The following is a 56,605-nucleotide window of genomic DNA, read 5'->3' on the forward strand; positions in this document are numbered from 1 at the left end:
TGACCGACGAGTCCTTGATGGTGTAGAGCGCCAGCGGCATCCACGCGAGCGGCGAGATCGGCTTGAGCACCTGAATGAATGGATCGAAGGCCTTGTGCAGCAGCGGCGACATGCCGATGACGAAACCCAGCGGCACCGCCACCACGCAGGCCAGCAGAAAGCCCAGCCCCACGCGGGCCAGCGAATAGGCCAGCTGGATCGCAATGCCCTTGTCGTTCGGTCCGTTGTCGTAGAAGGGGTTCGACAGGTGCTTCCACGCGGTGGCGCCCATCTCGGCTGGCGTGGGAAAGCCCGAGCTCTTGACCTGGCCCTGCGTCGGATCCTTGCCGAGCATCTTCTGGTACTCGATCTGCTCGGCGGTCATGCCCGCCGTGGCATCGACACCGGCCGCCGGCAGCGTGGCGAGCTGCCACGCACCCACGATCAGCAGGAACATCAAGAGCGACACCAGCGCGGCCTTGAACGAAAGCGTTTTCCTGTTGCGCATGGCTCAGGCCATCTTGCTGATCGCGAAGCTCTTGACGTAGTCGTCGGGCTTCGCGGGGTCGAACACCTTGCCCATGATGGTGAACTTGGGGTACGCGCCATCGGGCGCGCCCTGGCCGAGTTCCTTCATGCGCTTCTTCGCGTCGGTCAGCAGGAACACCTTCTCGGCGATCTGCTTGTAGTTGACGTCGCCCTTCACGTAGCCCCAGCGCTTCATCTGCGTGAGCATCCACACCGCCATCGACTGCCAGGGAATCGGATCGAAGTCGGCGCGGTCGGGCACGGTGCGGATGTTGCCCAGGCCGTCGGCGAACTTGCCGGTGAGCACCTGGGTGAGCACGGTCTCGGGCTGGTTCAGGTACTGCGCGGGCGCGATCACCTTGGCGATGAGCTCGCGGTTCTTCGGCTCGCGCGCCATGGCCGATGCGGTGAGCACCGCGCGCACCAGCGCGGCGAAGGTGTTGGGGTTCTTCTCGATGAACTCGGTCGAGGTGCCGAAGGCGCAGCAGGGGTGGCCGTTCCAGAGGTCGCGCGTCAGCAGGTGCAGGAAGCCGATTTCCTCGAACACCGCGCGCTGGTTGAAGGGGTCGGGGCCGAGGTAGCCATCGATGTTGCCGGCGCGCAGGTTGGCCACCATCTCGGGCGGCGGCACCACGCGGATCTGGATGTCGGTGTCGGGGTTCAGGCCCGCCTCCGCCACGTAGTAGCGCAGCAGGAAGTTGTGCATGCTGTATTCGAAGGGCACGGCGAACTTCAGGCCCTTCCACGTCTTCGGGTCGCGCTTGTCCTTGTGCTTGTTGGCCAGCGTGATGGCCTGGCCGTTGGTGTTCTGGATGGTCGCGACATTCATCGCCACCTGGTTGGAGCCCGCGCCCATCGAAATGGCCAGCGGCATCGGCGACAGGAAATGCGTGGCGTCGTATTCCTTGTTGAGCATCTTGTCGCGGATGAGCGCCCAGCCCGCGGTCTTGACCACATCGACGTTGAGCCCCTGCTTTTGATAGAAGCCCAACGGGTGCGCCATGATCAGCGGCGTGGCGCAGGTGATGGGAATGAAGCCGATCTTGAGATTGGTCTTCTCCAGCGGCGCCTTGTCCTGCGCCATGGCCTGCAGCGCGCCGAGCGGCAGCACCGAGGCGATGGCGGCGCGCGCGGTGTTCGCGCCCACGGCGCGCAGGAAGTTGCGGCGCACGCTGTCCACCGGGAACAGCGCCTTCATCAGGCTGGCTTCGAGCTTGTCGTCGGGGCTGACGTCGATCTCGGCACCGCGGCCGTGGTTGCGGCCGCAGACGCAGCGCATGTTCAGTGGACGGTCGGCGTCGTAGAGATCGCAGGCGGTCGAGTCGGATGGGCTGGGCATGGCGGTGCACCTCGGTGAAAAGATGCTTGCCACGATGCAAGCCCCGGGCCGGATGCGAGGCCAAAAGGCCTCCAGCGCTCAGATCGTGCCGCGCTTGTCGAGGGCTTGTAGGGCTGGCACTACAAGACGGCCGCCGCTGGCTCCCATTTCAGGCCGCAGGGGCCGCCTTGCCGTGGCGTTCGGCATACAGCGCGAGCTCGACGTCGTTCTTGGTGCCGGTCTTCTCCAGGATGCGCGCGCGGTACGTGCTGACGGTGTTGGGCGCCAGGCCCAGCTGTGCACCGATTTCGCTCACGCTGTGCCCCGCACTGAGCAGGCGATAGACCTGGTGCTCGCGGTGCGACAGCTGCTCGGCGCCCTGCCCCGCGCTGCGGCCCACCACGGCGGCCAGCGCTTCGGCCGTGGCCGCCGAGACGTACAGCCCGCCGGCCGCCACCTTGCGCACCGCGCTCACCATGTCGTCGGCATCGGCACTCTTGTTCAGGTAGCCGGAGGCGCCGAGCTTGATGCAGCGCACCGCGTACTGCTTCTCGGGGTAGGTGCTGAGCATCAGCACCGGGAGCGTGGGCCAATCCTTGCGCAACGCCTGCAGCACGTCGAGGCCGTCGCGGCCGGGCAGGGCAATGTCGAGCAGCACCACGTCCAGGCCCTCGGGGCCGCCCAGTTCCTGCACGGCGGCGATCACCTCGGGGCCGGTCTGCGCCTCGGCACGCACAGTCATCGAGGGCAGGCCGTTGGAGAGGTCGCCCAGCATCTGCTTGAGGCCTTCGCGCACGATGCGGTGGTCGTCGCCGATGAGCACGCGGATGTCGTTCATCTCAGGCATCCTCCGCCGGCGGCAGCATGGGCAGGTGCAGGCGGAAGGTGCTGCCCTCCCCCACCCTGCTTTCGATGTCGATGCGCCCGCCGAAATGGCGCGCCCGCTCGCGCATGCCGAGCACGCCATAGGAGGTGGCGGCCTCGAAGGCCTGCGCCGGGGCACCGACGCCGTCGTCGCGCACGCTGATGATCAGTTGCCGCTGTTCGACGCCGATGCGGATATCCAGGCTGTGCGCCTTCGCATGGCGGCCGACGTTGCTCAGCATCTCCTGGAAGATGCGGAACACCGCAATGGCCGCAGGCTCGGGCAGCTCCACGCCCGCGGGCACATCGAAGTGCCAGTCGAGCACCAACTCGGCCGACTGCACGAACTCGTGCGCCTGCCATTCGAGCGCGGCCCACAGGCCCTGGTGGTCGAGGATGCTGGGGCGCAGGTCGGTGATGATGCGGCCCACGTTGTCGACCGCGCGCTCGATCAGCTGGCTCATGTTGCCGCACTTGCAGCGCATCTGGTCGCGCATGGATTGCGCCGCATCGGGCGTGCGCTCCTGTTGCTCGCCCAAGCGCTTGCCGATCCAGTTGACGTCCATCTTGAGCGCGACGAGCAGGCTGCCGAGCTCGTCGTGCACCTCGCGCGCGATGCGGGTGCGCTCGTCTTCGCGCACCTTGTCGAGCCAGGCGGAGAGTTCGCGCAGTTGCACGAGCGCGTCGCTGAGTTCGCGCGTGCGCTCCTGCACGCGCAGGCCCAGTTCGTCCTTGGCCTGTTGCAGCGCCTCGGCGTGGCGGCGGCGCTCGGTGATGTCGACGAAGGTGATGACGGCGCCGCGCACCTGTGTGCCGTCCATGATCGGGTGGCTCGAATACTCCACCGCGAAGGCGCTGCCGTCGCGGCGCCAGAACACCTCGGTGTCGATGCGGCACGGCAGGCCGCGGCGGAAGGCGTTGAAGATCGGGCAGTCGGTGTCGGCGTAGTGCGAACCGTCGGGGTGCGAGTGGTGGGTGAGCTCATGCATGTTCGAGCCGATCACGTCGCGGGCCTCGTGGCCCAGCATCTGTGCGCCGGCCCGGTTGATGAACATGCAGTGGCCGTCCAGGTCGATGCCGAAGATGCCCTCGCCGGTCGACTCCAGCAGCAGCCCCAATTGGTGCTGCCAGAGCGGATGGCTGGCGGTCGGGTTCAGTACGGGCGTCTCCATGCACCAAAAGCAAGCAACAGCCGTGCCCGATGTTTTGCTCCCTCCCCCTCTGGGGGAGGGCTGGGGTGGGGGCCAGCGGCGCATCGAGCACAGCCGCTTTGCAAAAAGGCCGCGTGCCCCCATCCCCGCCTTCCCCCAGAGGGGGAAGGAGCAAGACCGGTCAGCGGTCCCAACGGAACTTGCGCTCCGACTCCGCGATGGGCTGGTCGTTGATGCTCGCGTAGCGCTTCTGCATCAGGCCGTTCTCGGCGAACTCCCAGTTCTCGTTGCCATGGCTGCGGAACCATTGGCCCGCGGCGTCGTGCCATTCGTACTCGAAGCGCACCGCGATGCGGTTGTCCATGAAGGCCCAGAGCGTCTTCTTCAGGCGGTACTCAGTCTCACGCTCCCACTTGCGGGTGAGGAACTCCACCACCTGCTCGCGGCCGTTGACGAAGTCGGCACGGTTGCGCCACTCGGTGTCGGGCGTGTAGGCCAGGCTCACGCGAACGGGGTCGCGCGTGTTCCAGGCGTCTTCGGCGGCCTGGACCTTCTTGGTCGCGGTCTCGAGGGTGAAGGGCGGCAGCAGCGGGCGGGATTCCATGAGGGGGCTTTCGATGGCTGAGGGGTTGTCGAGGGCCGCAATGTGCCACGAGTAGACAGGTCTGTCTACATGCCTACAATCGCCGCATGGACATCTCCGCATTGCCCGCGCGCGAGCGCATCCTCGTCACCTCGCACGACCTCTTCTATCGCGACGGCATCCGCGCCACCGGCATCGACCGCGTGATCGCCGCCTCGGGCGTCACCAAGGTCACCTTCTACCGGCACTTCCCGTCGAAGGACGACCTGGTGCGCGAGTTCCTCGACTACCGGCACACGCGGTGGATGGCATGGTTTGTCGATGCGCTGGGCCGGCGCGGCGCGCACGAGCGCGCGGGCGATGCCAACGGCCTGCTGCTGCTGGCCGACGTGATGGCCGAGTGGTTCGCCGACCCGGTGTTCCGCGGCTGCGCGTTCATCAACGCGACGGCCGAAGTGGGCGGCAGCGTCGAAGGCGCGCTGGAGCGCTCGCGCGAGCACAAGCGCGAGATGGTCGAGGTCATCGCGGGCCTGCTGCCCGCGCAAACGCCCGCACGCATGGCGCTTGCGCAGGCCGCGGGCATCGGCATCGACGGCGCGATCATCAAGGCCCAGATGGGCGATGCCGCCGTGGCGCGCGAAGCCGTCGACGATCTGCGGCGGCTGCTGGAGGCGCTTGTGGCCTCCACCGGAGAAGTTACTTCACGACCATCAGCGTGAACGGCCACACGTAGGCCTGCAGCGTCACGTAGAAGCCGACCAGGCACGCCAGCGCGATGGAGTGGAAGAACACGTAGCGCAGGATCTCGCCTTCGTGGTTGAACCAGCGCGTGGCGGTGGAGGCGACCACGATCGACTGCGCATCGATCATCTTGCCCATCACGCCGCCCGAGCTGTTGGCCGCGCCCATGAGGTTGGGGCTCAGGCCCAGCTGGTCGGCGGCCACCTTCTGCATGCCGCCGAAGAGCACGTTCGATGCGGTGTCGGACCCCGTGAGCGCCACGCCCAGCCAGCCCATCAGCGTGCCGAAGAAGGGATAGAACATGCCGGTGTTCGCGAAGGCCAGGCCCAGCGTGGTGTCCAGCCCCGAGTAGCGCGTGAGCGTGCCGAGCGCGAGCATCAGCATGATGGTGAGCAGCGAGAACTTCACCAGCCACAGCGTGCGGCCGTAGGCGGCGATGAGCTGGATCGGGTTGTACTTCATCACCAGCCCGCCCACGATGGCCGACACCAGGATGCCGGTGCCCGTGGCCGAGAGCAGCAGCAGCTGATACACCGCGCCCTCCTTCGTCGGCTTGGGCACCACCGGCGCCACCTTCTCGATCATGTTGTTGAGCCCCTCGATCGGAAAGTTGGGCGCGAAGATGCCGTTGAGCCAGGTCTTGAAGGTCGGCAAGCCCCAGATGAACACGAACACGGTGAGGATGATCCACGGCGTCCACGCGCGGATCACGTCGGCGCGCGAATGCTTCGTCGGCAAGACCACAGGCCCGGCCTCGCCGCCGTCGTTCTCGTGGCCCTTGAGCGACACGGAGGTCCAGATGGTCCGGGGCCGCCACACGCGCAGGAACAGCACCAGCGAGGTCATCGACACCAGCGCCGCGATGATGTCCACCAGCTCGGGGCCGATGTAGTTGGAAACCAGGAACTGCGGGATCGCGAAGGACAGGCCCGTCACCAGGATGGCGGGCCACACTTCCATCATGCCCTTGCGTCCCGAGAAGGCCCAGATGAGCCAGAACGGCACCAGCAGCGAGAAGAAGGGCAACTGCCGCCCGATCATCGCGGTGACCGCCATCAGGTCATAGCCATGCACCTTGGCCAGCGTGATGACCGGCGTGCCGAGCGCACCGAAGGCCACCGGTGCCGTGTTGGCGATCAGCGAGAGGCCCGAAGCGGCCAGCGGCGAGAAGCCCAGGCCGATGAGGATCGCGGCCGTGACCGCCACCGGCGTGCCGAAGCCCGCCGCGCCCTCGAAGAAGGCACCGAATGCGAACGCGATCAGCAGCAGCTGCAGACGCCGGTCTTCGGTGATGCCGGCAATGGAGTCCTGCAGGATCTTGAAACTGCCGTTCTGCTCGGTGAGCTGCTGCAGGAAGATGATGTTCAGCACGATCCAGCCGATGGGCAGGAGGCCGGTGATGCCGCCCAGAAAGGCGGCCTTGCCCGCCATCTCGGCCGGCATGCCGAAGGCGAAGATCGCGATGACCACGGCGCTCAGCAGGCCGAGCCCCGCCGCGTAATGCGCCTTCACATGAAAGAGCCCGAGGCACATGAGCATGACCACCACAGGTATCGCGGCCAACGCCGTCGATAGCACCATGTTGCCGAATGGGTTGTAAACCTGCTGCCAGACCATGAGTTTGTCTCCTGCTGTTGGATTTGGTTATGAGACGGTGTGCGGAACGCACCGAAAAATCGCCGAAGGCAACACAAGACAAACGAGAACGACGCCACGAGCCACCGACAGCGATTCGCTACCATCCTACCCCCGGCACGCAACAGCACATGGCATCCACGCGACTCCCCTCGACCCAGGGCCTGCAGGCCTTCGAGGCCGTCGCACGGCTGCGCAGCGTGAACCTCGCGGCCGAAGAACTCAGTGTGACGCCCAGTGCGGTGAGCCACCGCATCCGGCAACTGGAAACACAGCTCGAGCTCAAGCTCTTCACGGGCAACGACTTCGGCCTGAGCGCCGACGGCGTGGCCTACCTCGCCCGCGTGCGTGAGGCCATTGCGGCGCTGCAGCAGGTGCCCGGCCGCGAGCCCGCATCGCAGGTGCGGCGGCTGCGCGTGGCGGTGACGCCCACGTTCTCGCGCCAGATGCTCCTGCCGCGGCTCGCACGGTTTCGCGATGCCTACCCGAACATCGAGCTGATGCTGCAGGTGACCATGCCGGTGCGCAACATGACGGCCGAAGAGGCCGACCTGGAACTGCGCTTCGGCACCGGGCCCTTCCACGACCGCGAGTTCTGCCAGTTGCTGGCCGACGACGTGGCGCCCGCCTGCAGCCCGGCGTACCTGCAGCGCCACGGGCCGTTCGATGGCTTCGCGACCGATGCGGAGGTCTCGCGCGTGCAACTGCTGCGCACGCCGCTCGAATCGTGGCGCACCTGGTTCAAGGCGCACGGCATCGGCCTGCCCGAGCCGGCCACGGGCCACCAGTTCAACGACCTGGGCCTGGCGCTGGATGCGGCGGCCGAAGACTTCGGCGTGGTGCTCATGCACCTGAAGCTGGGCAGCGCGTGGCTGGAGAACGGGCGCCTCGTTCGCCTCTCGGCAGAGAGCGTGCCCTCGCCCAACGCCTACTTCCTGTGCTGGCGGCCGGGGGCGATGGAGCGCTGGGAGTGCGCGACCTTCGTCGAGTGGCTGCGGCAGGCGCTGCGGGACTGATTGACTGGCCGACTGAATTCTTTTCAGGTCCGGTCCGGGTATTTTTCAGATCGGGGTCCGTTTCGGGCACCACACTCGGCCCGCGGCGGAGCCTGCCCATAATGCCCGCACGCGCGATCGAACAACAGAGACAACCCAGGAGACTCCCCCGTGGCCGACCTTTCCAAGATCACCAACATCGAAGACCTGCGGGTGATCGCCAAGCGGCGCGTGCCGAAGATGTTCTACGACTACGCCGATTCCGGCGCATGGACCGAGGGCACCTACCGCGCCAACGAGAGCGACTTCCAGAAGATCAAGCTGCGCCAGCGCGTGGCCGTGAACATGGAGGGCCGCTCCACCCGCACCACCATGGTCGGCCAGGACGTGGCCATGCCCGTGGCCATTGCGCCCACCGGCCTCACCGGCATGCAGCACGCCGACGGCGAGATCCTGGGCGCCCGCGCGGCCAAGGCCTTCGGCATTCCGTTCACGCTCTCGACCATGAGCATCTGCTCGCTGGAAGACATTGCCGAGAACACCGACCGCCATCCCTTCTGGTTCCAGCTCTACGTGATGAAGGACCGCGACTTCATCGAGCGCCTGATCGAGCGCGCCAAGGCCGCCAACGTGACGGCACTGCAGCTCACGCTGGACCTGCAGATCCTCGGCCAGCGCCACAAGGACATCAAGAACGGCCTCACCGCGCCGCCCAAGCCCACCCTCAAGAACCTCATCAACCTCGCGACCAAGCCGCGCTGGTGCATGGGCATGCTGGGCACCAAGCGCCGCACCTTCGGCAACATCGCGGGCCATGCCAAGAACGTGAATGACCTGTCGTCGCTCTCGTCATGGACCGCCGAGCAGTTCGACCCTGCACTCAGCTGGGCCGACGTGGAATGGATCAAGAAGCTCTGGGGCGGCAAGCTCATCCTGAAGGGCATCATGGACGCGGAAGACGCGCGCCTTGCAGCCAATAGCGGCGCCGATGCGCTCATCGTGTCGAACCACGGCGGCCGCCAGCTCGACGGCGCACCCTCCTCCATCGCCGCGCTGCCGGCCATCGTCGAGGCCGTGGGCAGCGAGATCGAGGTGTGGATGGACGGCGGCATTCGCAGCGGGCAGGACGTGCTCAAGGCCCGCGCGCTCGGCGCCCGCGGCACGATGATCGGCCGCAGCTTTCTCTACGGCCTCGGCGCCCACGGGCAAGAGGGCGTGACGCGCGCGCTGCAGATCATCCACAAGGAACTGGACATCACCATGGCCTTCTGCGGCCACACGCAGATCGACACGGTCGATTCGAATATCCTGCTGCCCGGGACCTTCTAAGGCCCCTTCGGGGGTAGGCGGATGCGGTTCCTACTGACACGCGCCACCCCCATGCAGGGGCAAAATGTTGTAGCGACAACAACATAGCCGGCCTGCACGGCGGCACAGCCATCATGAGCGCAGTCACGCCCACTCAAGGAGGCCAGACGGCCTCTTCGTCCAATCCCCCGCACTACACGGCCGAAGAAAAACGGCACCGCGTCTTCGCCATCATGGCGGCGTCGTCGGGCAACCTGGTCGAGTGGTTCGACTTCTACGTGTATGCGTTCTCGGCGCTTTATTTCGCGCCGGCCTTCTTCCCCAAATCCGACCCCACCGCGCAGCTGCTCAACACGGCGGGCGTGTTCGCAGCCGGCTTCCTCATGCGCCCCATCGGCGGCTGGCTCTTCGGCCGCGTGGCCGACCGTCTCGGGCGCAAGACCTCGATGCTGATCTCGGTGACGATGATGTGCGCAGGCTCGCTCGTCATCGCGTGCCTCCCGACCTATGCGCAGATCGGTGCGTGGGCGCCGTTCCTGCTGCTGGTGTGCCGCCTGTTCCAGGGCCTGTCGGTGGGCGGCGAGTACGGCACCACAGCGACCTACATGAGCGAGGTGGCGCTGCGCGGCCAGCGCGGCTTCTTCTCGTCGTTCCAGTACGTCACGCTGATCGGCGGTCAGTTGCTCGCGGTGCTCGTGATCGTGGTGCTCGAGCAGTTGCTCACCGAGGCCGAACTCAAATCATGGGGCTGGCGCATTCCGTTCGTGATCGGCGCCATCGCCGCGGTCGTCGCGCTGCTGCTGCGTCGCACGCTGCACGAAACGCAGAGCGCCGAAGCCAAGGCCAACAAGGAAGCCGGCAGCATGGCCGGGCTCTTCAAGCACCACACGCCGGCGTTCCTCACGGTGCTGGGTTACACGGCCGGCGGCTCGCTGATCTTCTACACCTTCACCACGTACATGCAGAAGTACCTGGTGAACACGGTGCACCTGCCGATCAAGACCGCGAGCTATGTGATGACCGGCGCGCTGTTCGTCTACATGTGCATGCAGCCGGTGTTCGGCGCGCTGTCGGACCGCATCGGGCGGCGGACCAACATGCTGCTGTTCGGCGGACTCGGGGCGCTGGCCACCGTGCCGATTTTGACGGCGCTGCAGTACACGACGAGCCCCGTGCTGGCCTTCGTGCTGATCATCGTGGCGCTGGCGATCGTGAGCTTCTACACCTCGATCAGCGGGATCGTGAAGGCGGAGATGTTTCCGCCTGAAGTACGGGCCCTGGGTGTGGGCCTGGCCTACGCTGTGGCCAATGCGATCTTCGGTGGCTCGGCGGAGTACGTGGCGCTGGGGCTCAAGTCATTGGGGCACGAGTCGGCGTTCTTCTGGTACGTGAGCGGGATGATGGTGATTGCGTTCCTGGTGAGCCTGCGGTTGCCGAAGCAGGCGAGCTACCTGCATCACGATCATTGATGGGCGGGGCGTCTCTGGAGACTCTCCATGTAGACGCAGAACATGTCGGCCATCGAATCCGACCAGGCCTCGATCTGGGCGTCGGTTCGAGGGCTCTCTGAAAACTCTTTCCCCACCGCGCTGAGCGTCGCCACGATCAGGTCTCCTGCCATGGCACGCGTGGCGTCGGAAACCGCCGGCAGGGCCTCTGCCATGAACGCGCGGACGATCTCATCGCCGTCGGCGCGCACTTCCTGTGCCTCGGGTGCGTCCCGGTAGAACGGCGCGGCGTCGCCGAGCGCCGTTCGCACTTCCGCCTCCTCGCACTCGGAGCGGACGAAGGCATGCGTGAGCAGGCGCAGGCGCTCGAGCACGGGCCGCTGCGTGTCCCCGAGGATGCTGCGCATCATCTCCGTCGTCTGCCGCCATTCGTCGCTCTGCAGGCGGAACAGGATCGACGCCTTGTTCGGGAAGTATTGATACACCGACCCGACGCTCACCCCGGCCCGCTCGGCGACGCGCGTCGTCGTGAAGCGATGCACGCCCTCCTTCGCCAAAACCTGAACAGCTGCCTGAAGAATGGCCCCAAGGAGATCGGTCGAGCGCGCCTGCTTGGGCTTTCTGCGAGAGGAGATCGGGGTGTTTCGACGGTCGGTCATGGGAGCGTTGCAGAACGCGAATAGAAAACATGAAGGGTTCTTCATATTATTTCGCATCCGCTTTTCAGACGAAAGAACCCTGTGACAACGACCTTGACCACTGCACCATTGGCCCCTTTGCTGGACCGACTGTTTCAAGAAGCCGGCGCGGCGACCAGCCCCGCCGTCGCCAGCATCAGCCCGGAGGAGCGCCAACGGCTGATGCGCAGCAAAACCGAATACCTCGACTTCTACAGCCGCCTCAAGGACCTGTGGCTGCCGGTGTCGCGCGAGACCGGCGTGCTGCTGTACCAACTGGCGCGCAGCACGAAGGCGCGGCACGTCGTGGAGTTCGGCACCTCCTTCGGACTGTCGACCCTGTACATGGCCGCGGCGCTGCGTGACAACGGCGGCGGCCGGTTGATCAGCAGCGAGTTCGAGCCATCGAAGATCGCCAAGGCCCGCGAGCACCTGGCCGAGGGGGGCGTGAGCGACTTGGTCGAAATCCGCGAAGGCGACGCGCTGAAGACGCTGGCGAGCGACCTTCCCGAATCCATCGACCTCTTGCTGCTCGATGGCGCGAAGTCGCTCTACAACGACGTGCTGGCGCTGGTCGAGCCCCGCCTGCGTCCGGGTGCGCTGATCGTGGCGGACAACGCCGACTACAGCCCGGAGTACCTGGCGCGCGTGCGCTCTCCCGACAGCGGATATCTGTCCGTGCCGTTCGCCGACGACGTCGAGTTGTCGATGCGGTTGGGCTGAGGCCTTTCTCCAAACTTCCATCGAAGAGATATCGCAATGAATGTTTTTGTCACCGGCGCGACCGGTTGGGTCGGCTCGGCCGTGGTTCAGGAATTGATCGGCGCTGGCCATGCGGTCACCGGGCTTGCGCGCTCCGAGGACAAGGCTGTCGCGCTCGCTGCAGCGGGTGCAAAGGTTCTGCGCGCCACACTGGAAGATCTCCAGGCCCTGCGTGAAGCCGCCGCTGCGGCGGACGCCGTCATCCACACCGCGTTCAATCACGACTTCTCCCGGTTCATGGAGAACTGCGAAGAAGATCGCCGCGTGATCGACGCGCTCGCAGGCGCCCTGCAAGGGTCCGACCGTCCGCTGCTTGTGACCTCAGGCCTGCTCGGCCTGCCGCGTGGCGCAACGGAATCGGACCTGCCCAATCCGGCATCGCCGCGCAAGTCTGAACCCACCGCACGCGCGTGGGCCGAACGCGGCGTGCGTGCGGCGACGGTGCGGCTCGCACCGTCGGTTCACGGCCTGGGCGATCACGGCTTCGTGCCGATCCTTGTTCGCCTGGCTCGGGAGAAGGGCGTATCGGTGTTTCTCGACGAAGGCGAGAACTGCTGGGCCGGTGTGTCGCGGCAGGATGCGGCGCGGGTGTATCGCCTGGCGCTCGAGCAGGGGGTGAGCGAATCGGTCTATCACGCTGTCGCTGATGAGCGTGTGCCGTTCAAGGCGATTGCCGAGGTCATCGGCCGTCGCCTCGGACTGCCAACGGAGTCGCGCGAACGCGAGCACTTCGGGTGGTTCGCGAACATGGCGGGTGCGGACATGTCGGTATCGAGTGCGCGCACGCGCGAAATGCTTGGTTGGAAGCCACGGGGACCGGGCCTGCTGGTCGATCTCGACCAGCCTGGCTACTACGACTAGGTGAATCTCGTGCGCGTGGGCTCGAATCTACAAACAGAAGATCCGATCCATCGCGACCCACTTCTCCCCTTCTGCCGTCCAAGGCGTAGGCGCCTGAAACTTCCACATCAACGCTTCCCACTCCCGAATCTTCGGGTCGTTGCGCGACGCAGCCGCCATCGCCTCCGCGTCATACCGCGCATCGTCCGTCTCCATCAGCATCACCATGCGCGTGCCGAGCCGATAGATCTCCATCCCCGTCACGCCATGCGCATTCAGGTGAGCGCGCACCTCCGGCCAGATGTCGCGGTGGTACGCCTCGTACTCCGCGATCAGCGTCGGGTCGTCTTTCAGGTCGAGGGCAAGGCAGTGGCGCATGGCTCGTTCAATCCAGAATCGTTGAGGGAAAAGATCAGGTCAACGCCCGATCCAGATGCGTATACCCACCATCGACAAACACCCACTGCCCCGTCGTGTGCGAAGCCCGCTCGGAAAGCAGGAACACCACGGTGTTCGCAATCTCCTGCGGCGTGGTCATCCGGTGTCCCAGGGGAATCTTGTCGGTGATGGTCGCGAGCTTGCGGTCGGGCTCGTCGAAGGCCGAAATCCAGCGTTGGTACAGCGGCGTCATCACTTCGGCGGGAATCACCGCGTTGACACGCACGCCATCCTCCAGCAATGAAGCGGCCCACTCGCGCGTCAGCGACAACTGCGCGCCCTTGGCCGCGGTGTAGCCGCTGGTATTGCCCTGCCCCGTCAGCGCCGTCTTCGACGAGATGTTCACGATGGCCCCGCGGCTCGCCTTCAGATGCGGCAGGCAGAAATGCGCCATCACGTAGTAGTGGATGAGGTTCCGGTCCAGCGATGCAATGAACGCCTCGCGCCCTGCTTCGAGCCCCACGCTGTCGTTCACCCCCGCGTTGTTGACCAGCCCATCGATGCGCCCGAGCTCCGCGACCGTGCTTTCAATGGCCTTGCCGCAAGCCGCTTCTTCCATCAGTTCGAACTGGAGAAACCGCGCCCGCGGCTGCAATCCGCGCAGCTCTTCCTCGAATGCCGCATCCAGCGGATTCTTCCCGCAGATCACCGGTACCGCCCCTTCGCGCGCGAGCGTGAGCGAGATGGCCGCGCCGATGCCGCTGCCGCCACCGGTGACGAGCACCACCTTGTCTTTCAGATTCAAGTCCATGACTGCGCGATGCCCTTCTTGTTGTTGTCCATCTACCCGCGAAAACGATAGCGCTCGAGCGATGCCGGCTTCATCGTGATCGAGAAGCCCGCGCCCGTCGGCGGCATGTACGCCGCATCGCGCACCACGCACGGCTCGACGAAGTGCTCATGCAGGTGGTCCACATACTCGATCACCCGCCCTTCGCGCGTTCCCGAGATGCACAGGTAGTCGATCATCGACAGATGCTGCACGTACTCGCACAGCCCCACCCCGCCCGCATGCGGGCACACGGGCAGCTTGTACTTCGCGGCCATCAGCATCACCGCGAGGATTTCGTTCACGCCGCCGAGCCGGCACGAATCGATCTGCACCACGTCGATGGCGCCGCGCATGATGAATTGCTTGAACATGATGCGGTTCTGGCACATCTCTCCCGTGGCCACCTTCACCAGCGGCGCGATGCCTTCGCGAATCTTGCGGTGGCCTTCGACGTCATCGGGGCTCGTCGGCTCCTCGATGAACCAGGGCTTGGCGAATGCGAGCTGCTTGACCCAGTCGATGGCCTGGTCGACCTCCCACACCTGGTTGGCGTCGATCATCAGATTGCGATCAGGCCCGAGCACCTCGCGCGCCACGGTCAACCGACGGATGTCGTCCTGCAGGTCGCGCCCCACTTTCAGCTTGACGTGGTTGAACCCCGCATCGACCGCCTCCTGCGCAAGCCGCCGCAGCTTCTCGTCGGAGTAGCCGAGCCATCCCGCCGACGTGGTGTAGCAAGGGTAGCCCTCGGCCTTCAGCGTGGCGATGCGCTCGGCCTTGCCGACGGCCGCATCGCGCAACAACACCAGCGCCTCTTCGGGCGTGATGCAGTCGGTGATATAGCGAAAGTCGACGCAGCGCACGAGTTCTTCGGGACTCATGTCCGCCACCAGCTGCCACACCGGCTTGCCTTCGGACTTGGCCCACAGGTCCCACATCGCATTGACCACCGCACCGGTCGCCAGATGAATCGCGCCCTTGTCGGGGCCGATCCAGCGCAGCTGGCTGTCCGAGGTGATGTGCCGCCAGAAACGGCCCATGTCCTCGGCCACCCATTGCAGGTCGAGCCCGACGACCAGGTGACGCATCGCCTCGATGGCCGCGCAGCAGATCTCGTTGCCGCGGCCGATGGTGAAGGTCAGGCCGTGGCCTTCGAGCCCCGGCTGGTCGGTCTCCAGCACGACATACGCCGCGGAGTAGTCCGGGTCGGGGTTCATCGCATCGGAGCCGTCGAGCTGCTGCGAAGTGGGAAAGCGCACGTCCAGTACGCGCATGGATCGAACGATGGTCATGAACGGGGTCTTCAGAGAGAAAGGAAATCAGTCGTACAGAACCGCCGCGATCTTCGGGTCGGTGATGTTGGTCTTGTCGTACCAGAAGAAGCCCGTGTCCACGACCTTGGGCAGCTTCTCGCCCTTGATCGCCTTCACCGCCATCTCCACGGTCTTGTAGCCCATGCCCACGGGGTTCTGCGTGATCGCGCCGGCCATGCTGCCGTCGGCGATGGCGTTCTTCTGCTGCTTGCCCGAGTCGTAGCCGATGATCACGACCTTGCCGTTGCGTTTCATCTCCTTCACGCCGTTGACCACGCCGATGGCGGAGCCCTCGTTGGCGCCAAAGATGCCCTTGAGGTTCGGCGAAGCCTGCAAGATCGACTTGGTGATCTCGGTTGATTTCAGCTGGTCGCCGCCGCCGTACTGCACGCTCACGATCTTGATGTTCGGGTAGGTCGACTTGATGCGGTTGACGAACCCGTCGCGCCGGTCCACGCCGGTGCGGCTGGTCTGGTCGTGCACCACCAGCGCGACCTCGCCCGACTTGCCGATCAGCTCGGCCATCTTGTCGGCGGCCAGCGCGGCGGCGGCCTTGTTGTCGGTCGTGGTGGTGGTCACGGGAATGTCGCTGTCCACGCCGGAGTCGAACGCCACCACGGGAATCTTCGCGGCCTGTGCCTTCTTCAGCAACGGAATGGCAGCCTGGCTATCAAGTGCTGCGAAGCCGATGGCCTGCGGCTTCTTGGCGAGCGCGGCGGAGAGCATGTCGATCTGCTTGTCGACCATCGACTCCGACTCGGGGCCCTCGAAGCTGACCTTCACCTTCAGGTCCTTCGCGGCCTGCTCGGCGCCGGACTTCACGGCCTGCCAGAACTGGTGCTGGAAGCCCTTGGAGACGAGCGGGATGTAGATCTCCTGCGCCTGCTGTGCCTGCGCGAAGCCCGACAGGCCAATGAGGGCCGCGCCCAGCGCGGTGGTGACTGCTCTTCGTTGAATCATGCAAAGGTCTCCTGTGGTTGTAGAAATTGGAAGAAAGGGAAATCGGATCAGTGCTTGCTGTTGCTGCGGCGGCGCAGGATGTCCGCGTACACGGCCAGGATGATGATCACGCCCGTGATCACCGTCTGCCACTCCTGCGCGACCGAAAGAATGCGCAGGCCGTTGGTCAGCACGCTCATGATGAAGGCGCCGATGATCGTGCCGACGATGGTGCCGGTGCCGCCGCTGAGCGACGTGCCACCGATGACCACGGCCGCGATCGCATCGAGCTCATAGCCCTGCCCGAGCGCCGGCTGCGCGGAGTTCAGGCGCGAGGCGATCAAGAGGCCCGCGATGCCGCAGATGCCGCCGCTCACCGTGTAGACCACGACCTTCCAGAAGTCGGTGTTCACGCCCGACAGGCGCACCGCTTCCTCGTTGCTGCCGAGTGCGAAGGTGTAGCGCCCGAGGATGGTCCGGTTGAGCAAAATGCTCGCAGCCACGGCCACCAGGAACAGGATCAGCACCGCATTCGGAATCGGCAGCGATGGAATGAGGTCGCCGATCAGCGAATCCTGCGAGATGGCGGTGAAGCCGGGCGTGTCGTTGAAGTAGATCGGCTTGGTGCCCGAGATCACCAGCGACAGGCCCTTGAGCAGCATCATCATCCCCAGCGTCGCGATGAACGGTGGGATCTTGAGCTTCGCGATCAGCACGCCCGAGACGAAGCCGGCCAGCGCGCCGAAGAAGATCGCGGCCGCGATGCCGAGCGCGAGCGGCATGCCCATGTAGGTGAGCACCACGCCGGCCATGACGGCGCAGAAGGTCATGAGCGTGCCCACCGACAGGTCGATGCCCGCGGTGATGATGACGAAGGTGCAGGCGATGGCCAGCACGCCGTTCACCGCGGTCGACTGCAAGATGCTCACGAGGTTGTCGGTCTGCAAAAACTGCGGCGAGGCGAAGCTGAAGAACACCATCAGCGCGATGAGGCTGGCAAAGGCCAACAACTTCTGCCGCGTGGCGGGGCGAAAGAGCCGCGCCTTCAGCGAGAAGCCAGGTACATCGGTGGCGGCGGTTGCAGCGGTAGGGGTCGTCAAGGGTTGTCTCCAGTCTTCATGCGGTGGCTGCAGCTTCGCGCCGGGTGGCAAGCTGCATGATCTTTTCCTGCGAGGCTTCGCGCCCTGCCAGTTCGCCGGTGATGCGGCCTTCGCACATCACCAGCACGCGGTGACTCACGCGCAATATCTCGGGCAGCTCGGAAGAGATGATCACGATGGCCTTGCCCTGCGAGGCCAGCTCGTTGAGGAGGCGATAGATCTCGGCCTTGGCGCCCACGTCGATGCCGCGCGTGGGCTCGTCGAAGAAGAGCACGCTGCAGTCGCGCAACAGCCACTTGGCGATCACGATCTTCTGCTGGTTGCCACCCGAGAGCAGCCGCACCTGCTGGCGCACCGAAGGCGTCTTGATGTTGAGCTGCTTCACAAAGCGCTTGCCGGCCGCCTCGATGGCCGCCTGGTCGATGAACACGCCCATCGACACGAACTTCTTCATGCTCGGCAGCGCGATGTTGGTTTCCACGTCCATGCCGGTGGCCAGGCCGAAGTGCTTGCGGTCTTCGGAGAGGTAGCCGATGCCGTGCGACACCGCGTCCTCGGGCGACCTGATCGACACCTTCTTGCCGCGTACGAAAACCTCGCCCGCATCGATGGCGTCGGCGCCGAACACCGCACGTGCAAGCTCGGTGCGGCCCGCGCCCATGAGCCCCGCGAAGCCCAGGATCTCGCCCCGGCGCAATACGAAGCTCGCATCGCGGACCATCGATCCCCGCGTGATGCCTCGCGCTTCGAGCACGATCTCGTTGCCTGCAGTGTCGGGAAAATCGTTCTCCACCTCGGTGAGCTGGCGACCCACCATCATGGCGATGAGCGAGTCCATCGGCGTGTCGGCCATCGACACGGTGGCGATGTACTGGCCATCGCGCATCACGGTCACGCGGTCGGCGATGCGCTTCAATTCGTCCATCTTGTGCGAGATGTAGACGATGGCCACGCCCTGCGATTTGAGCTGGCCGATGATGCGGAACAGGTCCGCCACCTCCTCGTTGTTGAGCGCGGCGGTGGGCTCGTCCATGATGAGCACGCGCGAATCGAACGAGAGCGCCTTCGCGATCTCCACCATCTGCTGCTTGGCCACAGTGAGTTCACCGACCGGCGTGTGCGGATCGAGCCGCAGGTTCATGCGGTCGAAGATGCGCTGTGTTTCCACGCGCATCGCCTCCTCGTCGATGAAGAAGCCCAGGCGCCCGCGCGGCTCGCGGCCGATGAAGATGTTCTGCGCGGCGCTCAGGTGGTTCATCAGGTTGAGCTCCTGATGAATGATCCCGATGCCCAGCGCCTGCGCGGCGCGCGGGCTTGCGATGTCCGCGGGCTGGCCGTCGATCAGCACTTCGCCGGAATCCTTGCTGTAGACGCCCGCGAGCACCTTCATCAGCGTGGACTTGCCCGCGCCGTTCTCGCCCATGAGGGCATGCACCTCGCCGGGCAGCAGATCGAACTGCGCCTTGTCGAGGGCACGCACGCCGGCAAAGGATTTGCAGAGGTCGCGGATGGTGACGATGGGTTGCATGAGGTGACGCGTGATTCAGTTCGTCGAAGAGATGCCATAGAAGTGCTGCGCGGTGCGGTGCCAGACCTGCTCCTGCCCGTGCGGCGGCAGGCTGCCGATGAGCGCTTCGCTCGCAGCGATCCAGCCTGCGTAGTCGCCGGCCAGCGTGAGCACGGGCCAGTCGCTGCCCCACATCAGGCGGCCAGGGCCGAAGCAACGCAGCAGCACGCCCCAGACCGGGCGGATCGCACGCACCAGCGCATCGACATCGCCTCGCATCGCGGCCGGTGCCTCGGTCCAGAGCCCTGAGAACTTGCAGCAGACCTGTGGCAGCGCGGCCAGCTCCATCATGTGCCTGCGCCAGATGGCAAAGGCCTCGCTGTCTTCTGCGTCGCCCACGCCGGGCTTCGCTGCGTGGTCGATCACCACGGGCAGTTGCGGCCAGGCCTTCAGGAAGTGCAGCAGCGACGGCAGATGACGCGGCTTCACCAGCGCATCGAAGCGCAGTCCCAGGCGCACCATCGCGCGGATCGCATCGGGGTGCGGCGCGCGTGCGATCCAGTCGTCGGCGGCCAGGTCCTGCAGCATCGGCCGCACGCCCTTGAACTTGGGGTGCCTTGCCATGCGCTCCAGCGAGGTCACGGCATCGCGGCTGCTCAGGTCGACCCAGCCGACCACACCGCCAATCGCATCGTGCGCCGTGGCCAGTTCCAGCATGAAGTCGGTTTCTGCTTCCGACTCGGCCGCCTGCACCAGCACCGTCCGCATCACGCCGTGCGCTTGCAGCAGGGGCGCGAGGTGCTCGGGAAGAAAGTTGCGCATGAGTGGCGCCAGCGCGGGCACATCGGCGCGCAGCCACGCATAGTCGCCACGCGTGGGTCGCCAGAAATGCTGATGCGAGTCGATGCGCTGTGTCATGCTGCTTGGCACCCTTCGTCTCTCGTCAGATGGTAACGCCGCCATCCACCAGAACCACCTGGCCGGTGACGAAGCGCGACTCGTCGCTCAGCAAGTACACGACCTGCGGTGCGATGTCTTCCGCCACCGCGAGCCGGCCCATGGGCTGGCGTGCGATGAAGTCGCGCTCGGCCTGCGCCGGGTCGGGCGCGGCGGCAATGCGTTCGCGCAGCGAGGGCGTGTCCACCGTGCCGGGGCACAGCGCATTGCAGCGCAGGCCTTGCCGCACATGGTCTGCCGCAAGGCCTTTCGTCATGCCGATCACCGCGGCCTTGGAGGCGCCATAGGCGAAGCGGTTCTGAAAGCCCTTCACCGACGAAGCCATCGACGCCATGTTGACGATCGATGCGCCACCGCCTTCGTGCTTCGCCTTCTCGAGCATGCCCGGCAGGAAGGCGCGCACCATGCGGTACATGCTCTTCACGTTGAGGTCGAAGCTGAAATCCCACGCAGTCTCGTCGCACTCGAGCACGCTGCCGTGATGCACATAGCCCGCGCAGTTGAAGAGGCCGTCGAGCGCGGGCAGTTCGGCGGCCAGCGCGGCGATGGCATCCGCGCTGCGCACGTCAAGCACCGCCGTGCGGATGCCGGGCGAGGACTGCGCCAGCTTGTCGAGAAGCGCGGCGTTGATGTCGGTCGCAATCACCTGCGCACCTTCGAGCGCGCAAGCCAAAGCGGTGGCAAGGCCGATGCCTTGCGCAGCCGCGGTGATCAGAACCGTCTTGTTCTGGAGTCTTGTTGAAGTCATTCGATGATGTTCAATGGATCGCGTTGCAGGCCCCGCCTCAGAACGTATGGCTGATGCCGAAGTACGTGCCCGACTGCTTGCCGCCCGCGGGCGGGTTGTTGTTGGTGGCCTCCACCGAGAAGTTGGCGGTCTCGCTGTTGTAGACCTTGCCCACCGATGCGTAGAGCAGCGTGCGCTTGGAGAGCGCGTAGTTCGCGCCCAGCATGTACAGGTTGGCGCTGCCGGCGTTCCGGTTCTGCGTGACGCGGAACATCGAGCCGATCAGCGTCAGCAACGGGGTGATCCTGTAGTTGGCGCCGACCCAGTAATGGTTGGCCTTGCTCGGCGCGCTGAGCGGCGCATCGGGCGCCGACAGCCGCTGGTAGCCGACGAACATCTTCAGGTCGTCGAACAAGGTGGCGGTGCCGCCGAGCGTGAGTTCCTTGGACTGATTGAAGAGGTCGGAGTACTTGCCGTTCTTGTCGCGCGCCACGTCGTAGATGGCGCGTACTTCGAACGAGGGCGCGATGTACGACACCGAAATGCCGTCCTTGCGCAGCTTGGTGAAGCCGTCGGTCTGCTCGCCGAGGCCCGTCTGCACGGTGGCGCTGAAGCCGCCCCAGGTCGGCGTCGTGTACTCGACGCCGTTGTCGTTGCCCTGCCAGTTTCGCCCGCGCACCAGTGTCGCGGTGCCGATGAACTGCTGGCCCGTCGGGTCGATGTACCAGACGTCGTTGGCGATCGACAGGTTCTTGCCCAGCACCAGCTTGCCCCAGTAGTCCTGCAGGCCGACGTAGGAGCGGCGGTTCAGCAGCAGGTCGGCACCGTTGGGCTTGGCCTTGGGCAGGTCGAAGCCGCCTTCGAGCACGAAGAAGGCCGCCATTCCGCCGCCCAGGTCCTCCGTGCCCTTGACGCCCAGCATGCTGGTGCCCCATTGGTTGCCAGCCGCGCGCCACAGATGACCCCTGCCCTGGCCCGCGTCATTGGCGATGTTGTTCTGATAGTCGGCGCCCGCCACGGCGCGTCCGTAGAGGGTGACGCTGCTCTGGGCGTGGGCACCCGCCGCGGCGATGCACATGCAGAAGGAGGCCGTGGCAGCCTGGAAACCGTGCTTCATCTTTCTTCCTTGTCTCTCGTGTTGTTGTCAGTGTGAGGAGCGGCCCGGAGCGGGGCCTGCAGTAGAGGAACGGGACTACGCGGGCACGACGGTGGTGTCGACACCGTTCACGCGCACGACGACGGGGTTCTTGTTCGGCGCGCGGTCCGCGGCGATGGCGTACGACGTCACCTGGCCGTTGGCCCAGGCGCAGTCGACGCGATAGCCGCCGCGTGCGCGCAGGCCTGTGAAGGAGCCGCTGGCGCGCCAGTGCACGGGCAGGGCCGGCAGCAGCACGATCTTTCCCTCGTGGCTGTGCAGCAGGAGTTCCGCGATGGCGCCCGAGATGCCGAAGTTGCCGTCGAGCTGGAACGGCGGGTGGTCGCAGAACAGGTTGTCGAGCGTGTTGAACGCGAGCAGCCCCTTGAGCATTTCACCGGCGCGATCGCCGTCGCCCAGGCGTCCGAACAGCGCGCAGCGCCACGGCCAGGTCCACGAGCGCCGGCTGTCGCCCACCACGTCGGAGGCGACGAACTTGTGCGCCGCGCTTTCGTTGCAACGCGCCTTGAGCGAAACCAGCGCCGCGTCGGCAAAGGCCGGCGTGGCGGTGCGGGTGATCTGGCGCCCCGGGTAGACGGCGAACAGGTGCGAGGTGTGGCGGTGCCGGTCGGCCGGGTCGTCTTTGTCGGCCTGCCACTCCTGCAGCTGGCCCCAGCTGCCGATCTTGTTGGGCGCGAGCGCGGCCTGTCGGGCCTGCACGTCGGCGGCATAGGCGGCGTCCTGCCCGAGCCGAGCCGCGGCATCGCGGTAGTTCTGGAACAGGTCCCAGATGATCTGCTGGTCGTACATCACGCCGTCTTCGACCGGCCCGTGCTCCGGCGACCAGCCGTTGGGCGACACGTACAGGCCGTCGGGCCTGCGCTTGAGACGCGCCATCCAGAACTGCACGACCTCCTTGATGAGCGGGTAGGCCACGTCGCGCAGGTAGGCCACGTCCTGCGTGAACGCGAAGTGCTCCCACAGGTGCTGCGCATACCAGCCGCTGGACACGACGTTCCAGTCCCACGCGGAGCTGCCGAAGATGTTCTGGCTGGTGCGGGCCGTCCACCCCGGCGTGCTGCTGCCGAACGCGGCGCGCGTGGCGATGCGCAGCGGCGCCGCCTGCGCCTGCACGTAGGCCACCAGGGCCTGGTGCGAGTCGCCGAGGTCGGTGGTCTCGGCGCCCCAGTAGTTCATCTGGACGTTGATGTTGTTGTGATAGTCGCTGGCCCACGCGGGGTCATTGCTGTCGTTCCACAGCCCCTGCAGGTTGGCCGGCAGGCCGCCCGGGCGCGACGAGCTGGCGAGCAGGTAGCGGCTGTAGTCGAACATGACCTGTTCGAGCCCCGGATCGGCCATGTCGGTCTTGAACGACTTCAGACGCAGGTTGGTCGGCAGCGCGCGCAGCGACGACGCAGCCTCGGCGCCCCAGGTCGCCTGCACGCGCACCATGCGCGCCGAGAAATCCGCTGCGTGCCTTGCCACGAGCGTGTCCAGGCTGCGGGCCGTGGCTGCGGCCACCCGCTGGCGGATGGCGGGCATCGGATCGGTGCCGGTGCGCCAGCCGGCGTCGTACGACGGCGCGTAGTCGGTGCCCGCATCGAGCACCAGCAGCAGGCCGTTGCAGTTGGCAAAGCGCAGTTCGTTGCCAACGCTCGACAGCGTGCCGCCGGACGGCAGGGCGCGCAGCACCGCGCCGCTGCGCAGGCCGTTGCCCAGCGTTGACGTGAGTTCCAGCGAGCTGCCCGTGGGCGCGGTGATGCTGCCCGCCGACTGCCCGCTCGTGAGCGCGATGCGCCCCGACAGGCCGCCGGCCTGCGTGGCCTCGTAGAAGCACACCACCACGTCGTCCACGCGCGAGGCGAAGGCCAGGCGCGCCTGGCGTTGGCCCTGGCGCCGGAAGCCGACGCCGTGCACGCCGCGGCGCAGGTCGAGGCTGCGCTCGTAATTGGCGAGCACGTCGAGGCCGTCGCTGGTGTAGCCCGGCCCGCGCAGCACGATGTTGGCCACCTGGAAGTGCGACACGGCCGCGTCGCGCGCAAACACGAAGCGGAAGTAGCGGAAGGCCGTGGTGTTGTTGAACGCAAAGTCGCGCACCTGATTGCGCTGCGCGAACGGCCCGCCCAGGTTGCGGGTATCCAGCGTGGTCCACGCGATGCCGTCGGCCGAGCCCTGCAATTGCCAGCTCTGCGGGTCGCGCTGCGGCACGTCGTCGGCGCTCGTGAGCGAACAGGCGTTGACGACCACCGGCGTGCGGTTGTCCAGCAGCCACACGACCTCGGCATCGCGCGTCTCGACGCACCACTTGGTGTCGACCTGACCGTCGACGGAACGCGAGATGTCTTCGTTGGCCGAGACGTTGTCCTCGCCGCCATGACCGCTCGGCGAGGACAGGCACGGTTGCACCGGGGCGCTGGCGAAGACGACGCCATCGAGCGCGATTTCCGAGAGCTGGAAATGCGGGGTGGTCGTGTCGTGCGTGAACGCCAGGCGGTACCGGCTGTACGACGCGCTGTTCGCAAAGCTGAAGCTCTTGGTCTGCAGGCGCGATTCGAAGGCGCCGGGCAGGCTCACGCTGTCGAGCAGCACCCAGGTCGTGCCGTCGTTGGAGCCCGACAGCGTCCACTGGCGCGGATCGCGCGCGGGCACGTCGTTGGCGCTCGTGATCGTGTAGCGCGACACGACTGCTGGCGCCGCCAGCGTCGCCTGCCACTCGATGCGACTGCTGACCGGCGTCACGCACCACTTGGTGGCCGAGGTGCCGTCGACCGACTTCTCGACCTCCTCCCCGCTGCTGCCCAGATGCCCGGTGGGGCTGCTCACGCGGTTGCCGCTGTCGAATTCGACGAGCAGCTCGCCGAACTTCTTGTAGGTGCCGAAGGCCTGATCGGACAGGTCGTAGTTGCCGCTGTCGAAGTTGTTGCCGCCGGTCCACAGGCTGTTCTCGTTGAACTGGATGCGGTCCGACGACACGCCCGCATAGAGCATGGCGCCGAGCCTCCCATTGCCCAGCGGCAAGGCCTCCAGCCAGGTGGAGGCCGGTGCCGCGTACCACATGCGCCGGCCGCCGCTGGCGGCCACGTCGGGCACCGCAGCCTTGGCGGCCGCAGGCGCCGGTGCCGCGGGCGCCTGCGCTCCGGCCGCCGAGGGAAACGCCGAACCCGCGCCCTCGCTCCCGCCACCGCAGGCGGACAGCAAGGGCAACGTGGCGAAGGCGCCCAGCGCGCCGAACAGCGTCCGGCGGCGCAGGTCGATGGCGAGCGACTCGTCGCCGGCGATGGACACGGTCTCCCCAGTGGATTTCAAGCGCATGTGTACCCTTTCTTGTGGATGGCAGGACCTCGATGCAGACGGACTCATTTGGTCAGGCCAATTCACCTGAACCAATCTGGTCGGGCCAATTTAACCAGCCTCTTGAATTGGCCTTACCAGAACAAACCCTATGACAGGCTTCGTTCCCAAAGGGGCGCTCTTCCCTCTGAGGTGCGGGTCGCTTAGGATGCATAAATTGGCCTGACCAAGCGCCATTGCCCCCTTTTTCCCTGGAGCCGCATGCTTCTTTCCGCCAAGTCCCCGCCCACTCGCCGGCTCTACCAGCAGGTCGCCGACCGGATTCGCGCCTTCATCCGCGACGGCCGGTTGAGCGCGGGCACGCGCCTGCCGCCGGAGCGCGAGCTGGCGCTGCAACTGGGCGTGTCGCGCCCCTCCCTGCGCGAGGCGCTGATCGCGCTGGAGATCGACGGAACGGTGGAAATCCGGATGGGGTCGGGCGTGTACGTCTGCTCGCCGCAGGCCATGCTGGAGGGCGAGACGCCCGCGCTGGGCGAGAGCCCGTCAGAACTGATGCAGGTGCGCTCGATGCTCGAGAGCTCGGCCGTGACGCTGGCCGCGGCCCGGGTCGGCCGCCAGCAGCTGGAGCGCGTGAAGGAGTGCCTGGAAGCGATGCGCCAGGACGGCCTGAGCGGGCGCACCATGGTCGAGAACGACCGCCGCTTTCACCTCGCCATTGCGGAGATGACGGGCAACTCGATCCTGATCCGGCTCATCGGCGACCTGTTCGACGACCGGCACAGCCCGATCTCGTCGCACATGACCGAACGCACGGAAAACCCGCAGGCCTGGAAGGCGGCGTTCGTGGAGCACGAGGCGATCTACCTCGCACTGGTGGCACGCGATCCTCAGGTGGCGGCCGCGGCCATGCTGCACCACCTGCAGGCGTCGCACGCGCGGTGGAGCGGGGAACCCGTCGTCGCACCGGGCGGCTGACGCCGCGCGCCGCCCGGAAGCTGTGAATGAATCCGCGGCGGGCTCCTCACACCTCTCAGTCGGCGTACACGCCCGCCTCCTTGATGACAGGCGTCCACTTCGCGATCTCGCCGACCACGAACTTCTTGTGGCCCGCCGGTTCGATGCGGCCGTCGGTCGCGACCACGGCACCCAGCAGCTCTTCGCGCTTGATGAAGTCCGGATCTTTCAGCGCCACCTTCAGCGCATCGTTGAGCTTCTTGAGCACCGGTGCTGGCGTGCCCTTCGGCGCATACAGGCCGTGCCAGATCGTGACCTCGAAGTTCTTCAGGCCCGCTTCGTCGAGCGTGGGCAGGTCCTTCAGGAGCGGCGTGGTCAGGCGCTTGGGCGTGGTCACCGCATAGGCCTTGACCTTCTTCGCTTCGATCTGCGGCGAGGTGTTGGTGCTCTGGTCGCACAGGAGGTCGATCTGGCCGCCGATCAGGTCGGTGATGGCGGGCGCGGTGCCCTTGTAAGGCACGGGCGTCATCTCGGTCTTGGTCGCGCTCTGGAAGAGCAACCCGCACAGGTGCGAGGCCGAGCCCACGCCCGCATTGCCGATGTTGATCTTGCCCTTGTTGGCGGCGATCCAGGCCGTCAGTTCCTTGTAGTTGTTGGCCGGCAGGCTGGGCTTGGAGATCAGCGTCATCGGCACGTCGTTGACGATGCCGAGGTACTCGAAATCGCTCTCGACCTTGAACGGTACGTTGCGCACCAGCGTCGGCACTGTCGCCATCGCGATGTGGTTCAGCAGCAGCGTGTAGCCATCGGGGTTGGCGCGCGCCACCTTGGCCGCGCCGATGGAGCTGCCCGCGCCAGGCACGTTGTCGATGATCACGCTCGCGCCGCCCAGGGGCTTGCGCAGCGCTTCGGCCAAGTCGCGCGCCACGCGGTCGGTCGGGCCGCCTGCGGCGAAGGGCACGACGATGGTCACGGGCTTGCCCGCGGGAAAGTCCTGCGCGTGCGCGCACACAGCGAGGGCCACCGCCGCGAAGGCGAACAGTTTTTTCATGGAAGTCTCCGTCAAGGTCAAAAAAGAAAAATCAGGGTGCGCGCGAAGGCACGCGGCTCTCGAGCGTGGGCGGTTGCCACTCGGGCTTGATGTGGCAGCCGTTCTTGCCGTCGGTGTCGTAGCGCGGCGCGAGCGATGCGCAGCGTTGCGCGAGGCTCTGCGGCGTGGGCTTCTCGCCCTTGTCGATCCAGTCCATCAGCGCGCCGAAGAGCGCCGGATATTCCGAATCGCTCAGGTAGCTGTGCTCGCGCTCGGCGCTGAAGCTCTGCACCAGGTTACCGCCGGTGCCGGCCGCGTCGCGGATGCGGCGGTAGGAGTTTTCGAGTTCGACAAACGCGGTCGGGTCGTCGATGGCATGCAGCCCCACCGTGGGCAGCGAGGTGCGGCCGGTCGGCTGGCTGTCGGCCGCGAGCGCGCCCTTGGCTTGCGGGTCGGCCGCATAGCGCAGCACGCCGGCGTTGAGCGCTGCGTCGTCGGCCGAGCCGCTGTAGACCACGCCGATGTTGCCGAAGGGGTTGCGGCCATTCAGGCGCTTCTGCACCAGGTCCTGGAACAACCAGGTCGCCCAGTTCAGATGGCCGACGAGCGAGCGCTCCTGGATCTTCACGACCGAGAGAATCGTCTTCAGCCGCGCCGCCTGCTCGGGCGTGCGCTGCGCGGCGGGCAGGCTGACGCCGGTGCAGGCCCTCACGCGCTCGGCGAGCTCGGCACGGGTGAGTTTCGAATCGAGCGGCAGGCCCATCCACAGCGGGTACTGCGGCTCGTCGGGGCGCGGATGGTTGCGGCAGACGTACTGGTAGACCACGCGCAGGTCGAGCCGGAAGTCGTAGGCGCTGTTGCCGCCGCCGAGCACGCCACTGGTCAGCAGCAGGCCGTCGTAGGGGCTCTTCGCATCACCCACGGGCGCATAGAGTTCGGCCGCCTTCGCCGCCACGCCCGCGCCGTAGCTCTGGCCATGCAGCAAGGTGCGCTTCGGCTGGCCGAAGTGGCGCACGAAGATCTGGCGCAGGCGCTCGGTGTCTTCCGCTGCCATCGTCACGCCGTAGCCGCCGCGCCGGTAGGTGGAGCCGGCCCACGCGTAGCCGGCCTTCACGGTGATGGCCCAGCGCTTGAGGTCTTCCTCGCTGCGTTCGAGCTTGGGCGGTCCGGTCTCGGGGCCGCCGTGGGCGTGCATCACGAGCACGCGGTTCGCGTCCTTCGTCCAGTCCTTCGGGATGGCGATCCAGTAGAGCGCGCCCGTGCCGTCTTCACCGGTGTAGCAGCGCGCCGCCTCGGGCACGGGGGCCGGGCAGGTCGCGGGCTTCGGTGCTGTGGCCGGTGCCGCGTGCGCGGACAGCAGCGGGGCCGTGCCGAGCAGGGCGAAGGCAGCGAGTTGCGACAGTTGTTTTTTCAATGGCGTACTCCGAGTTCCAGCGCCGCGTTCGTTCCCGTCGTGGAGACGAAGCCCAGGACGCCGCTGTTGAAGATGAAATTGCCCGGCCGGCCCGCATCGGCTTGCACCACGCCGGGCACGGGCGTGTCGTAGCTCAATGATGCCGCGGCGCCGCCGAGGTTGAAGTCGCTGCCCGCCACCGTCGCTTCGCGGCTCTCGCCCTTCACGCTGGCCATGGCGTAGCTGCCGTCGGCTGCGCCCGCGGCCAGGCTTTGCTGGAGGCCGAACATGCGCAGGCCCGCATTGGTCGTCGACTCGCGCACCAGATGCAGCGGCACCGCGGCACCGTTGACCAGCCCGATCACCATCGAGCCGGTGAGCGTTCCGCCGGTGGTCGCAGCACCGCCGGTCGGCGAGGTGGTGCGCAGGTCGAAGGCGCCGCGCGTGGCGTTGTAGGTGATGTAGCCCTTCTCGGTTTCGGTGCAGTTGGCGTCGTAGACCATGAAGCTGCCGGCGTTGCCCGCCGCGCTGCGGCAGTACTGGAAGGTGCCTGCGTTGCGCAGCCGCACCGCGCCGGCGTAGGCCGCCGCACTGCCCGTGCCCTGCTGCACGCCCACCGTATTGAAGATGTTCGCCACCGGGTTGAAGACCGCGGGCGCGGCCGTGTTCTCGAAGGTGTTCTGGAACGCCACCAACGGAGCGAAGCCGCCGCCGCTCGGCGCGTTCACGCCGCCCAGCAGCACGCCACCCGGCGCGAAGCTGAAGACCGCCCCGCTCTCGCCGCTCGTGTAGCTGCAACTGCCTTGCGCCACCAGCGAGCCACTGCGCACCGTGCCGGCGGTGCGCTGCAGGCTGGCATCGATGGTCACGGTGTAGGCCATGGCGGCCGGGTCGATCTGCACGCGCAGTTCCTCGCCGAAGCTGTTGCCGCCTTTGTAGCTGGTCACTGCAGCGGGCAAATTGGGGCAAGCCAGCGGGTCGCCGACCTCGGTCACGCAGCTGTAGTTGACGGCCGCATCCAGGCTGCCGGCGCCGCGGTACTTCGGCCACGAGGGGAACAGGCACAGCGGACGCGTGCGGCCGTAGGTGCCGGCCACCGCATCCACTGCCACGCCGGTGGCAGGCGCGAGGCCGCCCTCGACCCAGCCTTCGAGCGCGGCGAGCGAATCCCAGTTGGGAATGAAGCTGCCGGTGCCGTGGCCCATGCCGGGCACGGTGTAGAAGCGCACGTTCTGGTCGACCGCGGCCTGGCCGACGGTGGCGATGAGCTGCTTGTAGTAGTCGATGGTCGAATTCGGGCTGATCACTTCATCCGCCAGGCCGTGCAGCATGATGAGCCGGCCGCCGTGCGCGAAGAAGGGCGCGAGGTTCGGGTTGGTCGCATCGGTGAGGTTCGAGACCTCGGTCACCCGCGCGGCATGGCTGCCCGGGTCCAGCGGGTCGAAGGTCAGCGAGTCGAAGCCGGCGATGCGCGTGACGAAGTACTTCACCCACTGGTCGCCGGTGACGTACATGTTGGCGTCTGCCGAGGTAGCCGGGTTGGCCGGCGCCGGGCGCGTGCCGAGGTCGCGCGTGGTGTACGGGCCCGCGACGAGCGCGCCTTCGAGGATGTTGTAGCCGCCCGCGCGCTTCACGCCATTGCCGAGCGTGTAGGTCGTGAAATCGAGCGGCGATTCGATGGTGCGCACGGTGGCGAGCTGCGCGTCGGAAAGACAAGTGTTGCCTGTGTCCGCGCCGCCGGAGCAGCGCAGCGAGGCCAGAATCTGCGTGTTCAGCAACCGGCAGCTTTCCACGTTGCTCACGATGTTGTCGGCCGCGCCGTCCAGCTTGTCGCAAGCCTGCATCGCGGCCTTCTGCACCAGCAGCGTCTTGGCCACGTTCATCCAGCCTGCACCGCCGTTGTTGTAGAGCGCACGCCCCACCGCCACGTTCGACAGCCGCGTGCCGGTGTAGTTGAGCGCGGGCTCATTGGCGATCACGCCGTCGTAGTCCTCAGGCCAGCGCTGGATGTAGCTGAGCGCATCGCGCCCGCCGGTGGAGGTGCCGAGGAAGTAGACGTGCTTGGGCTTGACTGCATAGCGCGCGAACACCAGCGCCTGCGCCACGTCGCGCGTCTTCTTGAGCGACTGGCCGCCGTAGTTGGCGAGCTGCTCGTCGTTGGCTGCGAACCGGCCGTCGGTGATGCTGCTCGACTGGTGGCCCGAGTCGTCGCCGTAGGTGGCGTAGCCGAGCGCGAGGGGCGCGGGCTTGCCGGCGGGTCCGAAGCGGATGACCTCGGTGCCGTCGATCAGCACGCCGTCGAAGCCGCCGCCACCAAAGTGGATCGTCTTCTGGTTCCACTTCTCGGGCAGGTTGACCGCGAAGTTGATGAGTTGCGAGGCCGGGTCCACCGGCTGGATGGTGCCGCGCACGCGGCAGTAGTCGCCCAGCTGGTTGCCGGCGTCGGTCGCGGCCACCGGCGTGGCGCTGGTGACGGTGGCGCCTTGCGTGGGCAGGCTGATGAGCGAGGCGGGCAGGCTCCTGCCCGCGAGGTCCGCGCAGGCCACGACCGGCACCACGGGCGGGGGCGGCGGGTTGTCGGGCGGGCCGCCGTCGCCGGACGGCGGGTTGTTCGGCACGATCGGGAAGAAGCCGGCGCCGCCGCCTCCTCCCCCACCGCCGCCGCAAGCGGCCAGGACGAGTGAAACCAGCGAAATGCCGATCGCGGGGCCGAACGAACGGCGGGCGCGACGGGCGACGTCAATCATCGAAAGAATCGAGTGGGGGCGCGGTGTGCGCATGGTCTTGTCTCCGGCATGCGGCCTCGGTGGGCCGCTCTTTTTTGAATGGGCGGCCGGACGATAGGTGTACGAGTGACCTAGGGTCAAATAAAATAAAAGTACACATTCGATACAAAAAAAGTATGGAGATCTCATGGAAATGAGACCGCTGCGGTACTTCGTGGCCGTTGCCGAGACCGGCCACATGACGCGCGCCGCCGAGCAGTTGGGCATCCAGCAACCGCCACTCAGCCAGACCATCAAGGCGCTCGAACGCGAGCTGGGCGTGCTGCTGTTCCGCCGCCATCCGCGCGGCGTGGCGCTCACCGATGCGGGACGCCTCTTCCAGGTCGAGGCGCTGCGCATGCTGCAGGACATGGAAGCCATGAAGCAGCGCATGGCACGCGTAGCCAATGGCGAAGTCGGCACGCTCGCGGTGGGCTTCACCAGCTCGGCCGCGGCGCACCGCTTCGTGCCCGAGGCGCTGCGCGCATTCCGCCGCGAGCATCCGGGCGTTGAGCTGCAGCTGCGCGAAAACAACGCGGCTGAGTTGACCGAAGCACTGGCGGCCGGCCGCCTGCACTGCGGCTTGCTGCGTGTGCCGGTGGCGCGGCCCGAGGGCCTGATCTTCGAGACACTGCTGCGCGAGCCGGTGCTGGTCGCGATGCCCAGCGACCATCGCTTTGCCCTCGCGCGCAGCACGGCCTCGCGCCCGCTGCCGCTCGCGCGGCTGTGCGAGGAAGGCATCATCCTCGTGCGCCGCCCGGGCGCGCCGGGCCTCTATGCCGAACTGCTGGCGCTGTGCCACGCCAAGGGCCTGCGCCCGCGCGTGGTGGCCGAGGTGGACCGCATGATGACCAACCTGAATCTCGTGGCCGCGGGTGTCGGCCTGTCGGTGGTGCCGGCCTCGATGACCGGCGTGCACGCGCATGCCATCGCCTACACGCGGCTGGCCGACGGCGGCCAGCTCGACGCGCCGCTCACGCTGGTGTCGCGCGTGGAAGAAGACAACCTGCCCGCGCAGCATTTCGCCGCGCTGCTGCGCAGGCATGCGAGCGAGAACCCCGGGTCATGAGCGTTGCCTTGCTGCCCCGCCGCTGGTTCGTGCGCCGCACGGGCGCGCTGCTGGCCGCCGCCTGCGCCATGCCGCAGTTGCTGCACGCCGCAACAGCTTCATCGCCGTGGCCGAGCCGTCCGGTGCGCCTGATCGTGGTCTATCCGCCGGGCGGCGTGAGCGACGGCATGGCCCGCGTGCTGGCCGACCCGCTCTCGCAGGCGCTGGGCGTGCCGGTGCTCATCGAGAACCGCGCCGGCGCGGGCGGCAGCATCGGCATGGATGCGCTCTCACGCGCCACGCCCGACGGCTGCACCCTCGCCTTCTCCGCCATCAGCCCGCTCACGCTGCACCCGCTGATCGCGCGCGTGCCCTATGACCCGCTGCGCGCCTTCGCGCCGGTGGCGAGCGTGATGCGCACGCCGGTGCTGGTGGTCGGCACGCCGGCTTTCACGGGCCACGGCTTCGGCGACCTGATCTCGCGCGCCCGCAGCCAGCCCGGCGCGGTGCGCTGGGCCACCTCGGGCGTGGCCACCATCGGGCACCTGGTGCTGGCGCAGGTGCGCATGCAGAGCCGCACCGACATCACGCACATCCCCTATGCGGGCGGTGGCCCGCAGCTCAACGATGCGCTCAGCGGGCAGTTCGAGGTGCTCTCGACCAACGTCGCGGCGCAACAGCTGCAGTACATCGAGGGCGGGCGGTTCCAGGCATTGGCGGTGGGAGCGCCGGCGCGCATCGAGGCGCTGCCCACGGTGCCGACGCTCGCGGAATTGGGGTACGAGCGGGCGAATCGCGATTCGCTCTTCGGGATCTTCGCGCCGGCGCGTACGCCGGTGGCGGTGGTGCAGCGGCTCAATGCGGAGATCAATCACGTCCTGCGCAGCGATACGGTGAAGACGCGGTTGCGGGAGGCGTACAACCTGCCGGCCGGGGGGAGCATCGAGGACTTTGCGCATGAGATCGCCGTGGATCGGCGGCGCAATCGGGCGTTGGTGGCGGGGGATCGGGGGCAGTTTGATTGAGCGGTTTGTGCGGCGATTCGATGCCGTCAGAGGCTTGTCGGATGCAGAACCGATCAGCGATGCGGCTCTCACGTTCGATCTGCAAGGCGCTCGTAAATAGCGTCGGCACGATATGCATCGTGGATGAACCTCCGCAATCAGCCTCGTATGCGGAATGCGGAATGCGGAATGCGTCTGCGTATGACGACCTTTTATCGCGGCAGGCCCTAAGGCCTTACGTCTATGCCGTCAGGTCCTATCGCATCGACCAACTCCACATCGGGACCAAAGTCTCTCGGCTGCGGCACACGCCCAGCCAAGTACTTGTATAGCGAAATCAAGTAACCACGCTTGTCTTCGACATCATCGACCGAACCGCATGCGGCTCGACGTCACCAGACGACAGGATGAATTCGATTGCCTCCAGAACCCTTTGTTTGCTCACCGGCCCATAGGTATTGAAGTCGGCCTTCATGGCATTAAACAGTTTGATGCGGCAGTTCTCGTCGTTGATGTAGAAATCATCGAGATCGTCATCGCTCATGGAGAGCAAGTAGTAGTACATCTCATGGATGTAGTCGAAAAATATTTGCATTGAATCCGGAGACTCTCTTGCCCCAGCTCGGAATACCTACTGGCGATTGATGCCATTTACCGCTCTCACTGCGCAGGATCGACTATTTGGAAAAATCCAATCCACTCGGCCCAATTTCATCCACCAATAAAAATTCCCGCTTATCAAGCAGACTCGGGGCGCCATCTGACAATGCAAAAATAACCCCTCTTAAATAAGCCTGCCTATTCGTCACACGACCAAGAGGAAGATCATGCGGAATAGCACTTCTCCACAAATCCTCATCGGAATAATTATTGTAAATTAAATTCAGGCCATCAATGATATTTTTCCTCGAAATTGGACCAAACCTCTTAAAACTACCAACCATTTCTTCGAAAAGGATTTTTTGATTTTTGGATAAATTAACATCAAACCCCTCCAACTCCTCTTCACTTCTATCAAATAAGAAATCGTAGAGGCCGCGTATATAGTTAATATTTATTAAATTCACGATTAAATTTAAACGATATGGCATCGGTAAATTTACTTCTCGAATCGAGACACATCAAGTAGCAGCAGAAAAACTCTCACCGCCATGAATCATGCCAACAATGAAATTCACCTTCAAATCCTCGGCCTCATTCAAGGCCTTATTTAATGGCTCCATCATTTTCATAATTTCCTATTTTTATTTTATTTTTCATCCTTGATGCGGAATGCCTCCTTCAGGGAAATTTCATCATTTAAATCTCCATCCTCATAACATCGAACGCCCCCGCCACTCAATGACGAGTGCACCAATTTATACAAATTCCTCGATTTTAAATTGAGCTCCATCCAGATGGATTGATCGCCCTCTTGAATCAATCTAGCGTCATACTCAGATGGAGTCTGCAATTCTTTGTCTTTTAAATAAACCTCCCTTGCTTGCACCTTGACGCAGGCCTCGCTCAGTATTAAAGATTTCATAACATTTGGTGCCAAGATGGCGTCATCGAAAACCAATCTATATTCATAGCTCATGATCCGTGCGGCCTTCCTCGAAAAAATGGCAAATCGACAGGGTTGCGGATACCAATGTGGGTTTCGACCGGGTCTACTGATACACGCCCGCGATCATTAAGCTGCCCCCCCGCAGGATCTTCCTTATGGACATGTGCATTATTTCCTGATTTATGAAGACATAGGCATTTGTTTCCGTATTTATGAACTCGAACCTCCGATCCATCCGTGTGTTTCCAAGTTTCATTCGCACCATTGTCTTTCGTTTTAGTAAACCCGGCATTGTTCAGGATCGACCCGACACGGGGCACGCTTCGCCCTTTCATTCGAGGCAAATCGGATGCGGCAGAAAGTCCAATCGGATCAATCCATTTCACCGGATTAGGACCGTACTGGAATAAATTAATTCCACCTCGCAATCCAATTGGATCTTTTGATACAAACCGTCCAACCACCGGGTTGTAATACCTGAACCGGTTGTAGTGCAGCCCCGTCTCCTCGTCCAGATACTGCCCCTGGAACCGGATCGGATTCTTCAGCCCCGCCTTCCTGGCGGCCTCGCTGATCGTGAGCCTGACCTCACCCCACGCCCTGTAATTCGCCTCCCACGCAATGTTGCCGCCCTCATCGGTCAACTCCATCGGCGTTCCGAGGTGGTCGCACTGGTAGTAGTGGATGTTCTCCAGCGGCGCTGGCGGCCCCCCGTCCTGCCCCAGCCCCGGCTCGTACATCCCGTTGTACAGCGGGTCCTGATCCAGGTCGTAGTTGCCTTGCGCATCGATATAGGTTTGCATCATCGCCTTCGGGCGCTGCAGCATCGCCCGGCGCATGTCGACCTTGGTACTGCCCTGCAAAAGCGGCACGAAGCTGTTGGGCTCGAACACGTAATGCACCGTCCGGTCTCGTGCCGAGTCCGACTCCCAGGCCATCTGGTCGCCATCCCAGCCGAAGAGCACCGTGCCAAGGCCACGCTCCTGCATCTGGCGCCGGTACTCGGCTGCGTGGTACTGGCTGCCGTCCATCATGCTGGTGATGACGATCGGCTCGCTGCACTTGGCAATGCGCCGACCCAGCGGGTCGTACAGGAATGACGTGCGCGTGTCTTGCGTGCGCGCCTCGGTGAGACGACCCAAGGCGTCCCATGCGAAGCGCGTGCGCTGGCCGTTGTGCAACCGCTGAACCATGTTGCCGCGGCTGTCGTATTCGAAGTGCGTGCCTGCGTAGTCCCTCACCAGGTTGTTCAGGACGGCGGGAATGTTGTTGAGTGCTCCGGCCTCTCTTGCCGCTTGCGCCATCGGGTCCAGGATGTTGCTGGCCGGATCGAACGCGAAGGTCTCGGTGCCCAACTGGCTTTGCGCCTGTAGCAAACGGCCTACAGGGTCGTAGCGGTAGCTCAAGCTGCCACGGCGGCTGTCGCCGATGTCGGTGAGCTGACCGGCGCGGTCGTAGCTGTACTTGCGCTGGATGCCCAATGCGCTGGCGTTCGGGGCTGCGGGGCCACCCCGGCTCTGGCCCAGTCTCTCCACGCGACTGAGCACCTGCGCCTTCAAGCGCCCTGCGGGGTCGTACTGCTGCTCCTGGACCACCTCGTTGGCCTGTATCCGCTTGACCTCCCGATGCAGGTCATCGCGCTCGATCTGCAGGGCCTCCATGTCGTCGAGCATCAGGCCGTGCACGTGGCCCGAGCCGTAAGTCAGCCAGGTGGTGGTGTGGCCGTCGGGGCGCGTGGTCTGGATGCGATTGCCAAGCTCGTCGTAGCGGTGCTGCCAGACGGCCGTCAGTGGTTGGCTGCTCGGTCGGCCTTGTTCGTCGATCAGGTAGTGATGATGCTCGGTCCTCACATTGCCGACGGCATCGGGGAACCACTGCAAGTGGATGTGCGGGTTGCGGGCATCGATGAGTTGCCCGTTGCCATCGTAGGCATAGCTGTCGGTTTGAATGCTCTGCGGGTCCAAGGTGCGCCCGAGGGAACGACCGTCCGGGTCCTTGGACTCGACATACAGCCCTGCCATGCGTCCCGTCAGGCGCCCTGTGGGATCGAAATCGAACCGGGTGACCGCATCGCCTTCGGTGACTTGGCGCAGCACGCCGGTCGCCGGGGTGTAGCCGTACACGGTCTCGGTGCCGTCGAACTGCACTTCGGACAGCAGCTTGCCCAGCGGGTCGTAGCTGAAGCTGTGCGTGCGGCCGTTCTCGTTGCGCAGCGCCGTCAGCCGCCCCAGGCGGTCCCACTGGTAGTCGATGGTGTTGCGGTTGGCATCCAGGCGCTGGGCAAGAAGGCCCACGGCGTTGTATTCGTAGCGGGTCTCGCGTTGCAAGGCATCGCGATGCGAGAGCAGGCGGCCTTCGGCATCGTGTGCCAACTGCTCCTGTGTGCCATCGGGATTGACGATGCCCGTCAGCTGGCCGCGCTCGTAGTGGTACTGCGTCGTCTCGCCAGCCGAATTCGTTGCCTTGAGCAGGCGTCCCCGGTCGTCATAGGCCCAGCTCGAGGTCTTGCCCGAGCAGTCGGTGTAGGCCGTCAACTGGCCCACATCGTCATAGGCCAACCGCTTCTTGCCGCCCTTGGCATCGGTGATTTCCACCGGCAGGCCGTGCTCGTTGTAGGCGTACTCGGTCTTGTGGCCCAGCGGATCGATCTCCTCGATGAGGTTGACGCCCTCGTAGGTGCGCTTCCAGATATGGCCTTCGGCATCGCGGATGCCGGTCAGGTTGTCCATGTCGTCGTGGGCGAAGTGCACCGTGCTGTGGTTGGCGCGCGTGTGGCTCACGAGGTTGCTGTGCGCGTCGTAGGTGTAGTGATCGCTGCTGCCATCGGCATGCAAATGCCGCGTGATGTTCTTTAGCGCATCGCGAAAGAACCACTCTTCATGCGCATAGAGCATGCCGTCCGCACCGCGAACTTCCGGATGAACGATGCGGTAGGTGTAGCCCAGGAAATCGAAGTAGTAGCGTGTCTGCGCCCCAAGCGCATCGATGACGGTGGCCAGACGAACGTGGTTGTTCCAGACGATGGTGGTGTCGAAGGTGCCGTCGTCGGCGTACTCGCGGTATGCCCTGGCCCGGGCGCTGTTGCCCGCATGCAGATCCACTGCGTTGCCATCTTCGTGTTCCCACTCAAGATGAATGCCGCGGCCCGTGCGGTCCGTGTACCTGGAGATCAGGTGGGTGCTGGCCGTCTCGCCTGCGGCCCGATAGTCGTAGCGCCAGGTGTCCTGGTTCTCATCCTTGGCGGCGACGAGATCGCTGCTGCCGTCGGAGAGCGTCCGATAGGTGTACGCAGCCAACTCTCGCACGGCAATGCCATCCACGACCCGCCACAGGCTCTGAATCCTGCCCGCTCCGTCAATGGCGGTGCTCACGTGGATGTCACCGCTGACGATGTCCGAGAGCTGACCACCTGCATGCCGATACGCAAGCTCGGTGACGTGCCCGCTGCGGGTGCGCTGACTTACCAGGCGGTAGTGGACGACCTTGTTCCTGGTCGGGGCCTTGCCCCTCTGCATGAAATGGGGCGCGAGTTCGAAGGTCTCGACGTAATCCCGCCCGTGGCTCAGGATCAGCAGGCCACCCTCGACCCGGCCGAGGGTGAGGTCTTCAACGGGATCGTGGTGAGTCTGTCCAGCCCTGCCATCCCCAGGCTCTGCCAGCCCGGGGAAGCGGTGCTCGCGGCCATCGGCGGCGAAGTAGCTCAGGCTACCGTCCGCGGCCTGGTCGATGCGGGTGGTGTAGGGGCTGGTCCAGCGAGCACCAAGGCAGGCGCTGGTGCCGGCATGCCCCGATCGAGGCTGCGAATTGTCGTAGGCCGCCAGGCGCGAATGGTACGTGCGGCTCCAGACGATGGGCATGTGGCCCGGCAATGCAAAGTCGGTATGGACAACAGTCTCGCTGCCAGTTGCAAAGCTGATGGAGTTGGGCGTTTGAGCACCGGTTGCGCAGTTCTTGCAAGGGTTGGCATTGCTCACGCCCTTCACGCGCTCCGCGTTCAGTTTTTCCAACTCCGCATTCGTCTTCTTCTGATCATGCTTCGCGGTCGTTGTGGGATTGACGGTGGAACCGCCCGTCTTGCCCTTGGCGCGATAACGCAACACAGCATCCTTGAGCCTCAGGAGAAGCCAGGCGATGGACATGTCGACGCCCGCGTCGCCCAATCTTTCGATCTTCGTTTTCGCATCCACGGCCAAGCTGTCCAGTGAGTCGGCATAGGCGTTCATCAGCTTCGCGGCCTTCTCGCCAGCATCGGTGTGACGCATCGCCAGGCCAGCCCCAGCATTGACAGTCACCTTGGCGCCGTGTGCAGCCTGCTCGCCAACATAGCTGGCACCGTCCTCGACTCCCTCCTTGATGTCACCGGCAATTCCCTTGATGGCACCCCAAACACCGCTCTCGTAGGTGGTCTCGGGATCGCGTTTGGGAGGCTCCGCGGGCGCCGGTGTGCTGGTGTCGAAGGGCGTACCCGATGCAAGCTTGCGCAAGACCTTGCTCAAGCCCGAGAGCAAGTCATTCGCCATGGTGGCGGCCGACTTCAGTAAGTCTTTGAGTTTGGTGCTGGCCTCGTCCACGAACTTTTCGAGTTCGCCGGCCAACGTCGCATTGAGGTGGTCGACAAGCATCACCACAAGCGCATCGCCGAGTCCGTGACCGGCGGTGCTGAGCTTGCTTCGCACCAGATGCAGTGCGGGCCGCAGGCTGGTTCGCGCTGCGGCCATGGTCGGGGGGAACGGAATGATGCCGATCAGGTTGATGCCGAAGCTCACCCAATTGAGGGCTTTCTCCCCGACGTTCGCAGCCTTGTTCTCGACGAGGATGATGATGTCGCACACCGCGTCAATGGCCGCCAGAATGTTGCCGAGGATCGGAACGGCGCTGGCGACGGTCATGACCCTGTCCAGCGTGACATGACCGTTGCTGATCTTCATCAACCAGTCGTTGACGGCCTTCTTGGCGCCGGGCAGTTCTGCCGGATCGATCTGGTCGAGCGGCTTGACGACCGCCTCCCTCTCGTTTGCCTTCTGCGCTCTCTCTGCTTGCGATATCTCGGCCATGCCGGAACTCCCCGAGCCTCCCGGCTCATATTGATTTTTTGATGTACGGACAGGCGCTGCGCACGCCTGTGGTTTCAGACCATGGTGTGAAGCAACATCACGCCCGGCGGCAATCGCGCCGCGGCCTTGCCGGCCATCTCGCCCATCGCGTTGTTTGCGGCAGATGCCGCAGCGGTCACGCCGGCGAGACGGGCGATACCGCTGGCTGCGCCATTGACCTGTTTCATGAGGCCAGCAAACATGTCGTTTGCAGGAACAGTGACCGCTTTCGCATGGCCGTCGGTGGTCTTGGGCGGCCACGTCGGTTTGCCGAAATAGCTGGCGTGGTCCCACGGATTGCGCGGGTCTTCTCCCAGCTCGATGCGCGCCCCACCCGGTGCCAGCCCCGAGACAGCCGCAAAGCCGTTGTCATCCAGCGTGCCGGTCCTGACCTGCCCGGCCGAATCGGTGACCTTGTAGTCCGCGCCCTTCAAGCCATGGTTGTTGGCATAACGGTGCGTGAGCTCGAGTTGCCCCTTGCCCGGCTTCAATCCGTCCGGCAGGCTCGGCCGGCTGGCATTGCTGGGGCCGACCATGCTGTGCACGCTGGCATGCTGGACATGCGGGCCGGCGGTGCCGCTCTCGATGCTGCCGCCCTTGTAGCGGGCGTAGCTGCCGCCGCCACTGATCACCAACTCCGTCCTGGCCTCGATCCTGATCTTGTCGGCCCGGATCGTGATCTCGTCCTTGGCCAGCAGGTTGACGCAGGTCTTCAGCGCCTGGATGTCGATGTCGGCCTGGGCCGCAACGACCTTGATGCCCTTCTGCGCCGCAAAGAGCTTGATGGCCTGCAGCGCCACGCCCAGGAGGCTGTCGCCGCTGGTGATGCTGGTGTGCTTGCCGCTGGTGATGGCCGTGTGCTCGACGCTGGCGATGTGCGTGCTGAACTGGCTGGTGGTCTCGATGCCCGCCGGACTGGCCAGAACCAGGTGCGGCTGCGCCAGCTCTGGGAAGCGTCCGGCTTCGGCATCGGCGGCGCCTTCGCCCTGGACGGCGTCGTTCTGCGCCTGCAGAGACTTGGCGACTTCGGCCTGGTCGTTGCCTTCCTGCGCCCTGTTCTTCTGCGCCTCCTGCGCCCCTGCGTCATGCAGATCGCGCGCCTCGACCAGGCGCTGGCGGGTCTCGCCGCTGTCGAGCAGATGCGCCCTGGCATTGGGGCGCGCCTCAGTGGTGATGAGCAGGCCCTGTGTTGCCCGGATGGCGCCGTGCGCATCGGTACGCAATTCAAAACCTTCGCCACGTGCATCCTGGCGACCGGCGTTGCCATCGATGCGCGTGACGTGGCCGAGACTCAATGAGCTGCTCTGGTGGTCGCTCTTGAGTTGCGCCTGAATCTTCCGGTCGGTGTCATCCAGGATCAGATGGTTGGAGCGGCCGCCCGAACTGTTGCCGCCGTCCTTGACAAGTTCGCGGCTGCGAAAACCCGACAACGCGACCTGACCAGGAAGACTCCAGGGCGGCAGGTTCATCTGGTTGTGCACCCGGCCGGTGCAGATGGGCAGGTCCGGATCGCCGCCGATGAAGTCGACGATCACTTCCTGGCCGATGCGTGGCACGTGCACGCCACCGAGTTGGTTGCCTGCCCACGGCGAACTCACGCGCAGCCAGCAGGTGGAATGCTGGTTCTTCTGGCCGAGCCGGTCCCAGGGGAACTGGACCTTGATGCGGCCCAGTTCGTCGGTCCACAGGTTCTCGCCCTCGGGGCCGACGACCCGTGCGACCTGGGGGCCTTGCGTGTGCGGCTTGTGCCGCGACAGTTCAGGGCGCAGGGGTTCGGTGATGGGATGAGCGGTGAAGTCGACCTCGACACGCCACTGCTGCTTGCGGTGCGCTGCAGCCTCCGGGCCCTGGCTCTCCTCTGCGACGTTCTCGATGAGGAACTGGCTGTCGAGAACGAGGTACTGGATATTGGCCGCCGCGCGGGGATGCTTCTGCAATTGAAAGGTGAAGCCGGGGACCATGCCGCGCAGGCTTCCGCTGGCCTTGGCGCGTGCGCCGTGAGTGCGCAGCGCCTGCATGCGCAGCAGCGCAATGCGATCACCTTCTGCAAGAGGTTCGTTGGTACCTGCACCGGCGCGAGGCTGCACGTAGTGGCTGCCGGCCTGGCTGTGGTGCCACTGGTAGACCTCCTGATCGGCCTGCCCGGTGGGGCGGGGATCGGCGCGCCTGACGCTCAGGTCGGCCTTGGGGCGGGTGTAGTCGTAGTCGCGGCTGACGTAGCGCCCGCTGGTGAGTTGGTGGTGTGGAACGAAACTGCTGATGTATTCGGCATCGAGCTTCCAGCCAGGCGCGTGGTATTCGACCTCTCGGTACGCAACGCTGTCCATGGGGACGTGCGCGCCCATGTTGTCGGTGAGCACGAGACGGTGCTTGCCTTCGCTGTGCGCAAAGTAGAAATTCAGACCCCACTCCTGGCACAGGCGCTCGAAGAACGCGAAGTCGCTCTCGTTGAATTGCGTCTGAAAGTCCCGGACGGGGTAGGTCTCGCTCAAATGCTTGTCGACGGGAAAAACATAGTCCGCGAGCAATGCATCCAGGATCTGCACGACCGTCTTGTTCTGGTAGATCCTGCAGTCGCTGGTCAGCGTGCCCAGGTGCAGCCAGGGGCGCAGAGTGAGCTTGTACTGGACGTGCCGGCCTTCCTCGCCCCAGAGTTGCGCATCGGTGATGAGCGCGTTGATCTGCCGCTCACCCGCGCCGTCGAGTTCAATCAGGCAACTGATCTCCCGGCCGATGAAGCTGTCGAGATCGATGTCCGCTGCGGCGCCGAAGCTGAAATTGAGCGCATCGGGGGTCTTGAGCAACAGCTCATACGCGAACAGACTGTTGACGCCCTCGCGGCCCGAGAGCCGCACAGGCTCCAACGAATCGGGAATGACGGAGCTGGCAACGGCAAGGGTTCGAGACATCTGCGGGACCTCGGAGGAACGACGGTCCGGCAGTCTCTGGCAGCTGGATTTGCACCGTTGCAAACAATGGTCAACCAGGGCTCACGCTTGCAACGGGGGCAGCGAGGTGTGAAAAATTTGCGACGCTGGGCTGAACCGCGTCTTACTCGCGCCTATCTCTTGCCCGACTCGAGCGCAATGCGCGACCCGCTATCGCTTGGCTAGCTTTGCGCAACCCAGAGCCGCGGATAGTCGCTCACGAAGCTGTCCGCGTTGACCTTCAACACCGCCTCGTAGTCGAAGCGCTTCGCCACATACGCGTACTCGCTCTCGCTGCGCCGCTCGTAGCTTTGCATCAGCTCGCTGAGCACGCCGCCGCCATCCAGGTCGACCCAGGCGGCTGGCGCATCGGCGCGTTCGCCTTTGGAGAGATTGAGCCGCCGCAACTGCAGCAGGTTGGTGGCGGGCGTGAACCCCAGGTCGAGGTCCACGCAATGCGACAGGTCGGGCACGGCCTCGTCGTTGAGCTTCCAGTGGCCATGCGCATCGCGCGCGATCGACAGCTCGATGGCCGAGTCGCCGAGCCAGCCACGCACCATGCCCCATTGCGTGTGCCAGTGCAGGTCGCAGCGCACGCGGTAGTGCAGCTGGGCAATGCGGCCGTCCTCCTGGCGGAACACCGCGGCGCCGTCCAGCTGCCAGGCCGAGGCATTGCGTTCGAGCCGGCATGCGTCGTGGCCCGGGGCATCGAGCCTGCGCCAGAGGATGGAGGCGACGGTTTGCATGGCGCGGATGATGGCACCGGCATGCGGCAGTGCGCAAGCTTCATCACGCAAAATGCCCCGCATGATGAAAGCCCTTTCCACAGTGTTCCTGGCTCTTCTGGCAAGCAGTGCCGCGCACGCGGCGGCGCTGAAAGACGGCGACATCATCTTCCACACCTCCCGTTCGGCCCAGAGCGTGGCCGTGCAGCGCGCCACCGGCTCCCGCTACAGCCACATGGGCATCGTGCTGCTGAGGGACGGCAAGCCCTTCGTGTTCGAGGCAGTCTCGACCGTGCGCTACACCCCGCTCGCGCAATGGACGGCCCGCGGCAACGGCGGGCGCTACGTGGTCAAGCGCCTGCGCGATGCCGACAAGCTGCTGACACCCGGCGCCGTCGCGCGCCTCCACGCCCGCACGTCGGACTTCGCGGGCCGGCCCTACGACCTGACCTTCGAATGGTCGGACGGGCGCATCTACTGCTCCGAGCTCGTGTGGAAGCTCTACCAGCGCGCGCTGGGCGTGCGCATCGGCGAGCTGCAGAAGATCCGCGAGTTCAACCTTGCCGACCCGGCCGTGCGCGCCAAGATGCGCGAGCGCTACGGCGACAAGGTGCCGATGGACGAGCCGGTGATCTCGCCGGTGGCGATGTTCGATTCGCCGTTGCTCGTGACCGTCGAAACACGCTGAACCGGAGCCCCTCGGCGGGCGGAACCCCTGCGGTCGCGAGACAATCGTTTCCGTGAGTTCCCCGCCCTCCTCGACAGGCCCGATCCGCCGCATTGCCCACCTCGACATGGACGCCTTCTATGCGTCGGTCGAGCTGTTGCGCTATCCGCAGCTCAAGGGCCTGCCGGTGGTGATCGGCGGCGGGCGCCGCAGCGTCGACGAGGCCATCCGCAACCTGCCCGAGGGCGGCACGCTGGCCGACATTCCGATCAAGGCCTTTCCGCGCCTGAAGGACTACGCGGGCCGCGGCGTGATCACCACCGCCACCTACCCCGCGCGCCAGTTCGGCATCGGCTCGGCCATGGGGCTCATGAAGGCCGCCAAGCTGTGTCCGCAGGCGTTGATCCTGCCGGTCGATTTCGACGAGTACCGGCGCTTCTCGCGCGCCTTCAAGCAGGTGATCCTGGACATCGCGCCGCTCATGGAAGACCGCGGGGTGGACGAGGTGTACATCGACTTCACCGACGTGCCCGGCGGCCAGCGCGACGGGGGGCGCTCGCTGGCGCGGCTGATCCAGAAATCAATCTTCGACGCCACCGGCCTCACCTGCTCCATCGGCGTGGCGCCCAACAAGCTCATCGCCAAGATGGCGAGCGAATTCAACAAGCCCAACGGCATCTCGGTGGTGTACGAAGGCGACCTGGAGAGCCGCATCTGGCCCCTGCCCTGCCGCAAGGTGAACGGCATCGGCCCCAAGGCCGACGAGAAGTTGAAGCGCTTCGGCATCGAGACCGTGGGCCAGCTCGCGGCGCGCGATCGCGACTGGCTGATCCAGAACTTCGGCAAGGCCACCGGCGCATGGATGCACGAGGTGTCCTGGGGCCGCGACGACCGGCCGGTGGTGACCGAGAGCGAGCCCGTCTCGATGAGCCGCGAGACCACCTTCGACCGCGACCTGCACGCGGTGCGCGACCGCGCCGAGCTGGGCGCGATCTTCACGCACCTGTGCGAGAAGGTCGCCGAAGACCTGCAGCGCAAGGGCTACGTGGGCAAGACCATCGGCATCAAGCTGCGCTATGACGACTTCAAGATCGCCACGCGCGACCAGACCATCGACCGCTTCACCGACGACGGCAAGACCATCCGGCAGGTCGGCGGGCAGTGCCTCAAGCGCGTACCGCTGGAGCGGCCGTTGCGCCTGCTGGGCGTGCGCGTGGGAGCGCTGGCGAAGGCGGGCAGCCCGGAGGCGCTGGCACCCACAGGCGCAGCGCGCTCGACGACAGAGCCGGCCTCGACCACTGCGTCGCTCTTCTGAAGCCATGATCAAACGCTGGCTCCGGCGCATCGCATTCACGCTGCTGGGGTTCCTGCTTGCGGTGGGGCTGTATGTCGCGGTGGCCTGTGCGCTCGTGCTGTGGCCTGCCAACACGAAGCCGACCGCAGAAGCACCGGCCGTGGAAGCCTGGGTGCTGAGCAACGGCGTGCACACCGACCTCGTGTTCCCGGTGCGCTCGGCCACCATGAATTGGCAGCAGCTCTTTCCGCTTGCCGACTTCAAGGCTGTCCCGTCCGACGCCGAATTCATCGCCATCGGCTGGGGCGACCGCGAGTTCTACCTGCACACGCCCACCTGGGCCGACCTCACGGCCGCACGCGCCTTCGGTGCGCTCGCGGGCGGCAATCGTGCGCTGATGCACATCACCTACCTGCAGCGTGCGCAGATGCGGCGCGGCGCCTACAAGCTGCCGCTCTCGCAGGCGCAGTACGCGCAGCTCGTGACCTATGTGCGCGCCTCGCTGCCTTCAGGCCGCGCAACGCCGATTGCCGGCGCGCACTACGACAACCAGGATGCCTTCTACGAAGCCGAAGGCGGCTACAACCTCTTCGAGACCTGCAACACCTGGACCGGACGCGGCCTCAGAAGCGCGGGCGTCAGGACCAGCCGCTGGACGCCCTTCGACTTCAATGTGACCTGGCACCTGCAGCCCGCGCAGCCCTGAATCCGCTCAGGGCTTCGGCACGCCGGCCCGCCACTGGGGCCAGTTCTTCACGATGTGGTCCACCACGCGCGTGCCGACCAGCGCGATGTTCTCCACCGTCTCGGCAAAGCCACCCGCCGTCTCGCCCGGCGCAGGGTCCAGGTGTTGCAGCGTGCTTTCCTTCGGATTGCCCTGGTCGAAGTTGACCGCGCCGCGCAGGCTCATCACGCGGTCGGTGCCGTGGGTGCGCTTGATCACGAGGGTGATGGCGGCGGCTTCCATCTCGGTGATGACGTAGTCGTCGGCACCGTAGAGCTTGGCGATGTACTGCGCCTGCTTCGACATGCCGGGGCCGTGGAAGAAGGTGTCGCCGGTCATGTGGGTGCCGGTGCCGACGAAGGGCGCGCGGCGCGCCGCGGCATCGGGGTAGCGCAGGCGGTACTTGCGGGCGGACTCCGAGTCCTTCAGCGGCGTGTCGGCCGAGAGTTTTATCGCCCAGCCGGCGAGGTCGGGGTTGAGCTTGAAGCGGCGGTAGTCCTCATAACCCTTGCGCGGCATGAAGGTCGGCTCGCCGGCCTTGTTTTCTTCGGGCGCCCAGCGGTGGCCGAGGTCGTAGTCCACGAGCCAGGTGGCCCAGTTCACTTCGCCGATGGTGCCGCGCGCGGGCGGCGTGCCGGCCACGCCGGAAATCACATAGTAGGCCTGTGAGAAATCGAACTGCGGGTTCAGCAGGATGGCCTGCATCGACGACGAAGAATTGACCTTGCCCATGCCAAGCACCGCGCCGCACACGCCATCGGCGTTGCAGTACACGGGTTGCAGCGCGCCGGGCACGGCCATCGGCTTCGCGCCCTTCCAGTAGCGCTCGTACCAGTACTGGAACTCGCCGGCGCGGTCACCGGTGTTTTGGCCGATCTCGAACATGGCGGCGACGAACACCTTGACCTTGACGGGCGCGGCCGATGCGGCCGAGGCATTCGGCGCGGGCGAGTTGGAGGCACAGGCCGTGGCGAGCAGCGCCACCGCGCACAGCGCCGACCAGCGGGCGCAAAGAGAGGTCCAACGAGGAAGCATGATTTTTTCGGCGGAGATAAGTGGAAGGGAGGCACCAACAGCTTGCGGCGTCCTACACCGGGCGATTGTCGGTGCTGGCACAAGCGGGTGCATCTCCAGACGCAAACCCCATGCCGGCCTCTACCTCGCCCATCGTCAAGCCGCCTGCCAAGGCGCCCTCCAAGCCGACGCCGATTGCGAACGGCCTGGTCTACGTGAACCCCGAGATGCCCGGCATCCGCCGCCTGAAGCACGGCGAGCGCTTCCGCTACCGCGACGCCAAGGGCCGCTGGCTGCGCGACGTGGACGAGATCTCCCGCATCCGCATGCTGGCCATTCCGCCGGCCTACACAGAGGTGTGGATCTGCCCGCTGCCCAACGGCCACCTGCAGGCCACCGGCATCGACGCGCGCGGCCGCAAGCAGTACCGCTACCACGCCGACTGGCGCGTGATGAAGGACGAGACCAAGTTCGACCGGCTCGAAGCCTTCGCGCTCGCCCTGCCACGCATCCGCGCCCGCGTCGCGCGCGACCTGCAACCGGCGAGGGGCCAGAAGGTGCCCGGGCGCAGCCAGGTGCTCGCCGCCCTGGTGCGCCTGCTCGACACCACGCTGCTGCGCGTGGGCAACGAGGAATACGCGAGCAGCAACGGCTCCTTCGGCCTCACCACGCTGCGCAACCGCCATGCAGCCGTGCAGGGCTCGGCGCTGCGGCTGCACTTCAAGGGAAAGAGCGGCGTGATGCACGAGGCGAAGCTCGAAGACCCGCGCGTGGCGAAGGTGGTGCGCCAGTGCCAGCAGTTGCCGGGGCAGGCGCTTTTTCAGTACGCGGACGAAGAAGGCGAACTGCGCGGCGTTTCATCCACCGACGTCAACGACTACATCGCCGAAGCCGCGGAAGGCGCCGAAGGCGACCGCTTCACCGCCAAGGACTTCCGCACCTGGCACGGCACGGTGCAGGCCCTGGAACTCACGCGCCTGGCGTGCGAGCCGGGCCGCACCGCCTCGGACGGCAGTCGCTACAGCGCCAAGGACATCCTCGCGGCGGTCGCCAAGCAACTGGGCAATACACCGGCCGTCTGCAAGAAGGCCTACGTGCACCCGGCCGTGCTGGCGCTGGGCAGCGCGCTCGCGGACGACGACGAGGATGCGGCCACCGCGTTGTTCGAGAAGATTGCTGGCCGCGCGACGGCCAAGCCTTCGCGCGGCCTGTATGCGGCGGAGCGGCGGCTGCTGGCTTTCCTGCGAACGCACCGGCAGGCGCAAGTGCGCGGACGGCGCACCGGCACGCGACGGAAATCTCAGCCGGTCGCGAGCGAAAGGCGCACGCTGTCGCCTTCCAGCGCAATGGCGTAGCCCATGTCCTCGGCGAGGTTCTGCAGCGCGACGGCATCGATGGCCAGCGCGCGCGGTGCGCGATGCGCGTCGAGCACCGGGTTCACGCCACCGGCTTCGCGCGGCACCGCGATGAGCCGCAGCGCATCGGTGCCGACCGACTCGACGCGGATCGCGCCGGCTTCGGCCACGCCGTCGTGCAGATAGCCCAGCGCGCCCAGGAACAGGTAGCGCAGCGCTGCGGCAGCAGGCCAGCGGGGTTCGTCTTCCTGCGGGTCGAGCGAGGCTTCGACATCGAGCGTTACGCCGTGCAGGTCGAAGGCCGAGCGCATCAGGTTCACGCATTGCGCCACCAGCGCGCTGCGGGTGATGCCGTCGTCGGTGGTGGCCAGTTCCCAATCGCGCAGCGACCGGATGGCTTCCACCAGTTCCGACACCTGGTTGTCGATGAGAGCCACGCGCTCTTCGCACGCGGCACGATCGACGGGGTCGGCTGCCACCTGACGCTTGAGCATCAGCACCGCCATGCGCACCACCGAGACGGGCGCGGCCATGTCGTGGCGCAGGGCCGGCAGGGCGCGCGTGAGCAGTTCGTGGCGCACGCCCGCGGCGATCCAGCTGCGCGCTCCGGGCGAAGATTTCATTGCGCTGCAGCCCAGTTGGGGGCGCAGCCCACACGGCGGAGGGTGGCTGGAGACACGGTCACGAGAAACTTCCTGAAGCGGGGAGAAGGCAACAAGTATCGTGCCCGCCTCCCCGGCCAGGTGTAGGAGCGTGCCTACGCTTTCAGCACCCAAGTTCAGTGATTCAGGGTTTTCCGAGGTAGGTGCGCACGTCCTTTGCCTCGACGCCGGCGGCGGCGACGGCCGAACGCAACTGCGCCTCGGTCACGCCCAGCGTCTGCGTCCAGTAGCGGACCTCGTGGGATTCATTGACATTGATGCGGGCTGCATCCTGCGGTCCGCGCTTGCTCAGGTCATCGGCCATGGTGTGGATTCCTTGTTGAAGGCTCCCACGATGCAGCGTCCGCAGGCGTCCGGCTGGCGGACGGCAGCGCACCTCCTTGCAGGATAAATCCGAGGGTGCACGCGGCGGAGGTTGGAGATGTCCGGAAGCAGCGCGCCCGCGCGGGGCGCCACGCCTATCGTCGGCCGCTCCTTCACTCCCGCGACCGCAACACAGCATGACACCCGAACAGAACAAGCGCGCCGTCACCGAGGCATGGAAGGCGTTCGCGAGCCGCGACGCAGGGCGCATCCGGGCCGCGTTCACCGACGACGCCGAGTGGCTCGCGCCCAAGGACAACGCCACCGGCGTGGCCCTCGGCTTCACGGATCACATGATCGGACCCGACACGATCGTGCGCTTCCTCGTCGAAGAATTCCCGAAGCTCTTCGTGGCCGACGTCTCGGTGGACTTCACCCAGCTGCTCTGCGACGACGAAACCGTGGTGCTCGAAATGCGCCTGCAGGCCACGCTCGCCAACGGCCGGCGCTACGACAACGACTACTGCTTCATCCTCGAACTGCGCGAAGGCCGCATCGCCCGGATGCGCGAGTACATGGACACGCAAAAAGGCCGTCGCATCGTCATCGGCGACCTTCCCGAGGACCTCAGGGCCGCCGGGCCTGCGCTTGCAGTTCCCGCTTGAGCAGTTTGCCGTTGGCAGTGGTGGGCATGGCGTCGATCACCTCGACGCGGGCCGGCCGCTTGTAGGGCGAGAGGTGCTCGGCCAGGTAGGCGCGCAGCGCGGCCTCGTCGAGCGAGGCGCCGGGCTTCATCTCGGCGAAGGCGACGATCTGCTCGTTGCCATCGACCTCCGGCACGCCGACCACTGCGCACAGGTGCACACCCTCGAAGCGCCCGATCACCGCCTCGATCTCGGCCGGGTACACGTTGAAGCCCGAGCGGATGATCATTTCCTTCAGCCGGCCGACCACGAAAAGCGCACCGTCGTCGCCGAAGCGCCCGAGGTCGCCGGTGGCGTACCAGCCGCCAGGACGCATCACCTGCGCGGTGGCCGCCGCATCGCGGAAGTAGCCGAGCATCAGGCCGGGGCCGCGCAGCCAGATTTCACCGGTCTCTCCCTGCGCCGCTTCCTGGCCGTCGATGCCCACGATGCGCGCCTCGCCACCCTCGACCGCATGCCCGGCCGCCGTGTCCGCGCGCGGCGCCTCGGTGCGCGTGAGGAACACCGAGCCCGCGTATTCCGAGAGGCCATAGCCGTAGTGCAGCGGCTGGCCGAACAGGTGCTCCACCCGCTGCTTGAGCCCGAGGTCGAGCGGCGCGGAGCCGGTGTACACGTAGCGCAGCCGCGGAAAGCGCGGCGCGGCGTGCTCGGCCTCGATGTGCGCGAGCAGCCGCGCATACATCGTCGGCGGCCCGAGCAGGTTCGACACCTGTTCGTTCGCGAGCGCATCCAGCACATCGGCCGGCGAGAAGCTGCCGCGCAGCACCAGCGACGCACCGCCCGTGAGCGCGGCCATCAGCACCGTGCCGATGCCGAAGATGTGCGTCATCGGGAGGAACGCGTAGACGCGGTCGCGCCCGTCGAGCGCGCGCACGGCCGCCGACACGCGCCCGAAGTGCAGCAGGCCGCGGTGCGACACCATCACACCCTTGGGCATGCCCGATGTGCCGGAGGTGAAGATGATTGCGGCCGTGTCGGCCAGCGCTGGGTCGGGCTCCGGCTGCGCTTCGGCGCGCACGGCCGAGTACATGACGCCCGGCAGCCCGGCCGGCGCCGCGGTGGCGCGCTCCGCATACTGGCGCGCGGCGGCCGAGGAACCGGTCGTGAAACAGCACAGGCGCGCATCCGCACGCTCGACGATGGCCGCGATCTCACCCGGAGACATGCGCGCATTCACGCCGCACGACCACGCGCCGACGCGGCTGCATGCCATGAGCAGCGCGATGTGCGCGGCGCAGTTCTCCGCGACCAGCACCACGCGGTCGGTCGGGCGCACGCCGGCGTCCAGCAGGTCTTGCGTGGCCGTGTCGGCCATCGCCTGCAACGCCGCATAGGTGGTGGTGCCGCCAGTCTCGAAAAGGAAGACGGCTCCCGGCGTGCGAGTCGCGCGTTCTTCCAGCAGGCTGTGAATGCGTTGCATCGGCTATTCCGCCTCGATGCCCTTGGACGCGGTCGCCCAGAGCTTGCGGTCGGACTGCCCCTTGGTCGCCAGCAGCTCCGCCCCGCCCGACCACACGTCGTAGCCCTGCTCGCGCAGGCGGCTCGCGATGTCCTCGCGCGCCAGCATCTTGTGCGCCGCCGCGTTGATGCGCGCGACCAGCGCCGGGTCCATGCGCGCCGGGCCGTAGAGGCCGAACCAGCCGCCCACGTCGTAGTCGGCCACGCCCGATTCGATCATCGTCGGCACCTCGGGCAGCATGCGGTTGCGCTGCCGCGAAGTGACCGCCAGCGCGCGGAGGCGCCCCGACTGGATGAAGGGCCGCGAGGTCGCGATGATGTCGAACATCATCGGCACCGTGCCCGCCATCACGTCGGCGAGCGCGGGCGCGCTGCCCTTGTAGGGCACATGCGTGAGTTGCACGCCGGTCATCTTCTCCAGCAGCGCGCCGCTCAGGTGGTTGGAGGCGCCCACGCCAGCCGAGCCGTAGAAGAGCTTGCCGGGCTTCGCCTTCGCATAGGCCAGCAGCTCGGCCACGTTGCGCACCGGTAGGTCCTTGTTGACCACGAGCACGTTGGTGTAGTCCACCAGCGGCGCAATGGGCGTCAGGTCCTTCATCGGATCGAACGGCATGTTGCGCTGCACGTTCGGGTTGATGGTGATGGTCGGGCTCGCGCCGAGGAACAGCATGGCGCCATCGGGCGGCGCCTTGGCGACCGTGTTGCCGCCGAGCGATCCGCCGGCGCCGGGGCGGTTGTCCACGATCACCTGCGTGCCGAGTTCCTGGCTCAATGCGGGCGCGAGCAGGCGCGCCGCACCATCGACCGGTCCGCCGGCGGAATAGCCGACGACGAGCTTGATGAGCGATGGCAGCGGCGGCTGCTGCGCGAAGACGCGCGCGGGCAGCATGGACAGCAATGCGCTGCCCGCCAGCGCGGCCACGGCATGGCGCCGGGAGAGATCGAAGGATTCCATGAGCGTTGTCTCCTGTTGTTTATTTCTTCGGCGCTCGCATCGCTCAGGCCGGAAGGTCCAGCACCTGCCGCGCGAGGATGTTGCGCTGGATCTCATTGGTGCCGCCGTAGATCATTGCGGCCGTCGCGCCGATCAGCGGAGACAGCACATTGAAGGTCTGTCCGTCCAGCACCTGGTCGCCGGCGACCGCGCCCTGCTCTTCGCCGGCTTCGACCAACAGGGCGCCGATGCGGTGATAGGTCTCGCTCGCCCAGATCTTCAGCAGCGACACGGATGCGGGCAGCGGCTTGCCCGCCCGCACGATGTTGGAGAAGCTGGTGTAGGCGGCGGTCAGGTCGGCCACATCGAGCCGGAGCGCCGCGAAGCGCTGCGCGAACACCGGCTCCGCGAACAGGCGCCGCGCCTCTGCGAGCCGCGCGAGCTGTCCCAGCGCGTACTGCGACTGCTTGGGGCTTCCGAGGAAAATGCGCTCGAAACCCAGCAGCGCTTTCGCAATCGTCCAGCCGCCATGCAGCTGGCCGACGAGGTTCTCGGCCGGCACACGCACGTTGTCGAAGAACACCTCGCAGAACTCCGGCTCGCCCGCCAGCGTGTGGATCGGCCGCACCGTGATGCCCGGCGTGCGCAGGTCGCACAAGAGGAAGCTGATGCCCTCTTGCTTGCGCGCCTCCTTGTCGGTGCGCACCAGCATGAAGATGTGGTTGGCGTCCTGCGCGAGCGTGGTCCAGATCTTCTGGCCGTTGACGATGAAATGATCGCCCTCGGCATCGCGGCCCGCGATGGCATCGGTGCGCAATCCCGCGAGATCGGAGCCGGCACCAGGCTCCGAATAGCCCTGGCACCACACGTTCTCGCCGCTCAGGATGCGCGGCAGAAAGCGTTGCTGCTGCTCCGGCGTGCCGTGCTGGATGAGCAGCGGCCCGATCATCACGATGCCCTGGTCGGGCGCGCGTGCCACGCCGTATTGCTCCAGTTCCTCGATCCACGCGATGAGCTTGTCGGCCGGCAGGCCCATGCCGCCGTGCGCCTCTGGCCAGGCCGGGGCGATCCAGCCCTGCGCGGACAGCGTGAGGTACCAGTCGCGCATCTCACTCCACCGCGCGCGGTGCGAGAGATAGCGAAGGGCCTGCGGATAGCGCTGCTGCAGGAAGCCACGCACCATGCGGCGGAACTCAGCCTCGGGCATGGCGGACCAGTCGGCGGTGCGGGGGAAGTCGCCGGTCCATGCGGCGGTGCTTGCCGTTGCTTCGCTTTCGCCCACGAGCAAGCCGTGCCGATGCTGATGCGCAGTGGCGTTGCCCAGCCACGCCGAGAGGCACAGCACGCGCTTGTAGAACAGGCTCAGGTCGCATTCCTGCGTGTAGCCGATGGCACCGTGCAACTGCACGGAAGTGCGCGAGGCTTGAAGCGCTGCGGCTGTGCATCGCGCGTTGACGCGGCTCGCCTCGGCTTCGAGTCTTTCCGTGGAAATCTCTTGCGCTGCCAGCGCCAGCACCTCGTTCAGCGTGGCCTGCGCCACTTCGAGGTGAATGAACATGTCGACGCAGCGGTGCTGCAAGGCCTGGAAGCTGCCGATGGGCTTGCCGAACTGCGAACGCGTGCGCAGGTAGGCCAGCGTCTGCGCGAGCATCGCCTGCCCCGCGCCGAGCAGCTCGGCGGCCTGCAGGATCTGGCCCGCCGCAAGTGCATGGCGCAGCGCGTCCTGCGCGCCCGGCCCTTCGGCCAGCACCGCTTCCGGCGGCAACGCGACCTGCTCGAAACGCAGGCTTGACGCCTCTCCACCATCGACCAGCGGCACCACGGTTTCGCACGCGCCTTCGGTGCCGCGCGGCACCCAGAGGATCACTGCGTCGTCTTCGCCACGCGCCGACACCAGCCAGCCGCTGGCGGCCGCGCCGGGCAGCACCATGAGCTTCTCGCCCTGCAGCAGCACGCTGCCGGCACGCCTTTCGCAACCGCAGGCAAGCGGCACGGCGCTCAGGTCGCCCGCGCTTTCCTGCCAGGCCAGCGCGGGCAGGCTTCGGCCTGCGATCAGGTCGGAGAGCAATGCGCGGGCCGCGGGCGTGTCCAGCCGCGCCAGCAACAGCGCACTCAGGCCAGCCACAGCCAGCAGCGGCTCGGGCGCCGCATGCTCGCCGGCCGCACGCAGGATTTCTGCCGCGCCATCGAGATCCAGCCCCAGGCCGCCCGCGGATTCGGGTGCGAGCATGCCCGTCCAGCCCAGCTCCGCGAACGCGCTCCAGCCCTGCGCTTCGCCGACATCTGGCCGCTCCATCAGCGCACGCCGTCGTTGCGTGGCGCGGCTGCGCACGAAGTAGTCGAGCGCCGCTTCGCGCATTGCCGAGAGTGATTCGATATCCATGGCCGCAGCGTGGCAGAAGACTCCGGCGGGCGGCATTTGCATTTGCCGAAGGGAGGGTTTCGCAATCACGGAGCCACCTCGCGCGGGACGGGGCTAGATTCGGCGCATGACCACCAAGATCAAGAAATCCCTGCACACCGAGTTGGGCCACAGCACCCCCGACAGGATCACCGTGCGCGGGCGCGACCTGCCCTCGGAAATCCTCGGCCACCTGAACCTCGGCGACATGGCTTTCCTGGAGCTCACGGGGCGCATCCCGACGCCGCAGGAATCCGTCACCTTCAACGCCATCGTCGTCACGCTGGTCGAGCATGGCGTGACGCCGAGCGCGCTGGCCGCACGCCTCACCTATGCGGGTGCGCCCGAAGCGCTGCAGGCCGCCGTCGCCGCGGGCCTGTGCGGCCTCGGCACCGTGTTCGTCGGCAGCACCGAAGGCGCCGCGAAGATGCTGTACGAGGCGATCCCCTTCGGCGAGAAGCCGTCCCGCCCGCTGCCCGACATGGCGAAGGACATCGTGGCCGATTTCCGCGCGCGCAAGCAGATCGTGCCGGGCCTGGGCCATCCGCTGCACAAGCCCATCGACCCGCGCACGCCGCGCCTGTTCCAGATCGCAGCCGAGAACGGCCTCTCCACCCACTATGTCGCGCTGATGCAGGCGGTGCAGGGCGAAGCGGAGCGCGTCTCGGGCAAGTCGCTGCCGATCAACGCCACCGGCGCCATCGGTGCGATCGCCGCGGAGTTCGGGTTCCCCTGGAAGATCATCCGCGGCATCGGCGTGATGGCGCGCGCCATCGGCCTGGTGGGCCACATCCTGGAGGAGATCGACGACCCGATGGCCATCGAGATCTGGCAGCGTGTGGAAAAGGAAGCCGGCGGCCCTCGCCAGGATTGAAGAAAAAGCAACGACCGATGAACAACGCCAACGACAAGAGCTTCCCCGACATCCGCGACGCCGTGCGCGACCTGTGCGCGCAGTTCCCCAACGAGTACTTCCGCAAGATCGACGAGGCCCGCGGCTACCCCGCCGAATTCGTCGATGCGCTCACCAAGGCCGGCTGGATGGCCGCGCTGATCCCGCAGGAATACGGCGGCTCGGGCCTCGGCCTGACCGAAGCCTCGGTGATCATGGAAGAGATCAACCGCTGCGGCGGCAACTCCGGCGCCTGCCATGGCCAGATGTACAACATGGGCACGCTGCTGCGCCATGGCAGCGAGGCGCAGAAGCGCGAGTACCTGCCGCGCATCGCCACCGGCGAGCTGCGCCTGCAGTCGATGGGCGTGACCGAGCCCAGCACCGGCACCGACACCACGAAGATCAAGACCACCGCGGTGAAGAAGGGCGACCGCTACGTCATCAACGGCCAGAAGGTGTGGATCTCGCGCATCCAGCACTCGGACCTGATGATTCTGCTCGCGCGCACCACGCCGCTCGCGGATGTGAAGAAGAAGTCCGAGGGCATGTCGATTTTCATCGTCGATTTGCGCGAGGCCATCGGCAAGGGGATGACGGTGCGGCCGATCCTGAACATGGTCAATCACGAGACCAACGAACTGTTTTTTGAGAACCTCGAGATCCCGGCCGAGAACCTGATCGGCGTGGAAGGCCAGGGC

Annotated in this window: 48 protein-coding genes (2 of these 48 only partly in view); 16 read left to right on the forward strand and 32 right to left on the reverse strand. The window is 66.0% G+C overall.

Annotation, left to right across the window (positions count from 1 at the left end; all coding sequences use genetic code 11):
• From ntrB to ACSFA7_RS23825, 5 genes are all read right to left on the reverse strand, one after another.
• Window positions 1-487, reverse strand: the 5' portion of a protein-coding gene (ntrB, locus tag ACSFA7_RS23805) for a nitrate ABC transporter permease (protein ID WP_435501634.1). It extends 386 nt beyond the left edge of the window; 487 of the gene's 873 nt are visible here — the first part of the coding sequence; the start codon lies at window positions 485-487; its stop codon lies off the left edge, out of view.
• 3 nt (window positions 488-490) lie between these two features.
• Entirely contained in the window at window positions 491-1,846 is a 1,356-nt protein-coding gene (locus ACSFA7_RS23810; protein ID WP_435501635.1) for a CmpA/NrtA family ABC transporter substrate-binding protein, read from the reverse strand.
• Window positions 1,847-1,994: 148 nt separating this feature from the next.
• Complete coding sequence (locus ACSFA7_RS23815) at window positions 1,995-2,663, reverse strand: response regulator transcription factor (protein WP_435501636.1); 669 nt, start codon at window positions 2,661-2,663, stop codon at window positions 1,995-1,997.
• Window position 2,664: 1 nt separating this feature from the next.
• Complete coding sequence (locus ACSFA7_RS23820; protein ID WP_435501637.1) at window positions 2,665-3,861, reverse strand: sensor histidine kinase; 1,197 nt, start codon at window positions 3,859-3,861, stop codon at window positions 2,665-2,667.
• Window positions 3,862-4,021: 160 nt separating this feature from the next.
• The gene (locus ACSFA7_RS23825; RefSeq protein WP_435501638.1) at window positions 4,022-4,444 is read right to left on the reverse strand and encodes a nuclear transport factor 2 family protein; all 423 of its coding nucleotides are present in this window, start codon (window positions 4,442-4,444) and stop codon (window positions 4,022-4,024) included.
• An 86-nt stretch (window positions 4,445-4,530) separates the two neighbouring features.
• On the opposite strand from ACSFA7_RS23825, the gene ACSFA7_RS23830 reads away from it, so the two are divergent.
• Window positions 4,531-5,142 (forward strand): TetR/AcrR family transcriptional regulator, encoded by a 612-nt coding sequence (locus ACSFA7_RS23830; protein WP_435501639.1) that lies wholly within the window; start codon window positions 4,531-4,533, stop codon window positions 5,140-5,142.
• On the opposite strand, the gene ACSFA7_RS23835 is transcribed toward ACSFA7_RS23830, so the two are convergent.
• Window positions 5,120-6,781, reverse strand: coding sequence for an L-lactate permease (locus ACSFA7_RS23835; RefSeq protein WP_435501640.1), 1,662 nt, complete (start codon window positions 6,779-6,781; stop codon window positions 5,120-5,122). The two genes, ACSFA7_RS23830 and ACSFA7_RS23835, sit on opposite strands and share 23 nt — an antisense overlap.
• A gap of 149 nt (window positions 6,782-6,930) precedes the next feature.
• Between ACSFA7_RS23835 and ACSFA7_RS23840 the strand changes: the two genes are divergently transcribed.
• From ACSFA7_RS23840 to ACSFA7_RS23850, 3 genes are all read left to right on the forward strand, one after another.
• Entirely contained in the window at window positions 6,931-7,815 is an 885-nt protein-coding gene (locus ACSFA7_RS23840) for a LysR substrate-binding domain-containing protein (protein WP_435501641.1), read from the forward strand.
• 150 nt (window positions 7,816-7,965) lie between these two features.
• Window positions 7,966-9,123: an alpha-hydroxy acid oxidase gene (locus tag ACSFA7_RS23845; RefSeq protein WP_435501642.1), complete on the forward strand. Its 1,158-nt coding sequence runs from the start codon at window positions 7,966-7,968 to the stop codon at window positions 9,121-9,123.
• 113 nt (window positions 9,124-9,236) lie between these two features.
• Window positions 9,237-10,571 carry an MFS family transporter gene (locus tag ACSFA7_RS23850; RefSeq protein ID WP_435501643.1) on the forward strand — a complete coding sequence of 445 codons (1,335 nt, stop codon included), beginning with the start codon at window positions 9,237-9,239 and terminating at the stop codon, window positions 10,569-10,571.
• Here ACSFA7_RS23850 and ACSFA7_RS23855 read toward each other — a convergent pair.
• On the reverse strand, window positions 10,565-11,209 hold the full coding sequence (locus ACSFA7_RS23855) for a TetR/AcrR family transcriptional regulator (RefSeq protein ID WP_435501644.1): 645 nt from the start codon (window positions 11,207-11,209) through the stop codon (window positions 10,565-10,567). The genes ACSFA7_RS23850 and ACSFA7_RS23855 overlap by 7 nt on opposite strands.
• Before the next feature lie 81 nt (window positions 11,210-11,290).
• Between ACSFA7_RS23855 and ACSFA7_RS23860 the strand changes: the two genes are divergently transcribed.
• Window positions 11,291-11,950, forward strand: a complete 660-nt coding sequence (locus ACSFA7_RS23860) for an O-methyltransferase (protein ID WP_435501645.1) — start codon at window positions 11,291-11,293, stop codon at window positions 11,948-11,950.
• A gap of 36 nt (window positions 11,951-11,986) precedes the next feature.
• Entirely contained in the window at window positions 11,987-12,850 is an 864-nt protein-coding gene (locus ACSFA7_RS23865) for an SDR family oxidoreductase (RefSeq protein WP_435501646.1), read from the forward strand.
• A gap of 27 nt (window positions 12,851-12,877) precedes the next feature.
• Here the strand turns inward: ACSFA7_RS23865 and ACSFA7_RS23870 are convergent, their stop codons facing one another.
• The 10 genes from ACSFA7_RS23870 to ACSFA7_RS23915 all read right to left on the reverse strand — a co-directional run bounded on the left by ACSFA7_RS23870 (window position 12,878) and on the right by ACSFA7_RS23915 (window position 25,029).
• Window positions 12,878-13,207, reverse strand: a complete 330-nt coding sequence (locus tag ACSFA7_RS23870; RefSeq protein WP_435501647.1) for an L-rhamnose mutarotase — start codon at window positions 13,205-13,207, stop codon at window positions 12,878-12,880.
• 34 nt (window positions 13,208-13,241) lie between these two features.
• Window positions 13,242-14,018, reverse strand: a complete 777-nt coding sequence (locus ACSFA7_RS23875; RefSeq protein ID WP_435501648.1) for an SDR family oxidoreductase — start codon at window positions 14,016-14,018, stop codon at window positions 13,242-13,244.
• A 32-nt stretch (window positions 14,019-14,050) separates the two neighbouring features.
• Window positions 14,051-15,331, reverse strand: a complete 1,281-nt coding sequence (locus tag ACSFA7_RS23880) for an L-fuconate dehydratase (RefSeq protein WP_435501649.1) — start codon at window positions 15,329-15,331, stop codon at window positions 14,051-14,053.
• 27 nt (window positions 15,332-15,358) lie between these two features.
• Window positions 15,359-16,312: an ABC transporter substrate-binding protein gene (locus ACSFA7_RS23885; protein WP_435501650.1), complete on the reverse strand. Its 954-nt coding sequence runs from the start codon at window positions 16,310-16,312 to the stop codon at window positions 15,359-15,361.
• Between the two features lie 47 nt (window positions 16,313-16,359).
• The gene (locus ACSFA7_RS23890; RefSeq protein WP_435501651.1) at window positions 16,360-17,391 is read right to left on the reverse strand and encodes an ABC transporter permease; all 1,032 of its coding nucleotides are present in this window, start codon (window positions 17,389-17,391) and stop codon (window positions 16,360-16,362) included.
• Between the two features lie 16 nt (window positions 17,392-17,407).
• On the reverse strand, window positions 17,408-18,919 hold the full coding sequence (locus ACSFA7_RS23895) for a sugar ABC transporter ATP-binding protein (protein WP_435501652.1): 1,512 nt from the start codon (window positions 18,917-18,919) through the stop codon (window positions 17,408-17,410).
• 15 nt (window positions 18,920-18,934) lie between these two features.
• The gene (locus tag ACSFA7_RS23900; protein WP_435501653.1) at window positions 18,935-19,816 is read right to left on the reverse strand and encodes an amidohydrolase family protein; all 882 of its coding nucleotides are present in this window, start codon (window positions 19,814-19,816) and stop codon (window positions 18,935-18,937) included.
• A gap of 25 nt (window positions 19,817-19,841) precedes the next feature.
• Window positions 19,842-20,603 (reverse strand): SDR family oxidoreductase, encoded by a 762-nt coding sequence (locus tag ACSFA7_RS23905; RefSeq protein WP_435501654.1) that lies wholly within the window; start codon window positions 20,601-20,603, stop codon window positions 19,842-19,844.
• A gap of 37 nt (window positions 20,604-20,640) precedes the next feature.
• Window positions 20,641-21,699, reverse strand: coding sequence for a porin (locus tag ACSFA7_RS23910; RefSeq protein WP_435501655.1), 1,059 nt, complete (start codon window positions 21,697-21,699; stop codon window positions 20,641-20,643).
• Between the two features lie 75 nt (window positions 21,700-21,774).
• Complete coding sequence (locus tag ACSFA7_RS23915) at window positions 21,775-25,029, reverse strand: glycosyl hydrolase family 95 catalytic domain-containing protein (RefSeq protein WP_435501656.1); 3,255 nt, start codon at window positions 25,027-25,029, stop codon at window positions 21,775-21,777.
• A 240-nt stretch (window positions 25,030-25,269) separates the two neighbouring features.
• On the opposite strand from ACSFA7_RS23915, the gene ACSFA7_RS23920 reads away from it, so the two are divergent.
• Window positions 25,270-25,983 carry a FadR/GntR family transcriptional regulator gene (locus ACSFA7_RS23920; protein WP_435501657.1) on the forward strand — a complete coding sequence of 238 codons (714 nt, stop codon included), beginning with the start codon at window positions 25,270-25,272 and terminating at the stop codon, window positions 25,981-25,983.
• A 55-nt stretch (window positions 25,984-26,038) separates the two neighbouring features.
• On the opposite strand, the gene ACSFA7_RS23925 is transcribed toward ACSFA7_RS23920, so the two are convergent.
• Genes ACSFA7_RS23925 through ACSFA7_RS23935 form a run of 3 tightly spaced genes read right to left on the reverse strand, consistent with a single transcriptional unit; the run spans window position 26,039 to window position 31,165 of the window.
• Window positions 26,039-27,013 carry a tripartite tricarboxylate transporter substrate-binding protein gene (locus ACSFA7_RS23925; protein ID WP_435501658.1) on the reverse strand — a complete coding sequence of 325 codons (975 nt, stop codon included), beginning with the start codon at window positions 27,011-27,013 and terminating at the stop codon, window positions 26,039-26,041.
• 31 nt (window positions 27,014-27,044) lie between these two features.
• Entirely contained in the window at window positions 27,045-28,406 is a 1,362-nt protein-coding gene (locus ACSFA7_RS23930; RefSeq protein ID WP_435501659.1) for an alpha/beta hydrolase family protein, read from the reverse strand.
• A complete protein-coding gene (locus ACSFA7_RS23935; protein ID WP_435501660.1) occupies window positions 28,403-31,165 on the reverse strand; it encodes a tannase/feruloyl esterase family alpha/beta hydrolase in 2,763 nt (920 codons plus the stop codon). The genes ACSFA7_RS23930 and ACSFA7_RS23935 overlap by 4 nt, the downstream gene beginning before the upstream one ends.
• A gap of 133 nt (window positions 31,166-31,298) precedes the next feature.
• Between ACSFA7_RS23935 and ACSFA7_RS23940 the strand changes: the two genes are divergently transcribed.
• The gene (locus ACSFA7_RS23940; RefSeq protein ID WP_435501661.1) at window positions 31,299-32,219 is read left to right on the forward strand and encodes a LysR substrate-binding domain-containing protein; all 921 of its coding nucleotides are present in this window, start codon (window positions 31,299-31,301) and stop codon (window positions 32,217-32,219) included.
• Entirely contained in the window at window positions 32,216-33,223 is a 1,008-nt protein-coding gene (locus tag ACSFA7_RS23945) for a Bug family tripartite tricarboxylate transporter substrate binding protein (RefSeq protein ID WP_435501662.1), read from the forward strand. The genes ACSFA7_RS23940 and ACSFA7_RS23945 overlap by 4 nt, the downstream gene beginning before the upstream one ends.
• Before the next feature lie 316 nt (window positions 33,224-33,539).
• Here the strand turns inward: ACSFA7_RS23945 and ACSFA7_RS23950 are convergent, their stop codons facing one another.
• The 6 genes from ACSFA7_RS23950 to ACSFA7_RS23975 form a co-directional block, all read right to left on the reverse strand.
• On the reverse strand, window positions 33,540-33,767 hold the full coding sequence (locus ACSFA7_RS23950) for a hypothetical protein (protein WP_435501663.1): 228 nt from the start codon (window positions 33,765-33,767) through the stop codon (window positions 33,540-33,542).
• A 112-nt stretch (window positions 33,768-33,879) separates the two neighbouring features.
• Entirely contained in the window at window positions 33,880-34,293 is a 414-nt protein-coding gene (locus ACSFA7_RS23955) for a hypothetical protein (protein WP_435501664.1), read from the reverse strand.
• Between the two features lie 158 nt (window positions 34,294-34,451).
• Entirely contained in the window at window positions 34,452-34,781 is a 330-nt protein-coding gene (locus ACSFA7_RS23960) for a hypothetical protein (RefSeq protein ID WP_435501665.1), read from the reverse strand.
• The gene (locus tag ACSFA7_RS23965) at window positions 34,778-39,805 is read right to left on the reverse strand and encodes an RHS repeat-associated core domain-containing protein (protein ID WP_435501666.1); all 5,028 of its coding nucleotides are present in this window, start codon (window positions 39,803-39,805) and stop codon (window positions 34,778-34,780) included. Before ACSFA7_RS23965 ends, ACSFA7_RS23960 begins: the two co-directional genes overlap by 4 nt.
• Before the next feature lie 74 nt (window positions 39,806-39,879).
• Window positions 39,880-42,753, reverse strand: a complete 2,874-nt coding sequence (tssI, locus tag ACSFA7_RS23970) for a type VI secretion system tip protein TssI/VgrG (RefSeq protein WP_435501667.1) — start codon at window positions 42,751-42,753, stop codon at window positions 39,880-39,882.
• A 200-nt stretch (window positions 42,754-42,953) separates the two neighbouring features.
• Entirely contained in the window at window positions 42,954-43,517 is a 564-nt protein-coding gene (locus ACSFA7_RS23975) for a putative glycolipid-binding domain-containing protein (RefSeq protein WP_435501668.1), read from the reverse strand.
• Between the two features lie 61 nt (window positions 43,518-43,578).
• On the opposite strand from ACSFA7_RS23975, the gene ACSFA7_RS23980 reads away from it, so the two are divergent.
• Genes ACSFA7_RS23980 through ACSFA7_RS23990 form a run of 3 tightly spaced genes read left to right on the forward strand, consistent with a single transcriptional unit; the run spans window position 43,579 to window position 46,163 of the window.
• Complete coding sequence (locus ACSFA7_RS23980; RefSeq protein ID WP_435501669.1) at window positions 43,579-44,184, forward strand: YiiX family permuted papain-like enzyme; 606 nt, start codon at window positions 43,579-43,581, stop codon at window positions 44,182-44,184.
• 52 nt (window positions 44,185-44,236) lie between these two features.
• Entirely contained in the window at window positions 44,237-45,478 is a 1,242-nt protein-coding gene (locus ACSFA7_RS23985) for a Y-family DNA polymerase (RefSeq protein ID WP_435501670.1), read from the forward strand.
• A gap of 4 nt (window positions 45,479-45,482) precedes the next feature.
• The gene (locus ACSFA7_RS23990) at window positions 45,483-46,163 is read left to right on the forward strand and encodes a TIGR02117 family protein (protein WP_435501671.1); all 681 of its coding nucleotides are present in this window, start codon (window positions 45,483-45,485) and stop codon (window positions 46,161-46,163) included.
• Window positions 46,164-46,169: 6 nt separating this feature from the next.
• Here the strand turns inward: ACSFA7_RS23990 and ACSFA7_RS23995 are convergent, their stop codons facing one another.
• Window positions 46,170-47,216, reverse strand: coding sequence for a purine-nucleoside phosphorylase (locus ACSFA7_RS23995; protein ID WP_435501672.1), 1,047 nt, complete (start codon window positions 47,214-47,216; stop codon window positions 46,170-46,172).
• Window positions 47,217-47,326: 110 nt separating this feature from the next.
• Here ACSFA7_RS23995 and ACSFA7_RS24000 point away from each other — a divergent pair, with 110 nt between their 5' ends.
• A complete protein-coding gene (locus tag ACSFA7_RS24000) occupies window positions 47,327-48,550 on the forward strand; it encodes a DNA topoisomerase IB (protein ID WP_435501673.1) in 1,224 nt (407 codons plus the stop codon).
• On the opposite strand, the gene ACSFA7_RS24005 is transcribed toward ACSFA7_RS24000, so the two are convergent.
• On the reverse strand, window positions 48,496-49,173 hold the full coding sequence (locus tag ACSFA7_RS24005) for a hypothetical protein (protein WP_435501674.1): 678 nt from the start codon (window positions 49,171-49,173) through the stop codon (window positions 48,496-48,498). The genes ACSFA7_RS24000 and ACSFA7_RS24005 overlap by 55 nt on opposite strands.
• A 163-nt stretch (window positions 49,174-49,336) precedes the next feature.
• Entirely contained in the window at window positions 49,337-49,516 is a 180-nt protein-coding gene (locus tag ACSFA7_RS24010; protein WP_435501675.1) for a DUF3606 domain-containing protein, read from the reverse strand.
• A 196-nt stretch (window positions 49,517-49,712) separates the two neighbouring features.
• Here ACSFA7_RS24010 and ACSFA7_RS24015 point away from each other — a divergent pair, with 196 nt between their 5' ends.
• Complete coding sequence (locus tag ACSFA7_RS24015) at window positions 49,713-50,180, forward strand: nuclear transport factor 2 family protein (RefSeq protein ID WP_435501676.1); 468 nt, start codon at window positions 49,713-49,715, stop codon at window positions 50,178-50,180.
• On the opposite strand, the gene ACSFA7_RS24020 is transcribed toward ACSFA7_RS24015, so the two are convergent.
• Genes ACSFA7_RS24020 through ACSFA7_RS24030 form a run of 3 tightly spaced genes read right to left on the reverse strand, consistent with a single transcriptional unit; the run spans window position 50,143 to window position 54,994 of the window.
• A complete protein-coding gene (locus ACSFA7_RS24020) occupies window positions 50,143-51,639 on the reverse strand; it encodes a class I adenylate-forming enzyme family protein (protein ID WP_435501677.1) in 1,497 nt (498 codons plus the stop codon). The two genes, ACSFA7_RS24015 and ACSFA7_RS24020, sit on opposite strands and share 38 nt — an antisense overlap.
• A gap of 3 nt (window positions 51,640-51,642) precedes the next feature.
• Window positions 51,643-52,632 carry a Bug family tripartite tricarboxylate transporter substrate binding protein gene (locus ACSFA7_RS24025; protein ID WP_435501678.1) on the reverse strand — a complete coding sequence of 330 codons (990 nt, stop codon included), beginning with the start codon at window positions 52,630-52,632 and terminating at the stop codon, window positions 51,643-51,645.
• A gap of 43 nt (window positions 52,633-52,675) precedes the next feature.
• Entirely contained in the window at window positions 52,676-54,994 is a 2,319-nt protein-coding gene (locus tag ACSFA7_RS24030) for an acyl-CoA dehydrogenase family protein (protein WP_435501679.1), read from the reverse strand.
• 106 nt (window positions 54,995-55,100) lie between these two features.
• Here ACSFA7_RS24030 and ACSFA7_RS24035 point away from each other — a divergent pair, with 106 nt between their 5' ends.
• On the forward strand, window positions 55,101-55,886 hold the full coding sequence (locus tag ACSFA7_RS24035; RefSeq protein WP_435501680.1) for a citryl-CoA lyase: 786 nt from the start codon (window positions 55,101-55,103) through the stop codon (window positions 55,884-55,886).
• A gap of 17 nt (window positions 55,887-55,903) precedes the next feature.
• Window positions 55,904-56,605: the 5' portion of an acyl-CoA dehydrogenase family protein gene (locus tag ACSFA7_RS24040; RefSeq protein WP_435501681.1), read on the forward strand. It continues 462 nt past the right edge of the window; 702 of the gene's 1,164 nt are visible here — the first part of the coding sequence; its start codon is at window positions 55,904-55,906; its stop codon lies beyond the right edge, outside the window.

It is taken from the genome of Variovorax trehalosi (genome assembly GCF_051216415.1).
GTDB lineage: Bacteria > Pseudomonadota > Gammaproteobacteria > Burkholderiales > Burkholderiaceae_C > Variovorax.

Excerpts from the sequence above, each read along its gene's own strand:
- ACSFA7_RS23810 (WP_435501635.1), bottom strand. The coding sequence starts at position 1,846 with ATGCCCAGCCCATCCGACTCGACCGCCTGCGATCTCTACGACGCCGAC.
- ACSFA7_RS23815 (WP_435501636.1), bottom strand. The coding sequence starts at position 2,663 with ATGAACGACATCCGCGTGCTCATCGGCGACGACCACCGCATCGTGCGC.
- ACSFA7_RS23820 (WP_435501637.1), bottom strand. The coding sequence starts at position 3,861 with ATGGAGACGCCCGTACTGAACCCGACCGCCAGCCATCCGCTCTGGCAG.
- ACSFA7_RS23825 (WP_435501638.1), bottom strand. The coding sequence starts at position 4,444 with ATGGAATCCCGCCCGCTGCTGCCGCCCTTCACCCTCGAGACCGCGACC.
- ACSFA7_RS23830 (WP_435501639.1), top strand. The coding sequence starts at position 4,531 with ATGGACATCTCCGCATTGCCCGCGCGCGAGCGCATCCTCGTCACCTCG.
- ACSFA7_RS23835 (WP_435501640.1), bottom strand. The coding sequence starts at position 6,781 with ATGGTCTGGCAGCAGGTTTACAACCCATTCGGCAACATGGTGCTATCG.
- ACSFA7_RS23840 (WP_435501641.1), top strand. The coding sequence starts at position 6,931 with ATGGCATCCACGCGACTCCCCTCGACCCAGGGCCTGCAGGCCTTCGAG.
- ACSFA7_RS23850 (WP_435501643.1), top strand. The coding sequence starts at position 9,237 with ATGAGCGCAGTCACGCCCACTCAAGGAGGCCAGACGGCCTCTTCGTCC.
- ACSFA7_RS23855 (WP_435501644.1), bottom strand. The coding sequence starts at position 11,209 with ATGACCGACCGTCGAAACACCCCGATCTCCTCTCGCAGAAAGCCCAAG.
- ACSFA7_RS23865 (WP_435501646.1), top strand. The coding sequence starts at position 11,987 with ATGAATGTTTTTGTCACCGGCGCGACCGGTTGGGTCGGCTCGGCCGTG.
- ACSFA7_RS23870 (WP_435501647.1), bottom strand. The coding sequence starts at position 13,207 with ATGCGCCACTGCCTTGCCCTCGACCTGAAAGACGACCCGACGCTGATC.
- ACSFA7_RS23875 (WP_435501648.1), bottom strand. The coding sequence starts at position 14,018 with ATGGACTTGAATCTGAAAGACAAGGTGGTGCTCGTCACCGGTGGCGGC.
- ACSFA7_RS23880 (WP_435501649.1), bottom strand. The coding sequence starts at position 15,331 with ATGACCATCGTTCGATCCATGCGCGTACTGGACGTGCGCTTTCCCACT.
- ACSFA7_RS23885 (WP_435501650.1), bottom strand. The coding sequence starts at position 16,312 with ATGATTCAACGAAGAGCAGTCACCACCGCGCTGGGCGCGGCCCTCATT.
- ACSFA7_RS23895 (WP_435501652.1), bottom strand. The coding sequence starts at position 18,919 with ATGCAACCCATCGTCACCATCCGCGACCTCTGCAAATCCTTTGCCGGC.
- ACSFA7_RS23900 (WP_435501653.1), bottom strand. The coding sequence starts at position 19,816 with ATGACACAGCGCATCGACTCGCATCAGCATTTCTGGCGACCCACGCGT.
- ACSFA7_RS23905 (WP_435501654.1), bottom strand. The coding sequence starts at position 20,603 with ATGACTTCAACAAGACTCCAGAACAAGACGGTTCTGATCACCGCGGCT.
- ACSFA7_RS23910 (WP_435501655.1), bottom strand. The coding sequence starts at position 21,699 with ATGAAGCACGGTTTCCAGGCTGCCACGGCCTCCTTCTGCATGTGCATC.
- ACSFA7_RS23915 (WP_435501656.1), bottom strand. The coding sequence starts at position 25,029 with ATGCGCTTGAAATCCACTGGGGAGACCGTGTCCATCGCCGGCGACGAG.
- ACSFA7_RS23920 (WP_435501657.1), top strand. The coding sequence starts at position 25,270 with ATGCTTCTTTCCGCCAAGTCCCCGCCCACTCGCCGGCTCTACCAGCAG.
- ACSFA7_RS23925 (WP_435501658.1), bottom strand. The coding sequence starts at position 27,013 with ATGAAAAAACTGTTCGCCTTCGCGGCGGTGGCCCTCGCTGTGTGCGCG.
- ACSFA7_RS23935 (WP_435501660.1), bottom strand. The coding sequence starts at position 31,165 with ATGCGCACACCGCGCCCCCACTCGATTCTTTCGATGATTGACGTCGCC.
- ACSFA7_RS23940 (WP_435501661.1), top strand. The coding sequence starts at position 31,299 with ATGGAAATGAGACCGCTGCGGTACTTCGTGGCCGTTGCCGAGACCGGC.
- ACSFA7_RS23945 (WP_435501662.1), top strand. The coding sequence starts at position 32,216 with ATGAGCGTTGCCTTGCTGCCCCGCCGCTGGTTCGTGCGCCGCACGGGC.
- ACSFA7_RS23950 (WP_435501663.1), bottom strand. The coding sequence starts at position 33,767 with ATGTACTACTACTTGCTCTCCATGAGCGATGACGATCTCGATGATTTC.
- ACSFA7_RS23955 (WP_435501664.1), bottom strand. The coding sequence starts at position 34,293 with ATGCCATATCGTTTAAATTTAATCGTGAATTTAATAAATATTAACTAT.
- ACSFA7_RS23960 (WP_435501665.1), bottom strand. The coding sequence starts at position 34,781 with ATGAGCTATGAATATAGATTGGTTTTCGATGACGCCATCTTGGCACCA.
- ACSFA7_RS23965 (WP_435501666.1), bottom strand. The coding sequence starts at position 39,805 with ATGGCCGAGATATCGCAAGCAGAGAGAGCGCAGAAGGCAAACGAGAGG.
- tssI (WP_435501667.1), bottom strand. The coding sequence starts at position 42,753 with ATGTCTCGAACCCTTGCCGTTGCCAGCTCCGTCATTCCCGATTCGTTG.
- ACSFA7_RS23975 (WP_435501668.1), bottom strand. The coding sequence starts at position 43,517 with ATGCAAACCGTCGCCTCCATCCTCTGGCGCAGGCTCGATGCCCCGGGC.
- ACSFA7_RS23980 (WP_435501669.1), top strand. The coding sequence starts at position 43,579 with ATGATGAAAGCCCTTTCCACAGTGTTCCTGGCTCTTCTGGCAAGCAGT.
- ACSFA7_RS23990 (WP_435501671.1), top strand. The coding sequence starts at position 45,483 with ATGATCAAACGCTGGCTCCGGCGCATCGCATTCACGCTGCTGGGGTTC.
- ACSFA7_RS23995 (WP_435501672.1), bottom strand. The coding sequence starts at position 47,216 with ATGCTTCCTCGTTGGACCTCTCTTTGCGCCCGCTGGTCGGCGCTGTGC.
- ACSFA7_RS24000 (WP_435501673.1), top strand. The coding sequence starts at position 47,327 with ATGCCGGCCTCTACCTCGCCCATCGTCAAGCCGCCTGCCAAGGCGCCC.
- ACSFA7_RS24005 (WP_435501674.1), bottom strand. The coding sequence starts at position 49,173 with ATGAAATCTTCGCCCGGAGCGCGCAGCTGGATCGCCGCGGGCGTGCGC.
- ACSFA7_RS24010 (WP_435501675.1), bottom strand. The coding sequence starts at position 49,516 with ATGGCCGATGACCTGAGCAAGCGCGGACCGCAGGATGCAGCCCGCATC.
- ACSFA7_RS24015 (WP_435501676.1), top strand. The coding sequence starts at position 49,713 with ATGACACCCGAACAGAACAAGCGCGCCGTCACCGAGGCATGGAAGGCG.
- ACSFA7_RS24020 (WP_435501677.1), bottom strand. The coding sequence starts at position 51,639 with ATGCAACGCATTCACAGCCTGCTGGAAGAACGCGCGACTCGCACGCCG.
- ACSFA7_RS24025 (WP_435501678.1), bottom strand. The coding sequence starts at position 52,632 with ATGGAATCCTTCGATCTCTCCCGGCGCCATGCCGTGGCCGCGCTGGCG.
- ACSFA7_RS24030 (WP_435501679.1), bottom strand. The coding sequence starts at position 54,994 with ATGGATATCGAATCACTCTCGGCAATGCGCGAAGCGGCGCTCGACTAC.
- ACSFA7_RS24035 (WP_435501680.1), top strand. The coding sequence starts at position 55,101 with ATGACCACCAAGATCAAGAAATCCCTGCACACCGAGTTGGGCCACAGC.